Origin of the sequence: Actinoallomurus vinaceus, from assembly GCF_039542055.1 — a bacterium.
In the GTDB taxonomy this organism is placed as follows: domain Bacteria; phylum Actinomycetota; class Actinomycetes; order Streptosporangiales; family Streptosporangiaceae; genus Actinoallomurus; species Actinoallomurus vinaceus.
Map to the genome: position 1 here is coordinate 511138 of NZ_BAABHK010000005.1, position 55184 is coordinate 566321.

Genomic DNA, 55184 nt, shown 5'->3' on the forward strand with positions numbered 1-55184 from the left:
GCTGCGCCTGGAGGACATGCGCATCCCACCGCACTACGTGAAGACCTTCCAGGGGCCGGCGCACGGCATCGTCATGGAGCGGGAGTACCTGGGCAAGTTCGGCCGCCCGCTGCTCGGCGCGACGGTCAAGCCGAAGCTCGGCCTGTCGGCGCGAAACTACGGCCGGGTCGTGTACGAGGCCCTTCGCGGCGGCCTCGACTTCACCAAGGACGACGAGAACATCAACTCCCAGCCGTTCATGCGCTGGCGCGACCGGTTCCTGCACTGCATGGAGGCGGTCGCCAAGGCGCAGGCCGCGACCGGCGAGGTCAAGGGCCACTACCTGAACGTCACCGCCGCCACGATGGAGGACATGTACGAGCGCGCGGAGTTCGCCAGGGACCTCGGCAGCGTCATCGTCATGATCGACCTGACCGTCGGCTACACCGCGATCCAGTCGATGGCCCGGTGGGCGCGGCGCAACGGAATGCTGCTGCACCTGCACCGCGCCGGGCACTCGACCTACACCCGGCAGAAGACCCACGGCGTGAGCTTCCGCGTCATCGCCAAGTGGATGCGGCTGGCCGGCGTCGACCACCTCCACGCCGGTACGGTCGTCGGCAAGCTGGAGGGCGACCCGAACTCCGTCGCCGGCTTCTACGACACCCTGCGCCTCGATCATGTCACCGCCGACCCCGTACGAGGCCTGTACTTCGACCAGGAATGGGCGTCGACGCCGGGCGTGATGCCGGTCGCGTCCGGCGGGATCCACGCCGGGCAGATGCACCAGCTCCTGCACCACCTGGGCGAGGACGTCATCCTGCAGTTCGGCGGCGGCACGATCGGCCACCCGATGGGCATCGCGGCCGGCGCCACCGCGAACCGCGTCGCGCTGGAGGCGATGATCAAGGCACGCAACGAGGGCCGGCACTTCCTCGCCGAAGGACCCGACATCCTGCGGGCCGCGGCCAAGCGCAGTCGCGAGCTCGACATCGCCCTGTCGACCTGGGGCGACGTCACGTTCGACTACGAGTCCACCGATACGCCGGACGTCACCCCGACGCCCACCCTGACGTGAGGACGACCATGCGCATCACCCAGGGCACCTTCTCCTACCTGCCCGAGCTGACCGACGGGGAGATCAGCGCGCAGATCGCGTACGCGCTCGGCAACGGCTGGCCGTGCTCGGTGGAGTTCACCGACGACCCGCATCCTCGCAACGCGTACTGGGAGATGTGGGGGCTGCCGATGTTCGACCTGCGCGACCCGGCCGGCGTACTGCACGAGATCAACGAGTGCCGCCGCGCGTACCCGGACCACTACGTACGGCTGAACGCCTACGACGCCGGCTACGGACGCCAGACGACCGCGCTGTCGTTCATCGTCCACCGCCCCGCCGCCGAACCGGGCTTTCGCCTGGACCGTACGGAGACCGCCGACCGGCGGGTGCGTTACCGCATGCACCCGTACGCGCTGGACCGGCCGGCCGGCGAGAGGTACAGGGCACGATGACCGGACGTCTCGGCTTCGACATGCGCGCGACGGGTTCCGACGGTTCGGGCGACGCCCCAGGGCCGCCCGAGCCGCTGCCGCCCGACGCCCGCGTCGACCTGGCGCGCGCGGAGGCGGAGTCGCGGATCGGCCAGGTGCTCGACGCCCTCGACGGGGAGCTGGTCGGGCTGGTCCCGGTGAAGACCCGGATCCGGGAGATCGCGGCCCTGCTGCTCGTCGACCGGCTCCGCGCGAGGTACGGGCTCGGCACCGCCCCGCCGAACCTGCACATGTGCTTCACCGGCAGCCCGGGCACCGGCAAGACGACCGTCGCGACGCGGCTCGCGGAGCTGCTGCACCGGCTCGGCTACCTGCGCCAGGGCCACCTGGTCGCCGTGACGCGGGACGACCTCGTCGGCCAGTACGTCGGGCACACCGCCCCGAAGACCAAGGAGGTGCTCAAACGGGCGATGGGCGGCGTGCTGTTCATCGACGAGGCGTACTACCTCTACCGCGCCGAGAACGAGCGCGACTACGGCCAGGAGTCGATCGAGATCCTGCTGCAGATGATGGAGAACCACCGCGACGACCTCGTCGTCGTCCTCGCCGGCTACCGGGACCGGATGGACTCCTTCTTCGCGTCCAACCCGGGGATGAGCTCCCGGATCGCGCACCACATCGACTTCCCCGACTACACCGTGGAGGAACTGGAGGCGATCGGCGCCCTGATGCTGCGCCGCGACGGTTACGTCCTGGCACCGCGGACGGAGCCGGTGTTCCGCGACTATCTCGAGCGGCGCCGCCGCCGGCCCCGCTTCGCCAACGCGCGCAGCGTCCGCAACGCCCTCGAACGCGCCCGCCTCCGGCACGCCGCCCGGCTCCTCGCCGAAGGCGGCGAGGTCGGCCGGGAGGAACTGAGCACGCTACGCCCCGAGGACTTCCTCGCCAGCAGCGTCTTCACCGACACGGCTCTCTCGAGGAACGAGCGGATATGATCAATATGTGGGTGACGCCGGGGCGTTGTTGCCGCCTTTGGGTTTCATGGTCGGTGGGTGCGCGATAGCGGTGGCCGCGGTGGCGGGCATGCGACTGGAGCTGCGATTCCGCCGAAGGGCGATTCGCGCCACGGGGCGGGTGGTCGCTCTCAAGCCCGGCGGGACGCTGCTGCGGTGGGTCGACTATGAGTCCTGGGACGTCCGCTATTTCCCTGTCGTGGAGTTCACCACGCGACAAGGGCGAGCCGTACGAGCCACGTCCAGCGTAGGTCGAAGGCGCGGTACCCCGCTCCCTTCTCATCGGATCGGAAGCAAGATCCCAATCGCGTACGATCCGGACGACCCGACAACGGTGCGCTGGCGACCGTTCTACGGCTCGACACTGCTGGCCCTGTGGGGTTGCCTGGCCTCAGGCGCCGTGTGCGTAGCCGCTGGAATCGTCTTTTTCTTTTCAGTGGTCACGTCTTGAACCGTCACGTTGGTCGACCAAATGGTTGCCGGAGGTTTTGGAGCGGGCGCAATGATGAATCCCGATGAAGAGAGTTATTCATTTCCGTTCGAAGAGCGCTGTGCACGGACTTTGGGGGAGATCCGACACTCCTCAGGGCTCATTGTGTCGGAGGCTTTGTTCGGTGCGATACACGGGCCTATCGACGACTTTGAGTTTGTGTTCAAAAGCCTTGCCGAGGACGATGGGCTGCCGTTCAGTCCAGCAGTCCAGCGATACTTCTTCCGATGTGGCGAAATTGCGGCGCAGTGGCAGTCGCCGGACCCGGATTTCGAACTCGCCGGTGAATTCCACCTGACGCATCTGTATATCACCAGCCTCATGTCGCACACCTGGGAAGGAAGCGACAACTGGGAGCGTGACCTCTACCGAGAGCTGAGGGTATTCGACGACACGCCTCGGACGGGAACCGGATACTTGGCTGCGTTGCGCGCCGCACATGGCACCACAGACCCTGAGATCTGGTTCTTCGATATGCATCGGGGCGTCATGGAGATGGATCTCGACTACGGCACCTATCTGGATACTCTGCTGGTTACCAAGGGAACCATCGGCTGGCAGTACCTGTTCTGCGATACGGGAATGCCCGATCCCGGGTTCGCGCCAGTCGCAAAAGGACTCAAGGAAATGCTGGAGGTATTTCCGCAGCTCTTCCCCGATCACGACTACGCGGACCTCCGGGCTCGTCTCCGGGAGCGCACGTGACCCGCTACGCCGGCGTGGCCTGTTCGCTTACGGGCGGTTAAGCTCGATCAGCCGGTCTGCGCCCGCCTGGATCGCCGCCTCCTCGCCGGGAAAGTACTCAGCGAGGAATGCCGCCATGTCGTAGCTGGTGAATTCGTTGTCATCGAGTTGGAGTTCGGCCCGGGCCAGCGGTAGCGCCTCGCCGTACCACTCCTCCCACTCGTCGCGACCGATCCCTACGACCAGCAGCACCGCGGTGTCCGGGGACTCGGCCGCGAACAGAAGGCGCAGGTCGGCTGTCTCGAGCCGCAGCTCGCTCAGCATTTCAGGCGCCGCGTCAACATCAAGCTGCTGTTCCAGGTCGGCGGCGACGCGCAACAGTTCGTCGACGGCGGCCCGGGCAGGCGCCATGTCGTCGGCCGTCATACCGAGCATGTGCTTCTCACCGAGGGCCGCAAACGCTTCGTGGATCTCCTGCTTGGCCAGCGCCGCGGTGTAGCCGGCCTTAATGGCCTCCTTTCGGGCACGGAATGCGTCCACCCTGGCCTGGAGTCGCTGCGCCGAAAAAGTGGCCTGTTCCTCTTTCGCTACCAGTTCCTCATACCGTTGGCGCGTATCGGCGAGAGCCTCCTGATCAAGGTCGCCTCCACCGATCTGCAGCTCCAAGCGTTTGCGCGCAGTAGCCAGATCTGCGGCGCTCCGGCGCGCCCGCTGCAGGAGTTCGAGCTGGCGTTGGTACGCGTGATCGAGCGCGACCCGGGGATACCGAGCGCGCAGCAGGGACTCCATCGGGGCGACCAAGGGTGCCTTGAGCTCGGTGCCCCCCGTGAACAGCACCGTCACGGCCTCGCCGACCAACCGCCCCACCTGGTGATCTTCAGCCAGCAGAGTCGCGAGCCAATCCCGGACCTCGCACGACATACGAACCCGATAACTCATGTGCTCCCCTGACAAGTCCTTCACACGGTGGCATGGGCGGGCCGACACGACAAGGCCGGCGATGCGTGCGCAGGCGGCGGCTGGGAGTCTTGAGGGCGGGTGGGCGGTCGATTCGAACCGCGCACATATCGCTGCCGCCGGATCTTGAGGCCGCCGGTGGTGTTGAGCGACAGATAGATTGGCTCTGACCCACTCCCGATGAAGGCATCACAGCTGGTGACAGGGGCACCTCCTGAGGACCCTGGGGGCGGTGCCTGCTGACCATCGGGAATGATGTCCTTATGCGTGGATCTTTGATGGTTGCTGTTGCCCAGCCCGCGTGTGTTGATCTGGATGTCGCCATTAACGCCGGTCGCCAGGCCGGGGTGGTGCAGCGTGCGGGTGCGCGTCTGGTGGTCTTCCCGGAGCTGTCGCTGACTGGTTACGATCTCGCGGCTCCTGCTGTGGCTGTGGACGACTCGCGGTTGGATCCGATCAGGGCCGCGTGTGGTAGCGCCGGCGCGATCGCGCTGGTGGGCGCTCCGGTGCGGGAAGACGATGGGCGTGAATACATCGCGACGCTTGCCGTCACGGGCGAGAGTACGACGGTGGCATATCGGAAGATGCACCTTCACGGTGGGGAAGTCCGCCGCTTCACTCCCGGCGAAAAGCCAGAAGTTCTGGAGGTCGACGGATGGCGGCTGGGTCTGGCCATCTGCCGCGATGCAGCGGTGCCGCAGCACGTGGCCGACACTGCGGCATTGACCATCGACGCTTACGTGGCCAGCACCCTGTATGGGGCAGGGCAGGAACAGGCGACCCGCCGAGACGGGCACATGCGAGATCGGGCCGCCGCGCACGGCGTCTGGGTCGTCCTGTCCACCGCTGCCGGACCGAGCGGGGAGTACCGCGAGACATCCGGTGGCTCCGGGGTCTGGGCACCGGATGGGGACGTGTTCATCCAGGCAGGCGCCGAGCCCGACGCCGTGATGACTGCGACTCTCCACTAACCCATCACGGCCACGTCGGCCGGTGTGTGCTCCTCGGATCACCCGTAGTGGAGGACTTTTCCTGTCGCTCAACAGGTGGAATCGCTCCCGCACGGCCGATGGAAGGCGGTCAGCCGAAACATCGGGGACCGTCCGTGATGATCAGTCGTGGAGCTGTTGGCGGACCAGAGTGTCGAGACGCTGCCATGCCGGTGATGAGGCGTTGACGGTCCCCTGGATCAGGGCGGGGATGTCGGAGTCGGTGTCCTGTCCTGGCAGCCTGTCGACGTCGTAGCGGTCTCGGGTGGCGTCGGCCATGCGACCTGCCAACTCCTCGATGAAGGGGTCGTGGGGATCGAGGTCGTGGGCGTGGTCGTAGTCGAGGAAGATCTGTCGTAGGGCAGGGTCGGCGAGCACGTCGGCCTGGTCGTGGAGCAACTCGGTCGCCGTCTCTGGGTGGGTGGCGAAGACGAGGACCCACAGGTCGGCCTGGAGTTCCACCCAGCGAGGGCTGAACCCGAGCTCGCGCAGCCGGTCGAGGTGGGCGCTGATCTCAGGGGGCAGCAGGTCGGCGTCGCCGGCGGCGAGACGTCGCAGGTGTTTCTGGGTTCGGCGAAGGTTGCGGATGCGGGTTGTGAGGTCGGCGTCGACGTCGCGGAGGGCCTGATGGAGGTCCGCGTCGGGGGCCGCGCGGAGTTCCCGGATACGGGCGAGGGGCACTCCCGCGTCGGCGAGGGTGCGGATCTTGATGAGGTCGATGACGTGTCGGGCGGTGTAGCGCCGGTAGCCGGAGGAGTCGCGTTCGGGCTCGGGCAGCAGTCCCTTGGCGTGGTAGACCCGGATCGTTTTGATCGTTACACCTGCGTAGCGGGCGAGCCGGCCGATCGTTATCACTCACTCATGCTCTCGCACTTGACCCTGCCCTAAGGGCAGGGTCCCAGCATGAGGCCATGGCGGACACGACCCCGGATCGGGACACCCTGCGCGCGCTGGCCGATGAGGGCAACGAACTGGCCTTGGATCGGCTGGCGGACCTCGCCGATGCCCGCGGTGACCTGGACGAGCTGAACGAGTTGTTGGACGAGGGCTGCGAACGTGCGGGCCACCTGCTTACCCGCCGTGCGGTCGCGGCGGGGGACCTGCGTGAGCTGCAGCGGCTGTCGGACGCCGGGGCCGAGGATGCAGACGAGGAACTGAAGCGGATCCTGTCCACACCGACCGGGCCCGAGGACTGAGCTGCTCGGTGGTGATGGCCACGGTGCGCCTGCAGTAATCAGTCCCGACAAAACCGCAGCCGTCGCGACCATGGGCGCTTCCGGCGCGCCGGCCTTCGCCGACGACACCACCCCCTCACCATCGCCCACCCCGAGCGGCCCTTCTGGCGGCGGTGGCCCCGGTGCTCAGACGATCACCGAGGACTTCTTTGGCCTGACCACCGACGGCAAGCGGATCGACGACCTGTTCGTGATCCACTCACGCGGCGTCGACACGGCCCCCGTGATCGCGGCCGCGAAGGCGTTCCTCGCCGGTCTCACCGACGCCCAGAGATCTCTGACGCAGTTCACCGTCCACTCCACCGAGTGGCGGCTGTGGAGCAACCTCGATCCCGGCGGGTTCAAGCGGCAGGGCGTCTCCCTGGCCGACCTGACGGAGGCGCAGAATACTTTGGGCACCGCCCTGCTGAAGGCGGCGCTGAGCGCCGGTGGCCTGCAGACCACCGAGAAGATCCGCCGCATCAACAAGGCCGCCGGCGACATGCTCGGCAAGGGCGCGGTATTCAACGACGAGCTCTTCTACTGGACGGTCATGGGCACACCGTCGGCCACCGAGCCCTGGGGATTCCCGTTCGACGGCCACCACCTGGTCGTCAACTACTTCGTGCTCGGCGAGCAGGTCGTGATGAGCCCCTGTTTCTGGGGGTCAGAGCCGACGTCCATGCAGATCGACGGCGAGACCGTCTCGGTCTGCCACGAGGAGGTCGCGGCGAGCCTGGCGTTCATTCAGTCGCTCACCGAGCCCCAGCGGAAGGTCGCGGTCATATCGGCCACGAAGGCGGACGAGGACATGAAGGCGGGCGCCTTCGCCGACAACGCGGTGCAGCAGTACGCCGGCATTCGCGCCACCGCCTTGACAGCGGCCCAGAAGGGGAAGCTCCTCGCGATCGTCGAAGCGTTCGTGGGACGCGCGAAGGCCGACGTGGCGAAGGTACGCATGGCGGAGATCCGCAGCCACCTCAACGACACCTATGCGGCCTGGATCGGCGGCACCGGTGACGACGATCCCTTCTACATGCGTGTGCACAGCCCGGTCGTCTGGATCGAGGTCGACTGCCAGGCGGCGGGCCCGCTCGGCGACGCGTACGGCAAGACACGGGCCGACGGCCCGACCCAAATGCACATCCACTCCGTCATCCGTACGCCCAACGGCAACGACTACGGCAGGGAACTCCTGCGGCAGCATTACCTGACCTCGCCGCACCACCGGTGACCCACGGATTGCCGATCAGCGCGAGGACACGGGTCGACCAGCGCGTTCCCGCCCCGTGTGCCGAGGCCGCCGTCAAGGTTGGCGATGTAGGTATCGGGGTCGGTTCCTGCCCGAAGTGGTGGGGCGGCCTGGAAGGTGTCACAAATGCCGGGGGTGATCGGTCTCTTCTGTAGCGGCGCGTCCAACGGGGGACCGAGGGTAGCCGTCGGTCTGCAGCCACCGGCAGCGGTCCGCGCATGCCCCCATCAACACGCCGTTACGCATCTAACTTAGGGAGAGGACGGTTTGCATGTCGTACCCGAAGCAGGTGTACACGGGAGATGACGGCGAGATCAACGCAAATTTCCGGCCGTCGAACACCCCACCGAATTTCGGAACAGTCGGCAGGGACGCCATTCACTACTTGGCGACCACGGTCATCACACGGGGCGAGTTCGGGCTCTATCGATTCGAGATGAAGGCGAAGGCCGGCGGCCCCAAGACCCACTACCACAAGACCATCTCGGAGTCCTTCTACATCCTCGAGGGCACCGTTCGTCTCTTCGACGGCGCACAGTGGATCGACGCGCAGAAGGGCGACTTCCTGCATGTGCCGCAAGGCGGACTGCATGCCTTCCGTAACGACTCCGACGCTCCGGCCGAAATGCTGCTGCTCTTCACACCGGGCGCGCCGCGTGAAGAGTACTTCGAGCAGGTGTCACAGCTGGCCCATGCCACGGATGAAGAGCGCGCCAGGTTCTTCGACAAGCACGACTCGTACTTTGTCGAATAACCGGCAGATTCCCCATCGCGTACCGCAGCCGCCGACGGTACGGTTTTCCGACCCCCGCTCACTGGATCGACGGGCGCGCGGTGCCCGTGGACGGCCCGGTCCTCAAGGCACGGCTGAGGATGTCGGCGCGGCCACGAGGTACGGGCCGGTGACTCCGGCGGGTATCGCGACGGGCACCGCCCGGGGATCCGCGTCTGCGATCAGGCGTTCAACGACGGCACGAATCAGACGGAGGGGTCGGTCCTGCTCGCGACCGGCGCCACATTCCCACCCTGCACAGTGAGGATGACGAACCATGACGGCTCACGGTGATCTGCCCGCCCCGCAACGAGGGCTCCTTGTCACGCACTTCCTGACCGTGCGCGACGTGGAGAGATCACGGCGCTTCTACGCCGACGTGTTCGGCGGCGAGGTCGTGATGGAGGAGAACCCAGCGATCGTGAAGGTGGCCAACAGCTGGATCATTATGAATCCCGGGGGTGGCCCCACCTCCGACAAGCCCGGTGTCACCCTCGAGGTGCCCCAAAGCACCGAGCGGGTGTCGAGCTTTCTCAATGTCCGCGTCGCGGACATGGCCGCCTTCCACGCCGACGCGGTCGCCAAGGGTGCTCATTTCCTCACCGAGCCCCTCGACCGCGGTTCGGAACTGCGCTGCTACCTGCGCGATCCGGACGGCTACCTCATCGAGGTGGGTCAGTCCACCGGCCTGCTTCGCGGTCTCCATGCCGATTGACCCACCGGTCCGCGCCCCTTCCCCTGCCGACAAGGGGCCGACATAGATCAAGGCCCAGGTCTTCGGGCTCACCCCCGCCGATCTGGGCCTTGGCTGTGTCCTGACACTGGTGGGCGCGGACGGTTTCGAACCGCCGGCATCCGCCTTGTAGGGGCGGAGGTGAGGGAGGGACCCTTGTATGCAGGTCATCCCGGCTCTGGAGAGCTCGCAGGTCACCGACGCATCTCAGCTGAGACGAATCCTTGAACCCAAGCTTGTCGCGCGTGGCGGTGTGGGACGTGGTTGTCCAGTCCGCGCGTACTTTGCGAGTTCCGGACTGTTTCCTACAGCGCGACCGTGAAATGGTGCGCCGTGATGGCCAGGTTGTGGCGCATGTACAGGCGGTGGGCGGGAGCACGGTCGGGGCTGACGCCCGAGTCCAGGTGCAGGGCCTCACATCCCAGGCGGCGGGCCTCTACCTCGACCCAGCTGAGCAGGCGGTCGGCATGGCCGCGCCCGCGGGCTTCGGGGAGGGTGGACAGGTCGTCGACGTACAGATACTGGCCCCAGGCGGAGGTCCATGCCACGCGAAAACCGATGACGGAGGCGGCGAAGTCGTGGTCGTCGTCGTCGAACGCGCCGACCAGCCGATAGCCGACCGGCCGCAGCCGAGTGTCGATCAGGTCGACCACGGCGTCGACGGTTTCCCAGCGCGGCCGCAGCGCCAGCATGGCTGGTGCGGCCAATTTCGTCTGCCCTTCCGGGATTTCACGTACTTCGGTCACCTGCTGAACGCTAATGACGGCTCCGGCGGCAGCACAGGTCCACTTGGGCAGGAATGCGGAAGACCAGCGGACACTGGTGGTAGACCCCTTCGGAGTCACGTCCCGAGCAGCTCCGGTACGAAGACGTCCTCGTACGTCAGCGGCCGTGCGGACAGGCCCTGCTCGAAGTGCCAGCGTAGGAAGGCGTCGATGGACGCGCGGTTCGCCTGGACGCCGTACGGCCACCCGTCGCCCTGGAACAGGCGGCGGTTGGCGTCGAAGAGCTCACTGAACCAGGGAACGTTGACGTCCATGTGGTTGAAGATCCGCAGCGACTCGCTGCGTTCCATCATCCATCCACAAATAGGTGGAAACCCAGGCAGTCCGGGTCCTGCAACGGGCAGCCAGGATGCGGTGTGCGGTCCGGCTCCGACATCGACGGCTCGGGATCCCAGTACCCCGGCCCCGGCGGAGGCGCCTCGAACGCGGTGCACACGCAGTCGTCCATGCAGGAGCCGGTAAACACCGAATCTCTATGACGATCGCGCGAATGGCCGCACCAACACTCGATTGCCACCCGACTCGCCATCCAGACCACCGTCCCCAGCAACTTTCGTCCCGGTCAGGGTAGCGGCGAGGTCATGGAAGGGGGAGGCCCAACAACATTCCGGCGCTGTGTCAACGAGCGCACCAGACGCCGGAGGGCCCGTACTGCGGGCGGACCGACGCCTAAAGGCCCTAGGACAGGAACGCTCATCGATAGTTGATGGAAACGGCATTCCGCTCGGCCGGGTATTGGCCGGAGCCAACCGGCATGACTCACCGCTACTGGCCCCCACCTTGAATAAACTCGGTGATCTGGGCCCGTTGCCCGCAGACATCACCGTGCATCTGGACGCCGGCTACGACTCGGCGAAAATCCGCAACGAACTCGCCGCACACGAAATGACCGGCGACATCGCCCACAAAGGCGACAAAGCCCCGATCCAAGCCGACAGGCGCTGGCATGTAGAACGCCTGGCACAACGCCTTCAACCGGCTCCAACGCTGCTACGAACGCCACGAAAGCGTCATCAACGCGTTCCTCGACCTCGCCGACGCCATCATCACCCTGCGTAGCTTGATCCGCCGAGCCTGGACCACCCACCGCTGGGACAACCGCCCCACACGGCGCCCCTGAAGATCACCAATCCTCGTGATCTCCTGCAGAGCCGAATCTGGGTAGTCACGCGTCACGCCCACTCACCGTCCACCGATGAACATGGCCGCGGGGACGAATAGATCATGCCCGGTAGTGAAGCGAATGCGCAATCCGGCGGCCGTCCACTCGGTCGCTCGGACACCGAAACCTCCGCCGACGGTAGCGTTGATGTCGACCCGGTGCCCGTAGGACAGACTCGGATCGCTGCCGACCACCAGGTGGTACGACTCGCCATAGAGCAGTGTCCGTTCGCGATAAAGACCCAGGTGATGCGCACGCCCGTCCTGATAGCGGACCGTCAGCGGCTGGTTTTCACTATGAACGAGCGTGGATTGCGGCCATGCCGCCACGATGAAAAACGATACGGTCAACATGATTCCCGCGACGGCTCCGAGGGCCATCAAACCGAAGCGTTTCCCCCAGTGCACTCTGTCTGCGGCCATGGAGCGACTCTAGCCACTTACGAGCCCGCGTGGACTACTGTCATGGGGTTCGTCACGGGTCGGGAAGCCAAGATGGCAACGGGCACGCCCCCTCCATGATCACGAAGCGTCAGCAGCTTCATGATCGACAGGGCCGCCCCCGTGCCCGCGTCACAACATCCCACCGCGACCTATTCGCGCGGGCTCTAAGTCTGAACAAGATCAAACGCCGATCTTCGGACCTGCTCTTCACTTGCCAGTTCGGCGCACTGGCCGCTGGCAGGGTGCGGGCGGAACGGACACTGGTGGTAGACCCCCTTCGGAGTCACGTCCCGAGCAGCTCCGGTACGAAGACGTCCTCGCACGTCAGCGGCCGTGCGGACAGGCCCTGCTCGAAGTGCCAGCGTAGGAAGGCGTCGATGGACGCGCGGTTCGCCTGGAGGCCGTACGGCCATCCGTCGCCTGCGAACAGGTGGCGGTTGGCGTCGAAGAGCTCGCTGAACCAGGGAACGTTGACGTCCATGTGGTTGAAGATCCGCCTGGTCCGGTAATGCTCCATCGCCACGTCGCGCGCGTCGCAGAACCCCCGGTAGACGGTTTCGGCGAGACCGGGGTGCCGTGCGAGAAGGTCCCTGCGGATCACGACCGTGTGCATGATCGGGAAGATGCCGGTGCGCCGGTAGTGGTCGCGTTCGACGACGCCATAGTCGGGGAACAGCCGCGCGACCCGCGGCGAGCCGTCCAGAACGCACCGCGGGACGTCGGCCGAGATCATCGCGTCGATCTCGCCCGCCTCGAGCATCGGCCCCAGGGCCTTGCCGTCGGGAGCGCGAGTCACCTCGACGTCCGCCGGATGCGGCTGGGGGACGAAGTCGAACGGGGCCATCGGCCAGTCGAAGCCGCCGATGACCCAGCGGCTCCGGCTCGGGTTCACGCCGTACTCGTCGGCGAGGATGCCCTTGGCCACGACACCGGCGTCGTGACCGTACATCGCGAACTCGCCGACGGTCTTGCCCGCGAGGTCCCGCGGCTCCGTGATGCCACTGGCGATGTTGACGAAGATCGCCGAGTGTCGGAACTGGCGGTTGGGGAACACCGGGATCGCGACGAACGGTGGATCGTCGAGGTCGAGCGTGCGCAGATAGAAGGACAGGCCCAGCTCGGCGACGTCGAACGCGCGGTGGCGCACCATGCGCTCGAAGATGTCCGAGACCAGGCGGGCGCCTTCGAAACTCGCGTCCACCCCCTCGATCTTCACGGTCCCGTCGAACAACGCCCGCGTGACGTCGTACGGGTGGCAGCCGACCCTCAGCTCGAGATCGCTCATCCTGCGGACTCCTCTCAGACACGCCCTCGTGGAGAAGATAGTAAACGCATTTACGATCTGCCGCAGAGTCGTACGCGCGACGGCTACACTCCGTCCGCATGAGTGCCGACGCGCGCTCCCTCACGGAGCTCTTCGCGACCGCGTCCCTCGGCGCGCCGGAGAAGGCCGTCGGCTTCGTCATGTGGCGGGTCCTGCATCGTTACCTGCGCGAGGTCGACCGCGCCCTCGCGCCGCTCGACCTGACGCACTTGCAGTTCATGACCCTCGCGATGGCCGGGTGGCTCGGCCGGACGGACGAACCGGTGACCCAGGCGAGGCTCGCCCGGTCCAGCGACATCCATCCGATGCAGATCTCGCACATGCTGAAAACGCTCGAGACCAAGGGCATGGTCGTCCGGCCGCGCGGCGCGGACGTACGCACGAAGCATGTCGAGGTGACCGAGGCCGGCGTGACGGCGCTTCGGGATGCCCTACCCCTGGTCATCGACGTCCAGCAGCGTTTGTTCGGCGATGCGGGCGGCCCCGACGGCGATCTGCTGAACACCCTGCTGAGCCTGGAGGAACGACCCCAGGACGAGCCCCGGCCGATTGAGAACACAGAACGCCCCGGCGACAGCACGCCGGAGCGTTCAGTTTTCTCGTAGTCAGCGCTTGATCTGCTCCTGGCCGGTGACGACGGCGACTTCAACACAGTTGCCCGACCCGCCGCCGGAGCGGCTGCTCTTGCGCCAGTCGTTGGGGGAGAAGGACTTGGACACGGTGCACCACCTCATTCATTCTTCTCGGTCGACTGCGGGATGCAGAATGCCCGGCGACGGTAAGCCTGGGAGCGTTGCGTGTTCCCTCTCGTCAGCGCTCCATTTGCTCCGGGGCGGTGGTGATGGCGACTTCAACGCAGTCTCCGCCGCCCTGACCCTGGGAGTGGCTGCTCTTGCGCCAAGTGGAGACCTCGTTCGGCTGGGACACGGTGTGCCACCTCATTCAGTTTGCTCGGCCAATCGTCTGAGGTAGGCGATTGACTCGTTCGGTCCGAGCGCGGTCGCGCTCAGATGCTGGAAGACCCGCCGGCGCTCTTCGACCTCCTTCTGACCTTCGATGTAGAGCGACTCTGGCCGGACTTCGCGGTAGACGAGGCTGGGGTCGTCCTCATAGTCCAGGATCACGAACGAGCCGGATAGACCCGGGTGCGGGTCGGTGGTCATCGGCAGGATCTGGACACTGACGTGTTCCAAACGTTCTGTGTCGATCAGCCGCTGGAGCTGTTCCGCCTTGGCATCTGCGGAGCCGAATGAACGGGTCACGGCATATTCGTCGATGACGGCCCAGAGGAACGGTGGCTGGTCGTGGTCCAGAATCCTTTGTCGCTCCATACGGAGTTGGACCAGGCGCTCGATCTCATGCTCATCCGTCATGAGCCAGCCGCGGTGTAGAGCGCAGGCGTAGGCGGGCGTTTGGAGCAGGCCGGGAATGACCAGCGGTTGGAAGCTGAAGATCTTCGTTGCTTCTGCTTCGAACTCGACGTAGTTGTCCTCCAGAGCCCCGTATGCCGTCCACCAGCCACGCTGGCGAGCTTCGCGGGTCTTGGCAGCGTGAGAACTCCATGATCACTGGCGGAAGGTCATCCTTGTATCGGCGTCACGTTAAGTGACGACCATCGATCCGGACATCACCGGACGATCGCCCCAGACGGGCGACCTTGAAATCGCCCTGGTTGCGCCGGGAGGTCCGGCAGCTGCGTGAAGTGCGGCAGATTCTGAAGAAGGCGGCGATTTTCTTCGCGTGAATGCCACGATCGTGCCTGTCCCCGGCGGGTTCGCTCGTTTCTTTGCTACCCCGGCAGGTGCTGGTGGCTTGTCCCGATCTGCGACCCGCCTGGGACCCGGAAAGCGCCTCTTCGCCGCGGCCCCGGCGAAGAGGCGGCGGGGTCGCGCAACTTCGGTCTTGTCATCCAGGCCGGATGACTTGCTCGTTGCCTGAGCTGGCGACCCGGCGCCGCTGCCTCAGCAGGCCGTTTCTGAACGGTGTCCTGCTCGCTTCTGTCAGCCTGCCGCCGGCTCCTTCACGTCTTCCCACAGGTCCCGGAGCAGGACTTCGAGACGGAGTTCGCCTTCAGGCGTCTGGGCGCCGCGCTCCACACCGCCCTGGATGAGCTTGCCGGCCGCGGGTCGCGCGATCAGGCTCGCCCATGCGTCGTGTTCGCGTACGAAACCCTTAGCGAGATCCTTCGGCGGTACGGCCAGCTTGGCGGCCTCGATGACACCGTCGGGAAGTGCCGCGATGTTGCGGGCGAGCCGGTCGACGAAGGCGTCGATTTCGGCGGCGGGCAGGGCCCGGTTGATCCAGCCGTAGCGTTCAGCGGTCGGTGCGTCGAACAGGTCCGCACCGAGCAGGACCTCGAGCGCGCGGTTCCGGCCCAGGCGGTGGGTGAGGTACTGCGTGCCGGAGCCACCGGGAGTTATACCCATCAGTGCTTCACACTGGGCGAGTCCTGCCGTCTCGATCGCCGCGAAAGCCATGTCGGCTGCCGTGACGAACTCGGCTCCGCCACCACGGGCGATGCCCGCGAGCTTTACGATGGTGACCTGAGGCTGGTTCCGTACGGCCTCGGAGATTGACTGGAAGACGTTGAGACGTTCCGGTGCGGCCTTCATCAGCTCGCCGAACGCCGTCGACTCCGGATTCAGTGTCATGTCGACATGGGCGATGAAGAAGTCCGGGATGGCACTGCTGAATACGATGACCTTGACCGAGGGGACGTCGCGAACCGCCTTAAGAAAGTGCAGCAACTCGGTCATGAGATCGACGCTGAGTACATTGACCGGGGGGTTGTCGATGGCTACGTTCGCCACCCCCTGGTCAACCGAGACTCGCAGAGTCGAGTACTCTTCCGCCGGAAGAGAATATTCGGCCACGCCCACTCCTTGATCGCATTGCACTCCCGCTTGCGCATGTCGAGGCAAGTGATTGAGTGCTACTAGGTTCCTGATGTATACCTAGACTATGGCGAGCCGAAATGCAGCGTCAATTACGCACTTTCACCATCCTAGGGATGCTCAGGGATACCACCATGAACGATGAGGTCGTCTTTCGGACCGACTGCCCGAGCCGCGCGATCATCGACCAGATCGCGAACAAGTGGTCGATCTTGATTCTGGCGGTGCTGCTCGACGAACCTCGCCGGTTCAACGACATCAAACGACGCCTCGAAGGCATCACCCAACGGGTGCTGACCCAGAACCTGCGCCGCCTTGAACGCAGCGGAATGATCACACGTCGTGTTCTGTCCGGACGAACGCTCGGAGTGGAATACGCCCTGACACCGTTGGGCCGCTCTCTGCAGGAACCACTCGGCCAGGTCTACGACTGGACAGTGCGGAACATGGACGTCATCCAGGCGCGACAGCGCGCATACGACGAGCAACTCGAACGCGGCGAGTCCGTCGCCTGATACATCTTCCCCGTCGACCATCGCGCTCGCTCAGCGCGGGGGTCCTCGGGACGTGCGACTGCCGGCTCGTGCACGAGCCGGCAGTCGCACGTCAGCGGGCTCATCGCGCGCCGGCGTCCGCGGTGTCGAGGGTGGGGTAGTCGGGCCTTCCCCCCGAAGAAATGCCAGGTATTGGCCGATCAGCGGTCAGGCTCTTGGCCGAGGAGGAGGTCGGCGTTGCACGTGGTGAGGGATCGCCAGTTCTGGTGTCCGTCAGCCAGCACCGAGTCGAGTGACGTCAGCAGGCGCAGGGCGAGTTCGCGTTGCGTCCAGGCGTAGTCGCTGCCGTAGAGCAACCGCTCCGGCCTGGCGATGCTGGTGAGCGCGGCGATCTGCTGCTTCGACGGCATGCCGGCGAGGTCGTAGTAGAACCGGCCGAGGACGTCGGCGACCGTGACGCGGCCCTGCGCGATGCAGGCCGCCGACTACGGCTTCGCCGACGTACTGACCATGACGTTCCCCACCGCCAAGGCCCTGGAAAAGCGCCGCGACGAGGCGTACGAGGCCATGGTGCAGCTCATCAACCGCGCCAAGGCCACAGGCCCGCCTGCGCGAGGACTTCGACCCCTCGGACCTGGTACTGCTGCACATGGCCAACGCCGGCTTCGTCAACGCCACCGGTGACGCCGCTCCCGACGCCTGGCGGCGCGTCGTCGCCCTGTTGATCCAGTCCTTCCAGGCCCCTGCCCGCGGACCCCTGCCCGCCTCGCCCGAGCACGACGCCCTCTACAAGGCCATGCTCCGCGCCAGCCCAGCGGGCATCACCGCATCGGAGCCATTGGAAGAAATCAGTAGATCGTGGTTCCGGGGGAGGTGAGCAGCGGTGACGGCGGGGTGGGCCGGCCGTCCACCGTCGTGCCGCCGTTCTGGGCCACCGGGGCGAGCGTGGCGTTGTTCTCGGCGGGGAAGTTCAGTCGCGGAGCAGAGATCTCGTCGAGTCGGTTTCGGTGGTCCGGGCTCAGGGTGAGCTCAAGGGCGGCGAGATTGGCCTCGAACTGGTCGAGGCGACGGGCTCCGAGCAGAGTGGACGTGATGCCGGGGCGGCTCAGCACCCACGACAGTGCCACCGTGGCCGCGCTCACGCCGAGGTCGGCCGCGATCTCGTTGACGACGTCGATCACGCGGTAGTCCTCCTCGCTCGGCGTGCCGACCAGGGCGGTCCGGGTCGTGTCGACGGTGCCCGCCGCAGCCGTGCTGGAGTACTTGCCGGAAAGGAAGCCGTTCTTGAGCGGGCCCCAGGGCAGAACTCCCATGCCCATCGCCTGCGCCATCGGGAGGAGTTCGCCTTCGGCGGTGCGTTCCAGCAGCGAGTACTCGAGTTGGAGCGCGATGACGGGGGCCCATCCGCGGAACCGGGCAATGGTCGCCGCTTCCGCGGTCGCCCAGGCGGGCACATCGGAGAAGCCGATGTACCGGATCTTCCCGGCGGTGACGAGGTCGTCGAGGGCCCTCAGGGTCTCCTCCATCGGCGTCACGGGGTCGAAGTTGTGCAGCCAGTAGATGTCGACGTAGTCGGTGCGCAGCCGGCGCAGCGAGTTCTCCAGTTGCTGGACGACCGCCTTGCGGCCCGGACCACCGCCGTTGGGGTCGCCGAGGTGGAGGTTCCAGAAGAACTTGGTGCCGAGCACGATCCGATCACGTACCCCCGGGTTCGCGGTGAGATGGTCGCCGATGATGACCTCCGAGTGGCCGTTGCTGTAGATGTTGGCCGTGTCGACGGAGTTGCCGCCCCGGTCCAGGTAGGCGGCCAGGATCCGACGCGACTCGGCGGGGTCGCTGCCGAAGCCGTGATCTTCTCCGAACGTCATCGTGCCCAGGGTGAACGGGCTGATCCGCAGACCGCTGCGGCCGAGAGTGACGTAGGACGTCAGTGACATGAATTTCTCCGGACGGAATCGCTGTCGTTGCCGTTCTCATCTCACCCGCACCTGGGGCCGACGTCCTAGCCCGATTCACGCAGGTCCTTGCATGATCCGCGCAACAGTGCGCTGATACCGGCCGTGGTTGACTTGGGGCATGTGCGACCTGGCGGAGCTGAGGACGCGGATCACTCGGCTGGCGGCGGGCCACCGTCGGCCGCGGTGGATCGACGGCGTGAACGTCTTCGCCACGGCCAGGACGACGCAGCCGCTGGGCGGCGTCGCCCGACCCGTCCTCGCGATCGTCGCTCAGGGCGCGAAACGGTCGATGCTCGGCGACCAGGTCTTCGACTACCGGGCCGGCCAGTTCCTCGTCGTGACCGTCGACCTGCCGCTCACCTCGCAGATCACGCAGGCCGGCGCCGACGAACCGTTCCTCGCTCTCGGCCTTCCGCTCGAGCCGGCGACCATCGCCCAACTGCTGCTCGACGGCAGGCCGCCGGCCGCGCCGGTGCCGGACGGGCCGGCGCTTTCGGTGAGCACCCTGACACCGGAACTGCTCGACGCCGTCGTGCGCCTACTGCGCCTGGCCGATTCTCCCGGCGACCAACGGGTTCTCGCCCCCGCGGTGAAGATGGAGATCCACTGGCGGCTGCTGACCGGCCCGCAGGGCGGACTCGTCCGGCAGATCGGGACCGCGGACAGCCGGCTCGCCCTTGTCGCTCGCGCGATCGCGTGGATCGACAGCCGCTACGACGAGGTGATCCGGATCGACGACCTGGCCGCGGATGTCGGACTGAGCGTCTCCTCCCTCAATCGCCACTTCCGTGCGGCGACGTCGATGAGCCCGGTGCAGTACCAGAAGCAGTTGCGCCTGCAACGGGCCCGGCTCCGGTTGCTGGCCGATCCCACCGACATCGCCGGCGCGGGCCACGCCGTCGGGTACACCAGCGCGTCCCAGTTCAGCCGGGAGTACCGTCGCCTGTTCGGCATGCCGCCCAGCGAGGACGCACTGCGCCTGCAGAGCGATCCCCTCGTCATCGAGTAACTCCGATCCCGGCCTGCGGAATCATGCGCCGGCCTGCGGCGATTCCGGGCGACGAGGACGGAGCAGGGTGGACCGCCGCGTCCGATCACCGCGCGGCGGTCACCAGGTGGTAGAGCAGGAGGAGTTGGGTAATGGCCAGGGGCTCGCTGTGCACGTCGTCGCCGATGCCGCCGAGGGTCTCCGGAGGGTCGCCGGCGTCCACGCCGAGCCGCGACCAGATGGCCTTGCGCACCATCCGGCTCTCCTCGGCGGGGACGTTCCCGTGGATGCGCAGCGTGTCGACGGGCCGGCCGTCCTCGTCCCTGGTCAGCCGTAGCTGGATCGCGTGCCCGTCGTCGGCGAGGACCGCGCTCAGGTCCGGGTGCGGGATGGTGGGCCGCAGTACGAGGTCGGCGGACAGCGGCGTCCCGGGCGGGTCACCATCGATCGGCGAGAAGCGGACGATGACGTCGGCGAAGGAACGCTGCGGCCGGATGAACTCCGCCGACTCCGGCTCCCGCCGCTCCAGCTCGGCGAGCACCTGCTCGGCCGTGTAGCCGCGCTTCCGCGTGTCCCGCTCGACCTTCCAGCGATGCCGTACGGGCTCCGGCGGGTCGAGGTAGATGGCGATGTCGAAGCACGCCCGCGTCAGCCGGGTGTGCAGCGGCAGCAGGCCCTCGACGAGGACGAACTCCCGGGGCTCGACCAGCTCGGGACGGCACAGCAGGCCGGTGCCGTGGTCGTACACCGGCTTGAGGATCGGGTTGCCGGTCGCGATCAGCTGGAGGTGCTGCTCCATGATCTCGATGTGGTTGCACTCCGGGTGGAGCGCGGTGAACGGCAGGCCCTTGCGCTCCCGACGGTCGTAGCGGTGGTAGTCGTCGACGCCGATCGTGGTGACCCGCTCGGGTCCGAGGATCTCGGCCAGCCCTCGGGTCAGCGTGGTCTTGCCGGCGGCGCTGTCACCGGCGACGGCGACCATGACCGGCCGCCGGGCCGGCCGGAGCTCGTCGCGAAGGCGCCTGATCCGGGTCAGCTTGTGCGGCACGTCTCCTCCTCGGCTGCCTCTCGGGCGCGGACCTTCGCGAGGGCGGCGCCCACGACGGCGGGAACGTTGAAGCCCAGTTCGCGGTACACGACGTCGCCGGGGGCGCTGAGGCCGAAGCGGCGCAGGCCCACGACCGTGTCGCCGGGGCGGGCCAGTGCCCGCCACCCGTGCGGGACGCCGGCCTCCACCCACACCGCAGGGCAGTCCGGCAGGAGCTTGGCGTGGGATTCGAGGGCCTCCTCGAACCGTTCGCGAAACGGGACCGACAGCACGCGTACGCCGACACCGCGCTCGGCGAGTTCCTCGGCGGCGGCCAGCGCCAGCGCGACCTCCGAGCCGGAGGCGACGAGGGCGACCTCGGGCGGCCAGGTGCTGTCGCGCAGGACGCGCGCCCCGTACCGCGCGATCGCGTCGTCGCGCACCGGCTCCAGCACGGGCAGGTCCTGACGGCTGAGCACGAGCGCCACCGGCCCGTCGGCGCTGCGGAGGGCGAGCCGCCAGCAGGCCGCGGTCTCGTTCGCGTCGGCGGGGCGCAGCACGGTCAGGCCGGGAATGAGCCGCAGCGACTCCAGTTGCTCGACGGGCTGGTGGGTGGGCCCGTCCTCGCCGACCGCGACCGAGTCATGGCTGAAGATGAAGATCACGGGCAGCCGCATCAGCGCGGCCATCCGCAGCGCCGGGCGCATGTAGTCGGAGAACACCAGGAACGCGCTCCCGTACGGGCGCAGCCCGCCGTGCAGCGCGAGGCCGTTCAGCACGGCGCCCATGGCGTGCTCACGGATGCCGAAGTGCAGGGTGCGGCCGCCGTAGGCGCCCGGTCGTACGTCCGCCGCGCCGGGAATGGTGCTGTTGGTGGAGGACGCCACGTCGGCCGACCCGCCGACGAGCCCCCGGTAGGCCGGGCCGATCGCCGCGAGCACCGCGCCGGACGCCGTGCGCGTCGCCATCGCCGTGCCCGGTTCGAAGACGGGGAACTCCAGATCGTGGGGTGCCGCCGCGGGAGCCGACACGTCCCATCCGGTCGCGACCTCGGGATGCGCGTGGGCCCAGACCGCGCGCCGCCGCACCCACGCCAGTCGTTCCTCACGTCCTCTGACCGCCAGCCGGCGGCAGCGCGCGGCGACCGCCTCGGGGACGAAGAACCGCTCGGCGGGCCAGCCGGCGGCCTCCCGTGCCGCCGCCAGCTCCGCCTCGCCGAGGGGGCGCCCGTGCACCTTGTTCGAACCGGCCAGCGTCGGCGCGCCGTCGCCGATCGTCGTACGGATCGCCACCAGGCTGGGCCGGGTGTCGTCCGCGGCCGCCCGGGCGAGCGCCCGCGCCACCGCCGCGACGTCGTTGCCGTCCCGTACGCGCGACGTCGCCCAGCCGTAGGCGGCGAACCGGCCGAGGACGTCGTCGCGGCAGGTCTTGCGGGCCGGGCCGTCGATCGTGACGTCGTTGTCGTCGTAGACGACGATCAGGCGGCCCAGGCCGAGATGGCCGGCGAGCGAGGCCGCCTCGTGGCTGATGCCCTCCATCAGGTCGCCGTCGCCGGCCAGCACCCACGTACGGTGGTCGACGACGGTGTGCTCGTCGACGTTGAGGCGGGCGGCGAGCATGCGCTCGGCGAGGGCCATGCCGACGGCGTTCGTGAGTCCCTGGCCGAGCGGGCCGGTCGTCACCTCGACGCCCGGCGTGCAGCCGTACTCGGGATGTCCCGGCGTCCGCGACCCCCGCTTGCGGAACCGCCGCAGCTCCTCCAGCGGCAGGTCGTACCCAAAGAGATGCAGCAGCGCGTAGAGCAGCATCGACCCGTGCCCGGCGGACAGCACGAACCGGTCGCGGTCCGGCCAGTCGGGGTCGGCGGGGTCGTGCCGGAGGAACCTCGACCACAGCACCCAGGCGGGTGCGGCGGCGCCCATCGGCAGGCCCGGGTGCCCGCTGCCGGCCGCCTGCACGGCGTCGGCGGCGAGCATCCGGATCGTCGTGACGGCCTGGGCGTCGATCTCGTCGAATCCGGTGGCGATCCGGTCCGCGTCGGACCGGCCGGTGCGTTCGCTCGCGGATATGTTCATGGCGTTTCCCGGATTGCCGCGGGAAGAACGCATGGAACGATGCACGGTCGCGATTCGGGTGCCCTCATGGGTCCGACCTCCGTCGTCTCGCTCGGGATGGCTCGACGGTAGGTCGCGATATCACGCCCGGCCTCCCCCGGCCGAGGGGGTTACAGAGTGATTTACGACTCGATATGCCATTTGTCATCTTCTATCTATGCTTCGCCTTATGAAGAATGGGCCGCTGCGGATCGTGGTGATCGACGACCACGAGATGGTGCTCGAAGGTCTCAAAGCGCTTCTGGCGCGCTTCCACGGCCGCGTGCGCATCGTCGGGCAGGCCGTCAGCGCCGACCGCGCCGAGTCGCTGGTCGCCGCGCTGGACCCCGACGTCGTCGTCTCCGACGTACGGCTGCGCGGATCCGTCAGCGGACTCGACCTGTGCCGGCGGCTCGTCGAGGCCGATCCGGCGCGGCGGGTCGTCCTGCTCAGCGCCTATGACGACGAGCAGTACCTGTTCCAGGCGATGCGCGCCGGCGCGGCCGGGTACCTCCTCAAGTCCATCGACGGGGAGGGACTGGTCCGCCACCTCGAACTCGCGGCCGAGGGCCAGACGACGGTCGACCCGACCATGGCCGGTCGCGCGGTCGCGACGGCCGCGCGCCTGCAGGCCGGGGAGTTCTGGCCCGGCGCGCACCTGAGCCTCACCCAGCGGGAGAGCGAGGTGCTCGGGCTGCTCGTGGCCGGGCTGTCCAACCGCGCGATCGCGGCCCGGCTGGTGCTGGGCGAGGAGACGGTGAAGAGCCACGTACGCGCGATCCTCCGCAAGCTCGACGTCGGCGACCGGACCAGCGCGGTCGCGGTCGCCCTGCGCGAAGGGATCTTCCGGTGACCGGGCACGGCCTCGGCCTGGCCGACCTCGAACGCGAGAACGCGCTGCTGGTCGGCATCGTCGAGGCGATCTCGGCGGGCCCGGAGCTGGATCAGCTGGCGGCCAAGGTCGTCCGCCTCATCGTGGCCGCCACCGCCACGGACGTGTGCTTCCTGCACGTCCTCGACGACACGGACCGGTCGCTCACGCTCGTCGGCGCCACCCCGCCGTTCGACCGGGAGGTGGGCAGGATCCGGCTGCCGCTCGGCGAGGGGGTGACCGGATGGGCGGCGAGCCGGCGGCGGCCGGTCGTCATCGTGGAGGACAAGGAGCGCGACCCGCGCTACCGGTACTTCCCGCAGCTGCGCGGCCACGACTTCACCTCGATGGCGGCGGTTCCGATGGCGAGCAGCCCCGGGGGAGTGGTCGGCGTGCTCAACGTGCACACCCGCGCGCGCCGTGACTTCACCGACCGGGACGTACGGCTGCTGACGTCGATCGGCAGCCTCATCGCCGGCGCCGTCCACCAGGCGCGGCTGCACCGCCGCCTGGCCGCGCGCGAGCGCGCGCACGAGCGGTTCACCGAGCAGGTCGTCGCCGCCCAGGAGGCGGAGCGCCGCCGGCTGGCCGCCGACATCCACGACGGCATCACCCAGCGGCTCTGCAGCCTGCGGTTCCACCTCGACGCCGCGGCGGACGCGCTGGTCGACGCGTCGGAGTTCGCCGCCGCGCAGCTCGTACGGGCCCGCGAGCTGGCCGACCTCACCTTCGACGAGGCGCGGGCGGCCATCAACGACCTGCGCCCTCCGGTGCTGGACGACCTCGGACTCGCCGACGGGCTGGCGAGCCTGGCGCGCTCGATCACCGCGGTCGAGGTCATCGTCGACGCCGAAGAGTGCCGGCTGCCCGACCACGTCGAGATCGCGCTGTACCGCATCGCCCAGGAGGCCCTGCAGAACGTCGTGAAGCACGCGCGGGCGGCCGGCGTCCAGGTGAGCCTGCGCCGTACGGACGGCGTCGTGACGCTGCGGATCACCGACGACGGGCGCGGCATCCCCGGGGACGTGCCGCCGCCCGGCGACGGACCATGCGGCGGCTACGGGCTGAGCAGCATGACCGAGCGCGCCGAGCTCATCGGCGGCAGCCTCGAGGTCAGCTCTCCTCCCGGCCGGGGCACGACGGTCGAAGCCCGCATCCCGGTCCCCTGACCGGCGGCCACAGGCGGGCCGTGCCCCGGCCGCTCGCGCCTCGCCGGCGAGAGCACTGCGCCGCGGCCGGCCGAGAACGCACGGTGACGTCCCCGGGGTACGGCCCGCGGCGCCGGCGACCGCGCGTACGTTCCGCACGGCCGGGGCACGGATGTCGGCGGCGCCCGCCGCCGTGGGCCCACGGGCGGATGACGACGCCTTCCCGCCGGGACGATAGGCCGTACGACGTGGGTCCGGCTCCCCCGACCGGGGGATCGCCGGGGTGAACCCGGCTCCGCGGGAGCGGGCTCAGGCAGGCTTCGGCCGGGATCGCAGGCGCTGCATCTGGGCGTGGCTCAGGTCGTGTGCCCGGCGCATGTGCCGGGTGATCACCTCGAGCTCTTCCTCGGTGTGCTCGTCGAGGAGCTCCTCCCAGGCCTCGCCGAGGTCGTCCCACACCGCGGCGACTCGGGCGAGGCGATCGGGCACCGGGGTGACCAGCACCCGGCGGCGGTCCTGCTGGTCGGGGGTGCGGACGACGTAGCCGCCCCGCTCGAGCCGGTCCACCAGGCGCGTGGCCGACCCCGTGGTCAGCCCCGTCATCTCGGCGATCTGCTTGACCGTCAGCGGCCCGGGCGCGGCCGTCAGCAGGCTCAGGCACTGCACGTCGGTCGGGTGCAGCCCCAGGTGGTCGGCGAGGGCCTGGTTGAACAGCACGTATGCCGCCAGATAGCGGCGGGATGCCATCGACAGCTCGTCGTGCAGCCGCGCCCGAGGCGTGTCCGTCACCTTGCTCACATCCAATCGCTGCGCGACGCAGCAATCTCTGGTAATCTGCTGCGCGGCGCAGTTAATGCGCCACACAGCTATACTACTGCTTGGAGACGACCATGCTCACCTTCGCCGTCACCGGTGCCACCGGAGCCCAGGGCGGGGCCACCACCCGCGCCTTGCTCGACGCCGACCAGCGCGTGCGGGCGCTCACCCGCCGTCCCGACTCGCCCGCCGCCGACACCCTGCGCGCCCTCGGCGCCGAGGTGCGCCACGCCGACTTCGACGACCGCGTCTCGCTCGACGCCGCTCTGAGGGGCACCGACTCCCTGTTCGCGGTCACCACACCCTTCGGCACCGACATCGCCACCGAGGCACGCCAGGGCAAGGCCCTCGTCGACGCCGCGGCGGACGCCCGCCTCGGACACGTCGTCTTCACGTCCGCCGCCCACGCCGACCGCGGCACCGGCGTCCCGCACTACGAGAGCAAGTACGTGGTCGAGCAGCACCTGCGCGCCTCCGGCGTGCCGTGGACGGTGATCGCACCGGCGGCGTTCATGGACAACTACGCGAGCGGCTGGACCCTCGACGGACTGCGCGACGGCGTGTTCGCCTGGCCGATGCCCGCCGACCGGCCGCTCACGCTCATCCCCGCCGCCGACATCGGCGCCTTCGCCGCGCTGGTCCTTCAGCGCCGCGACGAGTTCACCGGCCATCGCGTCGACATCGCCTCCGACGAGCGCACCCCCGCCGAGATGACCGAGATCCTCGCCTCCGCCATCGGCCGCCCGATCACCTTCCAGGAGGTGCCACTGGCGTACGTCCGGCGCCGCTCCGAAGACCTGGCGGCCATGTTCGACTACTTCACCACCACCGGCCTCGACGTCAACGTCACCGCGCTACGCCGCGACCACCCCGAGGTCGGCTGCCACACCTTCGCCGACTGGGCCGCCGCCCAGGACTGGCCCGCGCTCCTGTCCTCCGCCCCCGCACACCACTGAACGGAACACCACCATGAAGCCGATCGGCTACTGGCTCAACCGCACCGACCGAGCCCTCACCGGCCACATGAACGGCATGCTGGAGGAGTTCGGGATCACCCGGCTCGCCTGGCAGGTCCTCAACGTCATCCAGGACGCCCCGGAGGTCACCGAGGCCGAGGTCCTGTCGATCCTCGCCGCCAACGGCGACACCCCGGCGCTGACCGCCGCGATCGGCACGGTGCTCACCGGCGGCTGGGCGACCCGGCCCGCACCGGACCGGCTCGCCCTCACCCCCGAAGGCGTCGACCGCCTGGTCAGGGTCGCCGAGCGCGTCGACGCGTTCCGCGACCTGAGCATGACCGGCATCTCCCTGGAGGAGTACCGTACGGCCGTCGAGGTCCTGGAACGCATGACCCACAACCTCGAAACCGCGATGAGTCGATGATTCGCGCAGCTCAGAGACTGTCGCGTCGAGCGGTGTAACGGCGCAGCTCAGGCACTGCCCGTGCGACCATCGCCACGGTCGCCGTGGTGAGCAGCCCGCCGGCGCAGATCACGGTTCGGGGGCCGACGATCGAGGCGGCGGCGCCGTGCAGCAGGTTTCCGATCTGCGGACCCCCGATGAGTACAACGGTGAGCGACCCCTGGATCCGGCCGCGCATGGCGTCGTCGGTGAGCGCCTGCGTGATGGCGTTGCGGAAGGTGCTCAGCACGAAGTTCACCGCACCGCCGAGGACGAGCGCCGCCACCGCGATCCACAGCCTTCCGGCCAGTCCGAGGACCACGACGGTGACGCCCCACGCGGCGGCGGCCGACGCCATGAGGGCGCCATGGCGACTGGCACGGGTGAACGTGCCTGACAACAGTCCGACCGCGACAACGCCGGCCGGGTAGGCGGCGTAGAGCAATCCCAATCCCAGGCCGCCTCCGGCTGGGCCACCGTAGGTGTGCTGGGCCAGTTCCGGGAACAGCGCGAACGGCATGCCGAAGACCGTCGCGGCGAGGTCCACCGCCAGCACCGCCACGAGCAACCGGCTCGCGGCCAGGTAGCGGAAACCCGCCGTTATCTGGTCGATCGTGGAGCGCCCCAGGCGGTACGCCGCCGCCGGGTCGCTCGAGGATCCAGGGCGGGGCGGCAGCGGCGGCAACTTGACGACGGCCCACAGGACGGCCGACAACGCGACGGCGTCGAACAGGTACAGCGTGCCGAGCCCGACAACCGGGATCAGGGCACCCGCCAGGAGCGGTCCCAGGATCGACCCGGCGTAACGGACCAGCGAGCTGAGACTGTTCGCCGCCGGGAGAAGCTCGACCGGGACCAGGCGCGGTACCGCGGCGCCCATCGTGGTCATGATCGCTCCGAAGGCCAGCCCCTGGCAGGCCACCAACGTCATGAGGACACAGACCGCGCGTCCACCCAGCACCGCTTGAATCCACAACGCCGCGTACGTCGACGCGAGGCCGCAGTGGGCGGCCAGCAGCACGCTCCGTCGATCCCGCACATCGGCGACGGCACCGGTCCACAATGCCGCCACGACCAGCGCGGCGAGAGACACTCCGGCGGACGCGCCCACGGCCGCCGACGACCCGGTCATCGTGAACAGCTGCGTCGGTATGGCGACCAGGCTGAACGAACCGCCGACCGCGCAGATCACCGAGGCCGTCCACAGTCGCCGATACGCCGCGATGGCGAGCGGGCGGCGGTCGACCGCGTGGACCCCCGGCACCCGGACCCCTGCGGTGCTCACCGGCCCGTGCCGCCGGCACGGCCGGCGTCCGCGGCGGCCGATGTCTCCAGCCCGACCACGTCCGCGACCACGCCTGCGATGTTGTCGGGGGCGCCGGCGGCGTACGCCCGCCCGACCAGTTCCTCGAGCACCTGCTGCGGGCCACCCGACCCGGTCAGCACCTCGCGCAGCGACTCGGCCGGTACGACGGTCGACAGCCCGTCGGAGCACAACAGATACCGGTCACGGGCCACCGCTCCGTGCATCGACAGGTCCGGCCGGAACTCACCCGTACCGGTCAGCGCCCGTACCAGCAGCGAGCGTCGCGGATGCGAGGCCGCCTCCTCGACGGTCAGCCGGCCCTCGTCGACCAGCGACTGCACGTAGGTGTGGTCATGGGTGATCTGGAACAGCTCTCCGTCCCGTACGAGGTACGCGCGGGTGTCACCGATGTGCACCAGCGCCAGCCGGGAGCCGGACCACAACAGCGCCGTCAGCGTGGTGCCCGCCTCACCTGCCGGTGTCGACGCGGCGATCTCCCCGATCGCGCGGTCGGCGGCATCGATCGCGTCGGCGAGCGCGCCTAGCAGGTCATCGGCTGGCACGGCCAGGGTTTCCAGCGGCCTCAGCGCCTCGACGGCCGCCGCGCTCGCCAGGTCACCGCCCGAACCGCCCATCCCGTCGGCCACCGCCAGCAACCGGGGGCCCGCGTACGCGGTGTCCTCGTTGCTCGTGCGCACCAGCCCCTGCTCCGACCGGGCGGCGTAACGGATCCCGAGCATGGTCGTGGACTCCTCCACAGGGCTGCCCCTTCCCGTCAGGTAGTCGACGAGGAAGGTGGCGAGTCGCCCACGGGCGGCGGTCTCGGCCAGCACCTGCTCCCAGTAGCCGGTGATCTCTTCGGCCGCCGCCGGCGCCGGCAGGTCGCACACGCGCCGGATGCGCGCCAGTGGCATGCCCAGCCGCCGTAGCCAGGCGATCAACCGGGCCCGTTCCAACTGCTCCGGATCGTAGAACCGGTATCCCGACTCGCCGTCCACGACGGCCGGCCGCAGCAACCCGAGCTCGTCGTACAGCCGCAACGCCTTCGGTGACAGCCGTGCGGCCCGGGCGAACGCCCCGATCGTCAGCAACCGCTCCACCGCTCCTCCTCGTCCCGGCCGCCATGGCCGGTGCCGACGATGCTGCGGCTTCACCCAAGGGCAAGGTCAACACGGCGTCGCGTCAGGGCCGCACGGTCTCGGCCCGTCCGCGAGCGGCTCAGCCGCAGCCCTCGAACTGGGGGACGGTCGTCGTGACGTTCAGGCCCGTCGAGCCGAACCACCGTTTGAGCAGGGTGGCGGCGGTGCCGTCCTGGTACATCTCGGTGATCGCCTTGTTGACGTCCTCGCACCCGCCGATGTCCCCGGGACGCAGCCCGACGCCGTACTTCTCGTCCGAGAAGGGGGCGTTGACGAAGCGGACCTGGTTGCCCCGCTGCGCCGCGAAGCCGGCGAGGATGAGGTCGTCGGTGGAGATGGCGTCGACCGTCCCCGAGGTCAGGTCGTCCAGGCACTGGCCGTACGTGGACGCCGGCACCAGCTGGGCCTGGATCTTGCGCTCCTGCGTGACACGCTGCCAGGAGACCGAGCCGGCGACCTGGCACAGCCGTTTGCCGCGCAGGTCCCGGACGTTCCGCACGGTCGTGTCGGTGCCGCGCACGAGGATGTCCTGGTGGGCGACGTAGTACGGGCCGCCGAAGACGACCTGGGTCTTGCGCTGCTGCGTGATGGAGTAGCTGGCCACGACCATGTCGACGTCGCCGGCGCGCAGCGCGCCCTCCCGCTGGCCGCTGGCCAGCGGCTTGAACGTCACGTGCTTCGCGCCGAGCCGCTTGGCGATGTCGCGGGCGACGTCGACGTCGAAGCCCTTGTAGGCGCCGTACCCGTCGCGGAAGCCGAGGCCCGGCTGGTCCTTGGACACGCCGATGACGAGGTGGTCCTTTCCGCTGACCGACGGCGTCGCGCCGCCGGCCACCCCGCAGCCGGCCGCCGCCAGCAGCGTCAGCGCCAGGGCGTGCCCTAGGCCGATTCGACGTAGTCGCATGTGCTGCGCTCCCTTACCGGTACTCGGACAGCCGCGGCCGGACCCCGGCGAGGATGAGGATGATGAGGAGGACGGCCGCGCCGGGGAGGACGATGTTCCAGCCGCGCAGGCCGTGGTCACCGGCGCTGATCGCCTTGTCGAAGGCGCGACCGTGCAGGTTCTTGAGGGAGACGAGCGCCGTGTCGTAGTCGCCGAAGTCGCCGGTGCCGGCGTTCAGCTTGGCCGAGAGGGCCCCGCGGCGGTCGCCGCCGGTCGCCAGCTGCCGGATGTTCCGGTCGTTCGCCTGGACCTTCTGGTATCCCGACAGCACCTTCCGCAGCGCCTCCTGCTGACCGGGCAGCGTGACGTGGTGGGCCTCGGTGCCGAAGAAGCCGAGGAAGTCGCTTCCCCCGATCTTCTCGTCGACAAGGGTGTAGTACTTGTCGAGGTTGCCCGCGGGGACGTACATGATCGCCAGCGACTTGTCCAGGTAGACCTGTTCGTACGTGTCGGCGCGGCCGGGGTCGAGCAGGTAGCGGGCCTCGTCCGCGTGGGCGCTGTTGCTGATCGCCCGGGCCCGCGACAGCGCGAGCACCGAGTCGAAGCCGTCCTCCTTGGCCGTCCGCAGGCGTCCCGCCTCGCTCGACAGGAGTGCCACGCTCACCACGACGAGCACCAGGGTGCCGACCGTGGCCAGGGCGAGGAACGGGTTGACCAGCCGGCGGAACCGCCGGATGAAGTACCACTGCACGCCGGCGAGGACGACGATGAGCAGCAGGCCCGTGAGCACGACCCAGATGCGCCCGTTCAGCACCGCCGACCGCTTCGCCTCGTACGTGCGGCGCACCTTCGTGCCGTTGTCCAGCGTCAGGTTGTACGCCTTGGGCAGCACGTCCAGCTTCATCAGGTCGGTCGCCTGGCGGTACAGGGCGGTGACGGCGGCCGGAGGGGGCCCGGCGGCGTGGTTCGACTGCTCGTCGGTCTGCAGCGCCTGTCCGGCCAGCCGTTCGTAGCGGCCGAGCGCGTCCAGCATCTCCTGCGCGGTGCGCTGCTCCGTCGCGTCCGTGCCCGCCAGCCGCGAGCCCTGCAGCAGCGCGCGGTTCGCCTCGGAGCGGCGCTGCTCGTACGTCCGGAGCGCCGCCGCCCGCCGGTCGGCCAGGCCGCGGTCACCGCCGATGAGCAGGGCGTCGGCGAGCTGGGCGTCCATGTCGCTGAGCGCGAAGTACAGGTCGCCGGTGGCGACCACCTGCGGACCGGCGTCGTGCCCGATAACCCGCAGCCCGTCGCGGGCGTCCTGCACGGTCAGCGTGGTGACGAGGACGACGACGAGCACCGCCAGGGCGGCGACGGCGGCCAGGGCGCGGATGCGTCCCGGCATCGTGCGGATCCGCAGCCGCCCGGGGACCCGTGCCCGCCGGGCCGGGGAGGACGGGGGATTCGTCGTGATCGTCACCGCAGCCTCCGCAGCGTGATGGTGGTCCAGACGCCCACGTGCACCCGGTCGCCGTCGCGCAGCGGAACCTCCACGTTGACGGGGATGGGCGTGTCGCCCTCGTTGACCGTCGTGCCGTTGGTGGACCCCGGGTCGACCAGCGTCCAGGTGCCGTCGGGCTTGGCGAGCAGCACCGCGTGGGTGTGCGAGACCCCAGGGTCGGCGGGCGTCTCGCTCAGGTCGATCTCCGGCGTGATGCCCCGCGAGACACTCTTCCGCCCGATCCGGACCTCCTCCCCGCTGAGGGGGATGCGCCGCGACGGGCAGTACGGCGGGAAGGCGAAGTCCTCGCCCTCGGTCACGACCCGGTCGTAGTACTCCTGGTCGGCGATGACGACGGCCGCCCAGTCGGTCGCGGGCGGCTCGGGCGCGGGCGCCTTGTCGGGCGCCCAGTCCCGCGTGACGGGATCCTCCTCGTCCGGATCCCCGGCCGCCGGAGCGGGTGGCGGCGGGGGAGGCGGGGGAGGCGGGGGAGGCGTCGGCCGGCCGCCGCCGACCGCGTAGTCGTACCCGCAGTCCTCACAGAAGCGCCCGGTACGGGACGTGCCGCAGTCGGGGCACCGTTCCCCGGCCGCGGGCGCGGGCGCCGCCGCGGCGGGCGCCGCCGCGGCCGTGGCCGGCGCCTCGCCGATGTCGGCGCCGCACACGTCGCAGTAGTCGGTGGCGGTCGAGCTGTGCCCGGCCGGACAGGTCGCCATGCTCAGCCCTCGCCCCGGCGCGTCCGTACGGTCTTGGTCGAGCGGGTGTCCAGCGACATCTCGTCCGCCTTGTCGACGTCCTTCTTCAGCCGGACCCGCCCGGTCGCCGGGTCGTCGACGTCGACGACCTTCCCGAGGAGGCCGGCGATCGCCTCGTTGCCCGACTCGTGGGCCAGCGCGACGGCCCGGCCGAGCCGCGCGGTCGCCGTGTCCAGGTCGCCGTCCTTGCGGGCCTGCAGGCCGACCTGGATGTTCTCGGCGAGCTCGGCCTGGCCGGTGTAGTGCGCGACCTTCGGGTTGATCCGGGTGGACTGGGCCTCGTCCTCGGTCCACTCGGCCAGCACGTTGCCGCTGGAGACCACCTGGTCACCGAGCATCAGCCTGACCCACGCGACCCGTTTCGCCCGCTCCCCGACCACGCCGGGGGGCACCTCGACGGAGATGTGGTAGTCGCGGCTCTCGGTGCCCCACGCGCCGAGCGGGTAGTCACCGGACCGCTCGTCCACGTCGGTGCGCCGCCCGGTGAGGTCTTCCATGCTCGGCAGCACCTGCTTGACGAACCGCAGCTTGGCGTTCTGCGGCGTCCACACCCGCAGCGCGACGTCCGCGACGGCCTTGCCCATCGCAGCCTCGGTCATCGCGCGGAAGTCGGCCTCGAGGGCCTCCGGGCTGGCCACCATGTCCAGGCTGCCCAGCAGCGCGGACGCGACCTTCCGCAGCTCGGCGACCTCCCAGTCGGTGCCCACCCCGCGGCAGTCGCAGACGAACCGGCCGACGGCCGCGGCCACCGCCTGATCGAGCTGCTCCGGCGTCTCATGCTGGTTCTTGCCGTCGGTCAGCAGGATCGCGTGCCGGATGCCCTCCGGGTGCTTGGCGAACAGCCGCCCGGCCAGGCTCAGCCAGGCCCCCATCGCGGTGCCGCCCGTCGCCGTCAACCGGCTCAGCGCGGCCTTGGCCTCGGCGCGGGTCTGCGCGTTGGCGGGGATCAGCTCCTCGGCCCGCGGGTACACCATCGTGGCGCGGCTCGACCCGGAAACGACCGCGAACTTCACCCCGTCGCGCAGCGTGTCCACCGCGGCCTGTGCCGCCTTGACGGCCGAGATCATCTTGTTCCGCGGGTAGTCCATCGACCCGGAGGTGTCGATGATGATGACCTCGGCGGCGGACGCCCCGGTGCCGGCGCCGACCGGGGCCCCGGTCGACTCGACCGTGACGATCGCGTGGACCTCCTGGCCGCCCTGCGGCAGGTACTTGTTCTGGTCGACCCGGATGCTGAAGTCCGGCTGTTCACTCATTGTGCGTGCTCCTGTGTGAAGGGGATCACCACGACGGTGATGTTGTCGCGCCCTCCGGCGTCCAACGCGAGGCGTACGAGATGCCGGGCCCCGGTCAGCGGATCCGCGGCGGGCAGGATGGAGGCCAGCCGCGTCGCCTCCGGGTAGTAGTTCCACAGGCCGTCGCTGCACAGCAGCAGCGTGCCGGGCCCCTCCGGGACGAAAGCCGTGATGTGCTGCTCGATCTCGCCCGCGTCCGCGCCGAGCCAGGCGACGATGGCATGGGCGTTCGGGTGGGCCTGCGCCTCGGCCTCGGTCAGCGCCCCGTGCGCGACCATCTCGGCGGCCCACGAGTCGTCGGCGGTGAGCTGCCGGGAGGCGTCCCCGGCGAGCCAGTACGCGCGGCTGTCCCCGACCCAGCCGATCGTGACGCCGCTCGGTCCGGCGTACGCGGAGACGTACGTGCAGGCGGGCGCGTCGTGCGGGGACTCGGCGAGCGCCGTGACCGCCTCGACCGCCCGGGTCAGCGCCGTGCGCGTCGCGGTCTCGGGGTCGTCGCCGGCCGCGAGCCGCTCGGTGAGCGTCTTCAGGCCCGTGTCGGCGGCGGCCTGGGAGGCCGCCTGCGGCAGGGGAGAGGTCGACACGCCGTCGCAGACCACCGCCGCGATGCCCTCGCCCGCCACGGTCAGGGCCATCGCGTCCTCGTTGCGGCTGTGCCGCAGGCCCCGGTCGGTCACGCCCGCGGCGACGCCCGCCTCCGTCTCGATGTGGTCGCGGTCACCGGGCCGCAGCGCCCCGCAGCCCTCGCAGTAGCCGTCCTCGCTGAACGAGGTGGAGCCGCACTCCGCGCACGCCCCATTCGGGGCCGGGACGGGCTCACCGGTCAGGGACCGGCCGCACGCCTCGCAGAACGCCTCGCCGGCGAAGACCTCACTGCCGCACCCCGGGCAGCTCTCCGGTGCGCCCACGGTCAGACCACCGTCAGCGGGCGTACGGCGTTGGCCCGGTCGATCAGCTCGTGCCGCTCGGCACGGTCGGTGGTCAGGCGGGCGAGCGTCCGGTAGGTCTCCTCGAGCTTGCGGCGCAGCCCCGACTCGGTGAGCGGCGTGCCCAGCACCGTGCCGGCGCCGCCCCCGGAGGCCCGCGCCCGGCCGAGGGCCGCCTCCAGCACTTCCAGGGCGAGCAGCCCGTGGCGTCCGGGATCGAGGTTCAGCGCGGCCAGCCGGGCGCCCGCGCCGGTCAGGTCCGCCTCCGCGATCTCGCCGGGGTCCCGGTCGCGTACGGCCGTGGCCACCGCGGAGATCTGCGCGGCGATGTGGTGGCTGGAGATCCTGGGAACCGAGTCGAGCGCCTGGAGCGCGCCGGCGCGGTCCCCGAGAGCGAGCCGCGCCCGGGCCAGGCCGTAGCACGCGGTGACGTACCCGTGGTCGGTGCGCCACACGGTCTCGTGCAGGACCGCCGCGCCCGCCGGGTCGCCGAGCAGCTCGCGGCAGTACGCCAGGCCGAGCTTGGGCGCCGCCTCGCCCGGCATCAGGGAGTACAGCTCGTCGAAGAGGCCCGCCGCCTCCGTGACGTTCCCGGCGGCCAGAACGGCGACCGCGCGGTACCAGCCCACCCGCCAGTCCTCCTGTGGCAGCGCGTCCAGTACCGCGTGCGCTTCCGCCGTGTCGCCGAGTTCGATACGCACCCGGGCGAGTGTCAGGTCGACCTCCGGCGTACGCGTGGGCGCGCTCGCCAGGGCGTCGGCGAGCCGCTGCGGCTCCAGCGCGGTCAGACCGGCGAGGAAGCCGGCGGCGGGGTCGGCCGAGTTGACGAGCGGCGCCGGCAGGGTCGCAGCGGCGTCCGCCGGGCGGAGCGGCTCGAACACGTCCCCTGCCGTGAACCGCTCCATTCCGAACTGCGTCGACGCGGCCGGGCGCGCCTGGCCGTCCCCGGCGGACAGGACCTCGCGGAGCACCCCGGTGAGCTGGTCCGCCATGTCGGAGGCGTCCTGGAACCGGAAGCCCGGGTCGCGGTCAGTGGCACGGCGGAGCAGCCGGTCGTACGACTCGTGCCGGGCGAGCACCGGCACCTCCTCGCGCGGCGGCAGGCTCGCCTCCCACTTGCCGGTGTAGCCCTTGAACGGGAAGCTCAGCACGGCGAGCGTCCGGCCCACGGTGTACAGGTCCGAGCTGATCGAGGGACCCTCGTCAGCGATCTCGGGCGCCTGGTAGCCGACCGTGCCGTAGATCGCGCCGTCGACGTCGTCGACGCGGCGGACGCCGCCGAGGTCGATGAGCTTGAGCTGCTCCTCGGACTGGATCGCGTTGTCCGGCTTGAAATCGCAGTACAGGACGCCGAGACCGTGCAGGTAGTCGAAGGCGCGCAGCACCTCGATGCCGTACGCGATCACCTGGGGGAGCGGCAGCGACGCGTCGGGGCCCTCGGCCTCGCGGCGATCCTTCAGGATGTCCTTCAGCGGCCGGCCGCCGACGTACTCCATGACGATGTAGCCGGAGCCGTCGTGCTGCACGAAGTTGTAGATCTTGACGATGTTCGGGTGCTCGACCTCGGCGAGGAACGCCCGCTCGGCCGTCGCCGCGGCCAGCGCGTCGGCGTCACCGGTGTCGAGCAGGCCCTTGAGCACCACCCACCGGTCGCTCACGTTCCGGTCGCGGGCCAGGTAGATCCAGCCGAGGCCGCCGTGCGCGAGGCAGCCGAGCACCTCGTACTGGCCGCCGACCAGGTCGCCCGCCTTCAGCTTCGGCGTGAACGAGAACCCGGTGCCGCACTTCGGACAGAAGCCGTCCGTACGGCCCGGCCGGTCGCCCCGGGACCGCCCCACCGGCTCGCCGCAGTTGCTGCAGTAGCGCTTGTTCTCCGCGACCATCGGATTCGCCATGATCGCCGACGCGGGGTCGCGGTACGGCACGCGCGGCACCTCGACCAGGCCCGCCCCGAGCATGCCGCGCCGTCGCGACGACGACCGCGACGATCCGGTACGGACGCTGCGGCTCGACGTGCTCCCGGTGATGCCCGTCCCGCGGCTGGCCCCGGTGACCGGCGCGGACCGCGCCGAGGCCCGAGTCGAGGCGGGGCTGGAAGCGGGGCTCGCCGAAGCGCCTCCGGCCGCCGGCTCCAGCCCGCACACGTCGCAGTACCCGTCCACGACCGTGCCGCCGCACCCCGGACTCGCGCAGCGGTCATCGGGCGCTGGGGACGGAGCCGGGACGGCGGCGGGCGCCGCCGTCGCCGCGGGGGCCGCGGCGGCCGTGCCGCAGACGTCGCAGTAGCCGCCTTCGATGGTGCCGGTACAGCCGGGCTGAGCGCAGCGGTCGTTCGCCGGTGCGGCGGCGCTGGGTGCCATACCGCATACGACGCAGTATCCGTCTTCCACGGTTCCGGCGCAGCCGGGCTGAGTGCAGTTCATTTTCGATCTCCGATCGCACGCTGGTACTCCGCCAGCGCGGCGGTGGCGCGCCGCAGGTCACAGGGGGAGGTCCAGAGCAGGTCGTGGGCCCGCTGGTAGAGGTCCGTCAGCCCGGGGTCCTCCGAGCCCCCGAGCCGCCCGGCCTTCGCCCGGTACGCGTCGAGCCGGCCGCGCAGCTCGTCTCGCCGCTCCAGGAGACCGGCGATGGTCCGCACGGTCGTCCGCGCCTGCTCGAGGGCGTTCGCCGCCGCCTCCTCGAGTTGGGTCACGCGCTCGGCGAGGTCGATCCACCGGCCCGGTACGGCGCCGAGCGCGGCCAGCCGGTCGGCCAGCGCCGCCGACGACTCCGGCAGGTCCGGCAGCATCGGCGACGCGATCTTCGCGAGGACCTGGTCGCGCACCCGCAGCGCCTCGTCCTCGGCGGCGCGGATCAGTCCGATGGTCTCCTCGATGCGTCGCAGCCGGACGTCGAACTCGGCCCGGACACGGACCGCCTCCTCCAGCCGTGACCGCAGCGCGCCCAGCGCGGCGTCGACGCCGTCGAAGGCGGCCGGGCGCATCGACAGCGGGTCCGTCCGGACGGTCTCGCGCAGCCCGTCGAGATCGCCCTTGAGCCGGTCGTACTCCGGATCCGATCCGAGGGAGTCGAGCAGCCCCTCCACCGTGCGGGCCGCCTCGGCGACCCGGTCCAGCCGGGTGAGCAGCGCCGACCAGGCGGTGTCCACCTCGGCGATCATCCGGGCCGCCTCCTCGTACAGCGCGGTCATCCGGGTCACCACGTCGTCGAGGGAGAGGCGTTCGGTGGACGGGCCGAGCAGCGTCCGCTTCTCGAGGGGGATCTGCGTGGCCAACTCGATGGACGGCCCGCGCAGCAGGCGCTCCAACTCGGCCAGCTCCGCGTCGTCAGGCTTCTTGCGCCGGGCCCGGATCTCCTCCGCCTGGCCGAGCACCCGCCCGTACGCCTCGAACAACCGCCACAGCGACGCCGTCCGGTCGCCCAGCTCGCTCCAGCGGTCGGCGGTGAGCCCGGTCAGCGGCGCGCCCTTGAGGAGCTTGTACCCCTGCTGCGCCTCCAGCTCGAACAGCCCGGACGTGATGCGGTCCCGCTCATCGCGCAGGCGGCCGAGGACACGGTCCACCTCGTCCCGGTTCAACGGCCCCCGCCCCAGTTCTAGCCCGCACGCGTGTTACCCCGGAAAGCGCGCTACGGGCGAATTTGTTATGTGTCGTCCGTTGTCGGCTGACTAGTTTTCACGAAAGGGCGGACCCCCACAAGCGATGAAACCGCACCGATACCTCGACCGGCCTGAGGCGGGCGGCGCGACCCCGCCGGGTGCGCCCGCCCGCACCACGGGAACGACGTCTGCCCACGGGCGACCGGAGCCTGCCAGAAGGTGGGCGCAACGCAGTTCCTCCGGTGGTCAGGACGGCCGCCGACTGGCGGAATGCCTAGGGCGTGTCCACCGGACACGCCCTACCCGTGGGCGGACAGATAGGAGCGCCAACCGCCGTACCCGGTGATGTCGACCGCATCCGGCAGGCCCTCGGGAGCGCAGAGGAACCCGGTGACCTCGCTGCCGTCGGCGAGCTCGACCCGCCCGAGGCCGAGCGGCCGGGGCACGTCCGCGAGCAGGGTGCCGAGACCCTCGGCGGGGAGCTCCCACACCTCCACCTCGATCTCCGCGCCGGCGTCGGCGACGCGGACGAGGCCGGGCTTGGGCGGGCTGGTCGCCAGCGCGTACAGCCGGTAGGCGGCCGCAGTGACGGTGGTCGCGACCAGCCGCGCGCCCCGAGACGTCAGCTCCGGGTTGAGGGGCTGGCCGCTGAGGTGCGCACCGACCACGGCCAGCCGGGCGGCGGGCCGCGCTGCGAGCAGGGCGGCGATCGCGGCGAGGTGGTCGTCGCTGCCGCCGCGTCCGAGCAACATGACGCCGAACGGGAGGCCGGCGACGGTTCCGAAGGGGACGGCGACGCCTGCCATGCCGAACAGGTTCGTGGCGTTGGTGAACCGGCCGAGGCGGCTGTTCGCGCCGACGGGATCGGCCGCGACCTGCGCGATCGTGGGATGCCCGGGGGCCGTGGGCAGCAGCAGCGCGTCCGCGTCGCCGAGTTCGGCGAAGGCGTGTTCGCGCAGCGACGCCAGCCGTTCCCGGTCGGCGAAGAGCCGGTGGGCCGGAACGTCGCGGGCGGCGCCGATGATGGCGCCGACCGTGGGGTCGAGATCGGGCGCGTCCTTCTCCAGCAGCGCGGTGACGACGTCGCCGACGGCGGTGTACCGCTCGGCGACGAACGCTCCCTGGTAGAGCAGCGCGGCCGCGTCGAGGAAGGGCGCGAGGTCGATGGGCAGCAACCGAGCGCCTGTGGCCGCGAGGCGGTCGGCGGCGGCCTCGAACGCCTCGGCCCAGCCCGGATCGAGCTCGCCGAGATCCCGGGTCGCCGGCACGGCGACCCGCCACGGGCCGGGCCGCCGGGGCGGCGTGGCGACCGGGCCGTCGGCCAGGAAGGACAGCGCGAACCGGGCCTCGTCGAGGGTGCGGGCGAACACGGTGACGCAGTCCAGGCTCCGGCAGGCCGGGACCACCCCTTCGGCGGGCACCAGGCCATAGGTCGGTTTCACGCCGACGACGCCGTTGAAGGCGGCCGGGACCCGCCCGGAACCGGCGGTGTCGGTGCCGAGCGCGAGGTCGGCGATGCCGAGGGCGACCGCGACCGCCGAGCCGGAGCTGGACCCGCCCGACACCCGTTCCGGGTCGATGGCGTTGCGGACCACGCCGTACGGGCTGCGGGTGCCGACCAGGCCGGTGGCGAACTGGTCGAGGTTGGTGGTGCCGAGGACGATCGCGCCGGCCGCTCGGAGCCGGGCCACCGCGGGCGCGTCCCGGTCCGGCAGGTAGGCGTACGAGGGGCAGCCCGCCGTGGTCGGCAGACCCGCAACGTCGATGTTGTTCTTCACCGCGACCACGGTCCCGGCCAGCGGAAGTCGCGGGTCGACCGCCCGGGCCTCGGCCTCCGTCTCCTCACGGGGCCGCAGGGTGATCCAGATCTCGGGCCGGTCCACCTCCGCGATCCGGTCGTACGCCCGCCTGACCCGCTCCAACGCGGTCTCACTCACCGTCCGCTCCTCTCAGCATGACGAGCGCCGAACCGGCCTCGACCTGATCGCCCGGCGCGACCAGTACCCGGTCCACCACTCCCGCGGCCGGGGCCAGGACGGCGGACTCCATCTTCATCGCCTCCAGGACGACCAGCCGCTGTCCCTCGGCGACCCGGTCCCCGGGCGCGACGGCCAGCTGCCAGACGCTCGCCGTGAACTCCGCCTCGACGACGCTCCCTCCGGGCGGCGGCTCGATGTCCTCGACCGGATCGGCCACGTCGGCCTCGTCGCCGCGGGTGAACTCGCCCGCGGCCTCCCACGCCGCGCGCTCGGCGGCGAACGCCGCGGCCTGCCGGGCGCGGAACCGCTCGATCGAGCCGGCGTTCGCCGCCAGGAACCGGCGGTACTCGGCGAGGGAGAACTCGCCCTCCTCGATCTTCAGGTCCAGCCGTCCCGCGGCCATGTCGGCGCGCAGCTCCCGGAGCTCATCGGCCGATACCGGGTACCACCGGATGCGGTCGAAGAACCGCAGCAGCCACGGGGCGCCCTCCTCGTAGGGCCCGCGCTGGTGCCAGGGCGACCAGACCTGGGTGGTGCGCCCCACCAGCTGGTAACCGCCCGGTCCCTCCATCCCGTAGACGCACAGGTACGCCCCGCCGATGCCGACGGAGTTCTCCGCGGTCCAGGTCCGGGCGGGGTTGTACTTGGTCGTGACCAGGCGATGCCGGGGGTCGAGCGGCGTGGCGACCGGCGCGCCCAGGTAGACGTCGCCCAGGCCGAGGACGAGGTACTCCGCGTCGAACACGATCCGGTGGACGTCATCGACGTCGTCGAGCCCGTTGACGCGGCGGATGAACTCGATGTTCCACGGGCACCAGGGGGCGTCGTCGCGCACCCCGGCCGTGTACCGGGCGATCGCCTCGGCGGTGGCGGGGTCGTCCCAGGACAGCGGAAGGTGGACGGTCCGGCTCGGCACGACCAGCTCGTCGGTCGCGGGCAGGCTCTCCTCGGCCTCGTGGAGGCTCGTCAGCAGCACGTCCTGGGGGAGCACGGCCGGATCGAGGTGGACCTGGAGCGAACGGATTCCGGGGGTGAGGTCGACGATCCCGGGCAGGTCGCGGGCCGCGACGGCCTCGGCGAGCGCGTGCACGCGCATCCGCAGCGCCAGGTCCAGCTCCATCGGCCCGTACTCGATGAGCAGGTTGTCGTCACCGCTGCGCCGGTAGGTGACCTCCGGCCGCCCGGCGGTCCCCGGCGACCGGGCCAGCACGCCGCCGTCGCCGGCTGTTCCCACCGGAGACGGGGCGGGGACGAACCGTACGGTGTCGCCGGGCCTGAGCTGACCGAGCTTCCAGCGTTCGCCGGTGACGACCGTCGCGGGGCAGACGAACCCGCCCAGCGACGGGCCGTCGGGCCCCAGAATGACCGGCATGTCGCCGGTGAAGTCCACCGCGCCGACGGCGTACGGGGTGTCGTGGATGTTGGACGGGTGCAGTCCGGCCTCGCCGCCGTCCGGGCGGGCCCACCGCGGTTTCGGCCCGACCAGCCGTACGCCGGTGCGCGCCGAGTTGTGGTGGACCTTCCAGCGTGCCGCGTAGAACTCCCGGATGTCGTCGGCGGTGAAGAACTCCGCGTCCGCGTGCGGCCCCTCGACGACCCCGAGCGCCCACTCGCCGGCGAAGACGGGGCGTTCGGCGGCCGGGACCGGCGCGCCGGGTCGCTCCAGGCCCCCGTGCAGGACGTCTCCGGTCCGCAGCGCGCGTCCGCCGTGGCCGCCGAACCCGCCGAGGGTGAAGGTGGCGGCGCTGCCGAGGAACGGCGGGACGTCGACGCCGCCGGCGACCAGCAGGTAGGTCCGCATCCCGGCCGAGGGAGCGCCGATGTCCAGGACCGCCCCGGCGGGGACGGTGACCGGCTCCCACTGCGGGACCGTGACGCCGTCCACGGTGACCGCGGCCGGTGCGCCGGTGACGCACACCGTGGTGGCGTGGGAGAACCGGAGGGCCGGTCCTTTCAGCGTGCACTCCAGGCCGGGCGTGCCCGGCGCGTTGCCGACGGCGACGTTGCCCAGCCGGAACGACCGGTCGTCCATCGGTCCGGACGGCGGGACGCCCACCTGCCAGTAGCCGGTCCGGCCGGGCCAGTCCTGCACGGTGGTCAGCAGGCCCCCGCGGACCACCTCGATCCGCCGGGAGCCGTCGGAGATCTCCGCCAGCGTCGCGGTGTCGTGGACGGCGGCCGTGACCCTGTCGTCCCGGAGGGCCGCGCGCAGCAGGCCGAGATTGGTCTCGACGCCGTCGAGCCGGGTGGCGTCCAGCGCCGCGCGCAGCTTCGCCAGGGCCCGCGCGCGGTCGGCGCCGTGGGCGACCACCTTGGCGAGCATCGGGTCGTAGGAGGTGGTGACCTCGGTGCCGTTCTCGACCCAGGTGTCGACCCGGACGTCGCCGGTGAACTCCACCCGGGTCAGCAGGCCGGCGCTCGGCCGGTGGTCCTTGCCGGGATCCTCGGCGTAGACGCGGACCTCGACGGCGTGACCGCGCGGGCGCGGGGCCCCGGCCCGTACGAGCGACCGGTCGCCCTGGGCGAGCCGCAGCATCCACTCGACCAGATCGATCCCGTAGATCGCCTCCGTCACCGGGTGTTCGACCTGCAGCCGCGTGTTGACCTCCAGGAAGTAGGGCCGCTCTCGGACCGGGTCGTAGATGAACTCCACGGTGCCCGCCGACCGGTAGCCGACGGAGGCGCACAGCGTGGCGGCGCTGTCGGCCAGCAGGTCGCGCACGCGCGGCGGCAGCCCGGGCGCGGGCGCCTCCTCCAGGACCTTCTGGTGGCGACGTTGCAGGGAGCAGTCCCGGTCGCCGAACGTCAGCACCCGGCCGAGGCCGTCCCCGAACACCTGGACCTCGACGTGGCGGGCGCCGTCCACCAGGCGTTCGAGGAAGACGCCGTCGGTGCCGAACCCGGCCGCGGCGACCCGGCGGACGCTCTCCCAGGCCTCGGCGAGCTCGGCCTCGCCACGGCAGGCCCGCATGCCGATGCCGCCGCCACCGCCGGTCGCCTTCAGCATCACCGGGTAGCCGATCTCGCGGGCGGCGGTGACGGCGGCGTCCAGGTCGGCCAGCAGCCCGGTGCCGGGCAGGAGCGGCACGGACGCCGCCTCGGCCGCCGCCCGCGCGGTGTGCTTGGAGCCGAACAGCTCGATCTGGTGGGGAGTCGGCCCGACGAACGCGAGTCCGGCGTCCTCCACCATGCGGGCGAAGGCGGCGTCCTCGGACAGGAACCCGTAGCCGGGATGGACGGCGTCGGCGCCGCTGTCGATGGCCGCTTGCAGCACTTTGGCGGCGTCGAGATAGCTGTCCCGGGCGGGGGCAGGGCCGAGCCGCACCGCGTGGTCGGCGAGGGCGACGTGGGCGGAGCCGCGGTCGGCGTCGGAGTAGACGGCGACGGTGGCCAGGCCCAGCCGCCGCGCCGTGCGGATGATCCGGACGGCGATCTCGCCCCGGTTGGCGACGAGCAGGGTGTCGATCACTGGACCGCCATCCTCACCGGCGTCGGGTCGAACCCGTTGCAGGGGTTGTTGATCTGCGGGCAGTTGGAGACCAGCACGAGGACGTCGGTCTCGGCGCGCAACGTCACCGTGAGGCCGGGCGCGGAGATCCCGTCGACGATCCCCAGCGTTCCGTCGGCCTCGACCGGGACGTTCATGAACCAGTTGATGTTGCTCACCAGGTCCCGCTTGCCGAGGCCGTGCCGTGCGCCCTCGGCGAGGAAGTTGTCCACGCAGGCATGCTGGGACCAGGTGTGGTGGCCGTACCGCAGGGTGTTGGACTCCTTGGAACAGGCGCCGCCGACCGTGTCGTGCCGGCCGCAGGTGTCCTCGGTCACCGTCATCAGCGGGGTGTGCTCGTTGGACAGCAGGACGCTTCCGGTGGTGAGGAAGACGCCGCCCTGGGCGTGGACCGTATCCTGAGCGCTGTAGCGGATCGCGGAGTCGTGGGCGTCGTAGATCAGGCAGTCGACGGCCTGGTTGCCGCCCAGGTCGGTGATGGTGAGCGTCCGTCCCGCCGGGACCGTCCCCGACCAGGGGGCGCGGGCGGGGACGACGTCGTCGCGGATGGTCACTGGATCCCCTGGGCGGTGAGGTGGTCGGCGGTGTTGGCGAAGGCGCGGCGGCCCTCGGGCGTGGCGTTCCACAACGCGTCGTCCGGTGACGTCGGCCGGCCGGGCCGGGCGGTGACCTCCAGCGGCGTGCAGACGTACTCGGGGCGCGGGTCGATGGGGTGGGCGGCGTTGGCGACGAGGACGGTGACCGGCATCTCGGCGCGGAGCGTCACGGTGGCGCCGGCCCCGCCCGACCCCGTGAACTCCAGCCGCCCGGTCTCCGGGTCGACCCGGACGCCCTGGAAGAAGGACAGGGACGGGGGGAGGTCGCGGGGTTCCAGGCCGTGCTTGGCGGCCGCCAGCTTGAACAGCTCACGCCCGGCGGGCGAACCGCCCTGGGGCGAGCCGTCGCCGTACCGCTCGGTGTTGCGCCGCAGCGTGGAGACGCCGCACATCGTGTCCACCGGCGCGGTCGAGGAGACGATGGAGGCCAGGACACGCCCCTGGTCGGACAGCAGCAGGTGCCCCTCGCCCGGATAGGCGTTCCACAAAACCTTGACGGTGTCGGCGACGTTCAGCCGCTCCCAGGGACGGTCGGTGACATAGAGGAGCAGGTGCGCGCAGGCGTCTCCGGCGACGTCGACGAGCCGCAGCTCGGTGCCGCGCGCCAGCGCCTTGTGGGTGTAGTTCCCGCCCGCGACCGTCTCGGCCCACGTCAGGCCGGAAGGAGGCGGGACCTGGGGCATCGTGTCGGTCTTCGCGCCCTCCTGGGCCCGGGCGTGGGCACGCGCGCCGTACGTCGTCGCTGTCGCCATCGTGTCTCCCGACGTCGAATATCTGTCGTGCGATAGAAATTAGGTGCGCGGTGTTTCCCGGGTACGGCCGCCGCGTTTCCGTCCTGTTACCGCCGAGCGCGTGCCACGGGTCGCCGATCGACCGGCGGGCGCCGGTCGGTGGCCTCCGTGCGAGGATTCAGCCGTGAGTGCGCCCCGAAGAGTCGGCCGGCCCCGGGCCGTCGCCACACCCCCGTCCGGACTCACTCCCCGCGAGGAGGTGCTCGCGGCGGCGGCGGAGCTGTTCACCGGGCAGGGGTACGCCGCGACGACGACGCGCGAGGTCGCCGAGCGCGCCGGGATCCGGCAGGCGTCGATCTACCACTACTTCAAGGGCAAGGAGGAGATTCTCGCCTCCCTGCTGGAGAGCACGGTCCGTCCGTCGCTGGAGGCCGCCCGCGCCCTCATGGACGCGCCCGCCCCCGCCGAGGCCCGGCTGTGGGCGCTCTGCGTGCGCGACGTTCGCCTGCTGTGCTCGGGGCCGCACAACCTGGGCGTGCTCTACCTGCTCCCGGAGGCGGAGCGGTTCGCGCGCTTCCAGGAGCTGCGCGACGCGCTCAAGGATGCCTACGCCGGCCTGCTGGCGCGCACCGCCGTCGCGAGCACCCTCACCGAGGACGAGCTGGCTCTGCGCGCCAGGCTGATCTTCTCCCTGGTGGAGGGCGTCATCCTGATCCGCAGGGACGCCTCCGCCCTCCCGGTCGAACAGGTGGCGGAGGCGACCGCGGACGCCGCGCTACGCGTCGGCGGCGTCCCCGACGACGACCTTCCCCACCTGCGGGAGCTCGGCCGCCCGCTGCTCTGACCGTCCGGACCACCACCGGTACGCCGCGCCGAGGGCCACCGCGCCGATCAGGAACAGCACGGTGAACCACTGGAAATACCAGCGGCCGCTGGCCGGCGCGTACACGGCCTTCCGAGGCCAGGCCAGATTGACGGCCATCCCGACGCCGTAGACGACGGCCAGGACGTTCACCGGCAACCCCCACCGGCCGAGCGAGAACAGCGGCCTTCCGCGCTCGTCCTCTCCGGCGGGAGCACCGCCGCGCCAGGCGCCGCGCAGCCGCTGCGCCAGCAGCGGACCCGTGACCATCGCGTACGCGACGTAGAGCAGCACGATGCAGGTCGTGCCGATGGCCAGGAAGGCGTCCGGCGACGCGAAGTTGATCGCCACGATCACCGCCGAGAGCACCCCGGTGACCAGCGCGGGACCGGTCGGCATGCCGGTCCGGGGCGAGATCCGCGCGAGCAGCCGCGAACCGGGCACCACGCCGTCGCGCGCCATCGAGAACAGCATCCGCGTCGCGGCCGTCTGGATGGCCAGGGTCGCGACCGAGATGGCCACCACCACGTCGGCGAGAAGCAACTTGCCGACCCAGTCGCCCAGCCGGCTCGTCAGCACGTACGACAGTCCATCGGTGGCCAGCTTGCCGTCCGTCAGGCTTGGCGCGGCGAGCAGTCCCGCGAGGATGATCAGGCCGCCCAGGACTCCGGCGGCGCCGAGCGCGGTGAGGATGGTGCGGGGCGCGACGGCCCGCGGGCTGCGCGTCTCCTCGCTCATCTCCCCGGCGCTGTCGAAGCCGATCAGCACGTACGCCGCGGCGAAGGCGGCGACCAGCAGCGCGCCGAACGCGCTGCCCGGCACCCCGGTGTGGAAGGTGACGGTCGGCGCGTGCTCGGCGTGCGTGAGCAACAGCACGACGATCAGGGTCGCCCCGACGATCTCGGCGGTCACGCCGATGACGTTGATCCGGGACATGATCTTGATGTCGAGCAGGTTCACGATCGTCGTGCCCGTGAGGAGGATGACGCCGAGGACGGCGGCGTTCCCGGCGCCGTCGGCCGAGACCGGGGACGGGTCATGGCCGACGAGCTGGAACCCTGACCAGATGGCCGGCAGCACCACCTGCAGCGCCAGCGCCGCCGCGGCGACGACGACGATCTGTCCCAGGATCATGATCCAGCCCGCGAACCAGCCGAAGGTGGCGTGACCCAGCCGGCTGGACCACTGATAGATCGCCCCGGAGATCGGGTACCGCGCAGCCAGCTCCGCGAAGCAGAGGGCCACGAGGAACTGCCCGGCCAGGACGACGGGCCAGGTCCAGAAGAACGCGGGCCCGCCGAAGGCGTATCCGAGACCGAAGAACTGGAAGACGGTGGTCAGCACCGAGATGAAGGAGAAGCCCGCGGCGAACGAGGCGTACCTCCCCATGCTCCGGTGCAGCTGCTGCCGATAACCGAACGCCTGGAGCGTGCCTTCGTCGCCCGGAGGAGGATCGGAGACGGTGGAGGGATCCATGAGTGCCATGCGGGCTCCCGGGGAGTAATTCCTGTCGGTTGACAGATAGATACGGATCGCCCGTTTCCCGCGTGTGTCATGGCTGTGCCCGTGCCGTAAAAAGGTCCTACCGCAGATCGAGCCCGCACCCCGTCGGGCGAGGTCGCCGGCGTGCCGCTCAGGCGGGCTTGTGACGCTGGTAGTGGCGCGCGACGCGGGCCCGGTTGCCGCAGCGGGCCGCCGAGCACCAGCGGCGGCGCGGGTGGGCGGGCAGGAACAGCATCACGCAGTCCTCGGCCTCGCACTCGCGGACCTTCCCGACCGCCGGGTCGGCGAGGAGTTCCGCGGCGGCCTCCGCCAGCCAGGCCGCCAGGCGAACCCCGGCTGAGCCGGTACGGCGGCGGGCGGCGATGACCGACGAACCGTCCCAGGCGAGTTCGCGGATGGCGGGCGCGGCGCGCTGCGCGTCGTTGAGGGTGTCGAGCGCGGCCGCGGGAGGACGCTCGCTTCGCCGGGCGTGGTCGATCGCGACGCCGGCGGCGTCCCGTACGGCGTGGACGGCCGCCACGTCGGCGGCGGTCAGGCCCGCTGCCTCGTGCGCGGGCGGGTCGGGGAGCCGGTCGGCCTCCAGTTCCAGCCAGGCGCGCAGGTCGGCGGGGGAATCGAGCAGGTCCGCGTCGTAGGGCCGCGTGTTGACCAGGTCGAGCGCCAGCGGCTCACCGGTCAAGGGGACGAGATCGCTCATGCCCTAATGCTAAGCATCCGTGTCAATGCGTTAGCCGTCTTCTGGGGCCACGCGAGTGCAGCCCTTAAGACAAAGTTCATCCGGATATCAGAAAGTCTCTTGCGGATGACTTTCAGGCCGTAATCGACGGGCGGCGCCGAACATTCCGTTATGCCGACGTACGGTTTCTGTATCGGCGCTGTAGCGAGCTCTCGGCCAAAACAAGTGCAATCCGCCGAAGGCAACGATCTGTGACGATGCGATAGCCATGTGATCATGCCCTTGGCCTGCAATAACGTGAGGTTATTATCGGCTAACTGAATGTTTCCTGAGCGTTAGCCTTAAGGAAGCTACATTCGGCGCCATTGTGAATCCAGCGGAAAAGTAATCGCTTAGTTAATTGGCTGGCCCCTATTGATGGCGGTCCGCAACGTGCCCCTGACACAGAAGTGGACTCCCATGCGCCTACGTGACCTCGCGGCCGACGTGCCCGCCGCCGAACCGCACCCCGCGAGCGGTGACTACGACGTGCTCCGCGTCATCCACGACTCCCGGCAGGCGCGGGCGGGCGATCTGTTCGTCGCCGTACACGGCCTGCGGTCGGACGGCCACGACCACGTCCCCCGCCTCGCGGCGGAAGGCATCGCGGTCGCCGTCGAGCGGCCCGTACCGATCCCCCCGGGGGCACCCGCACTGATCCTCCTGGACACGCGCACCGGTCTGGCCGAGCTGTCCGCCGCCTTGCACTCGAGACCCGCACGTCGTCTGCTGGTGGTCGGCGTCACCGGCACCGCCGGCAAGACGACGACCACGCACATGACCGCCCACGTCCTCACCGCCGCCGGCATCCCCGCCGGATACCTCAGCACCGTCGCCCATGGAGCCGGAACCCATGCCGACGAGAACAGGTCCGGCCAGACCACCATGGCCGCCCCCGACAACCAGGAGTGGCTGGCACGGATGGTCGAGCGGCGCATGCGCGCGGCGGTCATCGAGACCAGTTCGCACGCCTTGGAGCAGGGCAGGGTCGCCGCCTGCGATTTCGATGTCGCCGCGTACACCAACATCGGCCAGGACCACCTGGACTACCACCGGACCCCAAAGAACTACTTCAACGCCAAGGCACGGCTCATGGATCTGACCGCGCGGTCGGCCGGCAAAGGCGTCCCGAAGACCACGATCCTCAACCGCGACGATCCTTCGTTCGAACTCCTCAGCGCGCACTGCGCGACCGAAGGACGCCTCACGTACGCGATCGACCATCCCGCCGACGTACGCGCCACCGATGTGTCCCTGAGCCGGAACCACACCCGGTTCGTCCTGCGCGGCGCCGGCGGATCGGCTCCGGTCCACCTGCGCCTGCCGGCCCTCTTCAACGTCCGCAACGCGCTGTGCGCGGCCGCGTCCGGCCTGGCGTTCGGGGCGCCGCTCGACGCCGTGGCCGATGCCCTGTCCGCCTTCGGCGGCGTACGCGGGCGTCTCCAGCCCATCGACCGCGGACAGCCGTTCACCGTCTATCTCGACTTCGCGCACTCCTCGCTGCGCCTGCACAGCGTGCTGAGCGAACTCCGCACCACCACCTCCGGCCGGCTGATCGCCGTCTTCGGCGCCACCGGCCACGCCGACCATGACCCGGTGGGGATGGGACGTGCGGCCGCGAAGTACGCGGACTTCTTCATCCTCACGACCGACGACCCCGCCCACAAGGACCCGGCGGACCTTGCCCGGCGGATCGAGTCGGGCGTCGGGCCACGGCGACGCGGCACCGACTACGAAGTCATCCTGGACCGGCGGGCCGCGATCCGCCGGGCGATGGAAAGCGCCCGGCCCGGTGATGTGGTCGTCCTGGCCGGCAAGGGTCCCGAACGCACCATGCTGCTCGCCGACGGCCCCGCGCCCTGGGATGAACAGGCCGAGGCCGAGGCCGCCCTCGAGGAACTGGGCCGGGCCACCGCCTCGGCGGCGAACGAGAGCACCTCGCGGGTGAGCTTCGGCACCAGATCCGACCTTGCCGGAACCAGCCAGGAAGTCGCCGGGACCCGACGCCGAGCGGAGGGCCTGTGAGGTACGGACGGCCATGAAAGCACGCTGACCACCGGGATCTGCTGTTCTCCATCGTGTACGCGATGCTGGGCAGCGTGGCGGACACCGAGGACGTGCTCAGGGGCGCGAGAACCGGTCAGTGCGCGCGGTCGCGTTCGAGTACCAATGCCAAGGCGGACAGTCCGCCACTGCGCGGCGCCCCAGCGGCAGCAGTCGGTCGGGCAAGGTCCCGATGATCGGATAGCCCCACTCGTCCAGGTCGATCGTCTCCGGGAGAAGCTCGGCGCACAGGCCGTGCCCTGTGCAGGCGATCGGGTCGGCCCTCAGCCGACAGCGAGGCGGCGACACGCTTTTCACACAATGCCGAAGACGAGGCCGGTCACGCCCGTGCCTTCCAGCGGGCCCTGAACAGTGCGCCAATACGTTAGATGATGCCTTGTCGGAGTGCCGGGCGCCCCGAGTGCCGACTTCCGTCCATTGAGGTCTTCTCGGCAACGTCATGGTTGCGGTGTGTGACGGGGTGCGGGTGCCCGCTCGCGGCCTAGTTCTGCGGTGCCAGGGTGCGTAGGACGTCGAACTCGTTGCCCTCGGGGTCTGCCATGACCACCCAGTTTCGGTCTGAGCCCTGGCCCACATCCGTCTTGGTGGCGCCGAGGCCGAGCAATCTGGTCACCTCGTCCTCGGTGCTGCCGTCGATCGGGCTGACGTCGAGGTGAAGCCGGTTCTTCACGGTCTTGCCCTCGGGCACCTGGATGAACACCAGGGTGGGCGGCATCTGGCGGGCCCGAACATCCTCGACGGTCGGCACCCAGGAGCCGATCTCGACCTTGCCCTCGCTCCGGTCGATCACCTTGAAGTCCAGGACCTCGCACCAGAAGGCCGCGAGCCTCTCCGGATCGTGGCAGTCAACGACCAACTCGGTGAACCTACTTGTCATGACTCTCCCCGATAGTGCGGACGAGGCTCAGAGTATGCCGCCCGTCCGACAGATCCGAGATCTTCCTGACTAGGGACATCAGACGGGCTTGACCGGTCATCAGATACGCAAGAAGCCGCTGGTAGGAACAGGTCTGCGAAGAACAGGTTCCGGGTACCGAGAGGCTTCACGCGTTGACCAGTATCACCTGCACCGGCGTGCTCGATGGCGTGGCCGAACGCGCCAACGCCCTGCTCAAGGTGACCTTCAAGGCTCTGCGCAGGGTCAGCCTCGACCCCAAGGCGATCACCCGGATCACCCGCGCCGCCCTCGTCCTGCTCCAGATGGAACACGGCCGCACCAGCTGAACGAAGATCACGAACTGTCACGAGACGTTACAGAGAAGGGCTCATCGGCTCCGTTAGGACCTCTGGCGCAGCGCCACCACTCCGGTGCCGGTGCGGACGTAGAGCATCCCGTCGGCGGGCAGCACCGCCGGCGGGATCTCGTCATAGAGGGCTTCGTGGTCGAGTTCCCTGTCGTCGATGTATTCACCGAGATCGAGGGCCCAGCGTTGTTCTCCGGTCGCGGCATCGAAGGCGAGGACCGTCCCCTTGCCGGTCGCCATGTAGAGGACGCCGGCCGCCAACACAGGCGTTCCCACTCCCGCGCCTGGCAGCTTGCGGGTCCACAGGGTCCCGCGCGTCTCGATGTCGACGGCGTGAACGCCGTCCTCGCCACCGGACACCACGAAACAGACGACCCCGTCGGCGACGGCCACGGATCCGTCCGGCCGTCCCTTCACCAGATGGCTCCACCGCTTCTCACCGGTGAGCGGGTCGAGGCCGACGATCTCGCCGGGGTGTTCCGGCCGTTCGTCCTCCTCGTCCCGAAGGACCGGCTTCCACACGAGGCCCTCGGCCACGACGGCGTGCGGCGGGCCGGTCTCGGCGAACACCTCTTCCTCCGGCTCGTACGCGAACCGCGTCCTGCCGGTGCGAAGATCCAGGGCCACGAGTCCGCCATGCGTGCGGTTGGCCTCTCGCCCACCGGACAGGTAGATGAGACCGTCCGGCCCGGCCGCCGGGGAGGTCTGAACCCGCCCGCTCGCCTTCCTGTTCGACCACAGCGGAGTCAGGTCGGGCAGAGTGACCGCCCGCACACCTCCGTTGAGGCTGATCAGCACGAGCCGGTCGCCGACGACGGACGGGTACCAGTCCCGCGGCGCCGTCCGCAGGAGCCTCCCCGACCGCAGATCAAGGAAGCTGATCTGTTCGTCGATGAGGTCATCGACCTCTTCTTCGTCGTCGTCCTCGAACTCGTCCGCTTCGGACTCCTCATCGTCGTCATATCCGGCGTCGGCGAAGGTGTCGAAGTAGTCGAACTCGCCGCATACCCCGACGACGACCTCGTCCCGCCAGACGGTGACGACCGTCTTGTAGGACTCGTCGTGGGCGTTTAGGTCGTAGTCGTGGTCGGGGAAACGCCAGCGTTGCTCGCCCGTCGCCGCGTCGAACGCATGGACTCTCCCGAGCGAGTCACCAACGAGCAGGGTGTCCCTGGTAAGGACCGGCAGCGCGTGAACCGGGTAGCCGAGGTCCGCGACCCAGGCGATCTCCGCACCGTCCGGCAGCCCACTGACTGAGTAGGCGCCACTTCGTCCGTCGGTCATCCGTGCCGTCCCTTGAAGTCGTCGGTCCCGCAGAAGTCGATCAACGCTTGGGGAGGGGCCTCGTGGCCGTCACCTGCTACCAGTCGTCGGGATTGGCTCGCACCTGGCTCACGTCGCCTTCCCGGAGGGCTTTGGCCGGGGTGACGAACCGCAGGATGCCTCCATCGCCCCACTCCCACATGTCGGTGGCGCCGAGAGTGAGCAGGTGAGCGTAGGGCTCGCCCTGCGATAGCTCCTCCAACAGGTCAACGCCGTAGCTGCGGATCGGCGGCCAGCCGAACGCCTGATTGTGCATGCCGCCCCACTCGATGCCCTGCTCTTCCGCGCAGTACTGCGGCCAGGCGGTCTCGCCCAATTTGTTGACCACCAGCCAGCCGGGATCCACGTGGTAAAGCGATGACTCCTCGATCTCGTCTCCATAGTCGAGAGTGCTGAGCACCGGGTCGCAGTCGTACGACGAGGCCGAGGGCAAGGTGACGACGGGGGTGGCATGCAACCGAACCCTTCGAACCCGGGCCGAGCCAACGCCGCCACCTGAGCCCCAACGCGTTCCCCCAGATGTTCAACGCACAGCTCACGGACGCCGGACAGCGCCTCTTCATACCTCATCCGGCTATGAAAGCACGACGACGACCCTGAAGATCATCACTGTGCCCCGGACAGCGCAAAGCGAATGCCGCTCTGGCGGATGTCACACTTCGAGGGGCGGTGGCGCTCTCAGGTGGTGATCTCATTGCTCACGGCAGGAGGAGCCCACCATGTCCCACGGCCCGCCCGACCCGGTGCCGGACTCCCCGGCGGAGACGGCCACGCGTGTCTTCGTCGACCACCGGGAACTGCTGTTCTCCATCGTCTACACGATGCTCGGCAGCGTCGCCGACACCGAGGACGTGCTCCAGGAGACCTGGCTCGCCTGGGACGCGCGCAGCCGCTCCTCCGACGCTGAGCCGGTCGGGAACTCGCGCGCCTACCTCGTCCGGGTCGCGGTCAACCGGGCCCTGGCCCGGCAGGCGAGCATCAGCCGCCGCCGGGAGGAGTACGTCGGGCCGTGGCTTCCCGAGCCGCTCGCCACCCCGCCGGGCCCGGACGGTGGTGACGTCGCCGACGGCGTCGTGCGTTCCGAGTCGGTGTCGATGGCGCTGCTCGTGGTGCTGGAGACGCTCTCTCCCCTGGAACGCGCGGTGTTCGTGCTGCACGAGGTCTTCGGCTACTCCCACCCGGAGGTCGCCGGCATCCTGGGCCGCAGCGCCTCGGCGGTCCGGCAGGTGGCGCACCGGGCCCGCGAGCACGTGCACGCGCGCCGTCCCCGCTACGAGACCGACCCGCGCGTACGGCGTCAGGTGACCGAACACTTCATCGCCGCGGTGGTCGGCGGCGACATCGAGGGTCTCATCCGGGTCCTGGCACCCGACGTGACCCTGTGGGCCGACGGCGGAGGCAAGGCACGCGCGGCCGGCCCGCGGCCGGTCCAGGGCCGGGACAGGATCGCCCGCCTGCTCATCGGCGACGCCGCCCGGCGGCCCATCCCCGACCTCGCCATCCGATACCGGCACGTCAACGGCGATCCGTCGGCCCTGCTGCTGTCCGGCGACACGCCCTACGCGGTCGTCGTCCTCGACCTGACCGCCGACGGCACCCAGGTCTGCGGAATCTACACCGTGACCAACCCCGACAAGCTCTCCCACCTCGGCTGACCAGGGAGTTCCCAGTGTTCATCGCCTATGTCGTCGTCGCCGTGCTCGCCATCGCGGCGAACGGTTTCTCGGGCGTCGCCGCCGTCGTCCATTTCAAGCCGATCCTTCCCCCCATGGCCAGGGCCGGGGTGCCGGAGTCCTGGCTCGCGTTCCCGATCGGAACGTTGAAGATCGCGGGTGCCGTGGGGCTGCTGCTCGGCCTCGCCGGCGTGCCGCTGATCGGAACGGCCGCCGTCATCGGTCTGGTCCTGTTCTTCGTCTGCGCCCTCTACACCCACATTCGCGCGAGCGACTATTCGTTCCAGTTCGGCCTGGCCAACGGCTTCCTGGCCCTGGCGGTCGCCGCCCTGGCCCTCGACCTGGCGAGCGCTCGATAGTTTGTAACTCATATGATATGGTTCTCATTCTTTATGGGTACCCCTCGAGAAAGGGATGCGGATGCGCCTACGCGCAGCGGTTGTCGGTGTGGGGATCGCCGTCGGTGCGGTTTGCGGGATGAGCGTGCCGGCCCGTGCGGCCGTGCCGCGGACGGGTGCGGTCGCACAGGCCAAGTGGACCTACGTCGAGTTCTGGGATCGCCAGGGGGACTGCATCGACGCGGGCCAGCAATACGAGCGTGAGGGCTGGCGGTACAAATGCGTAAACGAGTA

At 70.0% G+C, this 55184-nt stretch carries 58 protein-coding genes and 2 pseudogenes (2 of these 60 only partly in view); 26 read left to right on the forward strand and 34 right to left on the reverse strand.

Annotated elements, in window-relative coordinates; genetic code table 11:
* The 5 genes from ABEA24_RS21035 to ABEA24_RS21050 form a co-directional block, all read left to right on the forward strand.
* A protein-coding gene (locus tag ABEA24_RS21035; RefSeq protein ID WP_345432654.1) for a form I ribulose bisphosphate carboxylase large subunit crosses the window boundary here: on the forward strand, nucleotides 1-1057 show its 3' portion. The gene continues 374 nt to the left of window position 1, outside the view; 1057 of the gene's 1431 nt are visible here — the last part of the coding sequence; its start codon lies off the left edge, out of view; it ends in the stop codon at nucleotides 1055-1057.
* Between the two features lie 8 nt (nucleotides 1058-1065).
* On the forward strand, nucleotides 1066-1491 hold the full coding sequence (locus tag ABEA24_RS21040; RefSeq protein ID WP_345432655.1) for a ribulose bisphosphate carboxylase small subunit: 426 nt from the start codon (nucleotides 1066-1068) through the stop codon (nucleotides 1489-1491).
* The gene (gene cbbX / locus ABEA24_RS21045; protein WP_345432656.1) at nucleotides 1488-2465 is read left to right on the forward strand and encodes a CbbX protein; all 978 of its coding nucleotides are present in this window, start codon (nucleotides 1488-1490) and stop codon (nucleotides 2463-2465) included. The genes ABEA24_RS21040 and cbbX overlap by 4 nt, the downstream gene beginning before the upstream one ends.
* 88 nt (nucleotides 2466-2553) lie before the next feature.
* The gene (locus ABEA24_RS53590) at nucleotides 2554-2934 is read left to right on the forward strand and encodes a DUF3592 domain-containing protein (RefSeq protein WP_425551216.1); all 381 of its coding nucleotides are present in this window, start codon (nucleotides 2554-2556) and stop codon (nucleotides 2932-2934) included.
* Between the two features lie 51 nt (nucleotides 2935-2985).
* Complete coding sequence (locus ABEA24_RS21050; protein WP_345432657.1) at nucleotides 2986-3678, forward strand: hypothetical protein; 693 nt, start codon at nucleotides 2986-2988, stop codon at nucleotides 3676-3678.
* A 27-nt stretch (nucleotides 3679-3705) separates the two neighbouring features.
* On the opposite strand, the gene ABEA24_RS21055 is transcribed toward ABEA24_RS21050, so the two are convergent.
* Nucleotides 3706-4596: a PspA/IM30 family protein gene (locus ABEA24_RS21055; protein WP_345432658.1), complete on the reverse strand. Its 891-nt coding sequence runs from the start codon at nucleotides 4594-4596 to the stop codon at nucleotides 3706-3708.
* 296 nt (nucleotides 4597-4892) lie between these two features.
* Between ABEA24_RS21055 and ABEA24_RS21060 the strand changes: the two genes are divergently transcribed.
* A complete protein-coding gene (locus tag ABEA24_RS21060) occupies nucleotides 4893-5585 on the forward strand; it encodes a carbon-nitrogen hydrolase family protein (RefSeq protein WP_345432659.1) in 693 nt (230 codons plus the stop codon).
* Nucleotides 5586-5726: 141 nt separating this feature from the next.
* Here ABEA24_RS21060 and ABEA24_RS21065 read toward each other — a convergent pair whose 3' ends face one another.
* Nucleotides 5727-6458 carry a MerR family transcriptional regulator gene (locus ABEA24_RS21065; protein WP_345432660.1) on the reverse strand — a complete coding sequence of 244 codons (732 nt, stop codon included), beginning with the start codon at nucleotides 6456-6458 and terminating at the stop codon, nucleotides 5727-5729.
* Nucleotides 6459-6514: 56 nt separating this feature from the next.
* Between ABEA24_RS21065 and ABEA24_RS21070 the strand changes: the two genes are divergently transcribed.
* The 4 genes from ABEA24_RS21070 (at nucleotide 6515) to ABEA24_RS21085 (ending at nucleotide 9556) form a co-directional block, all read left to right on the forward strand.
* Nucleotides 6515-6799 carry a hypothetical protein gene (locus ABEA24_RS21070; protein WP_345432661.1) on the forward strand — a complete coding sequence of 95 codons (285 nt, stop codon included), beginning with the start codon at nucleotides 6515-6517 and terminating at the stop codon, nucleotides 6797-6799.
* Nucleotides 6800-6869: 70 nt separating this feature from the next.
* The gene (locus tag ABEA24_RS21075; protein WP_345432662.1) at nucleotides 6870-8051 is read left to right on the forward strand and encodes a DUF3500 domain-containing protein; all 1182 of its coding nucleotides are present in this window, start codon (nucleotides 6870-6872) and stop codon (nucleotides 8049-8051) included.
* 289 nt (nucleotides 8052-8340) lie between these two features.
* A complete protein-coding gene (locus tag ABEA24_RS21080) occupies nucleotides 8341-8823 on the forward strand; it encodes a cupin domain-containing protein (RefSeq protein WP_345432663.1) in 483 nt (160 codons plus the stop codon).
* Between the two features lie 295 nt (nucleotides 8824-9118).
* A complete protein-coding gene (locus tag ABEA24_RS21085; RefSeq protein ID WP_345432664.1) occupies nucleotides 9119-9556 on the forward strand; it encodes a VOC family protein in 438 nt (145 codons plus the stop codon).
* 323 nt (nucleotides 9557-9879) lie between these two features.
* Here ABEA24_RS21085 and ABEA24_RS21090 read toward each other — a convergent pair whose 3' ends face one another.
* Nucleotides 9880-10320 carry a GNAT family N-acetyltransferase gene (locus tag ABEA24_RS21090; protein ID WP_345432665.1) on the reverse strand — a complete coding sequence of 147 codons (441 nt, stop codon included), beginning with the start codon at nucleotides 10318-10320 and terminating at the stop codon, nucleotides 9880-9882.
* A gap of 95 nt (nucleotides 10321-10415) precedes the next feature.
* Nucleotides 10416-10649, reverse strand: a complete 234-nt coding sequence (locus ABEA24_RS21095; protein WP_345432666.1) for a hypothetical protein — start codon at nucleotides 10647-10649, stop codon at nucleotides 10416-10418.
* A gap of 331 nt (nucleotides 10650-10980) precedes the next feature.
* On the opposite strand from ABEA24_RS21095, the pseudogene ABEA24_RS21100 reads away from it, so the two are divergent.
* Nucleotides 10981-11479: pseudogene (locus ABEA24_RS21100) on the forward strand (transposase); the annotation flags it as partial.
* Nucleotides 11480-11541: 62 nt separating this feature from the next.
* Here the strand turns inward: ABEA24_RS21100 and ABEA24_RS21105 are convergent.
* Together ABEA24_RS21105 and ABEA24_RS21110 are read right to left on the reverse strand one after the other, a co-directional pair.
* Complete coding sequence (locus ABEA24_RS21105; protein ID WP_345432667.1) at nucleotides 11542-11943, reverse strand: hypothetical protein; 402 nt, start codon at nucleotides 11941-11943, stop codon at nucleotides 11542-11544.
* A 304-nt stretch (nucleotides 11944-12247) separates the two neighbouring features.
* On the reverse strand, nucleotides 12248-13249 hold the full coding sequence (locus tag ABEA24_RS21110) for a substrate-binding domain-containing protein (RefSeq protein WP_345432668.1): 1002 nt from the start codon (nucleotides 13247-13249) through the stop codon (nucleotides 12248-12250).
* Nucleotides 13250-13347: 98 nt separating this feature from the next.
* Here ABEA24_RS21110 and ABEA24_RS21115 point away from each other — a divergent pair, with 98 nt between their 5' ends.
* Nucleotides 13348-13893: a MarR family winged helix-turn-helix transcriptional regulator gene (locus ABEA24_RS21115; RefSeq protein ID WP_345432669.1), complete on the forward strand. Its 546-nt coding sequence runs from the start codon at nucleotides 13348-13350 to the stop codon at nucleotides 13891-13893.
* On the opposite strand, the gene ABEA24_RS21120 is transcribed toward ABEA24_RS21115, so the two are convergent.
* From ABEA24_RS21120 to ABEA24_RS21130, 4 genes are all read right to left on the reverse strand, one after another.
* Nucleotides 13894-14007: a DUF397 domain-containing protein gene (locus tag ABEA24_RS21120; RefSeq protein WP_345432670.1), complete on the reverse strand. Its 114-nt coding sequence runs from the start codon at nucleotides 14005-14007 to the stop codon at nucleotides 13894-13896. It abuts the gene before it with no gap.
* 91 nt (nucleotides 14008-14098) lie between these two features.
* The gene (locus ABEA24_RS53595) at nucleotides 14099-14230 is read right to left on the reverse strand and encodes a DUF397 domain-containing protein (protein WP_425551209.1); all 132 of its coding nucleotides are present in this window, start codon (nucleotides 14228-14230) and stop codon (nucleotides 14099-14101) included.
* A complete protein-coding gene (locus ABEA24_RS21125) occupies nucleotides 14227-14784 on the reverse strand; it encodes a DUF5753 domain-containing protein (protein WP_345432782.1) in 558 nt (185 codons plus the stop codon). Before ABEA24_RS21125 ends, ABEA24_RS53595 begins: the two co-directional genes overlap by 4 nt.
* 504 nt (nucleotides 14785-15288) lie before the next feature.
* Nucleotides 15289-16161 (reverse strand): enoyl-CoA hydratase/isomerase family protein, encoded by an 873-nt coding sequence (locus ABEA24_RS21130; RefSeq protein ID WP_345432671.1) that lies wholly within the window; start codon nucleotides 16159-16161, stop codon nucleotides 15289-15291.
* Between the two features lie 155 nt (nucleotides 16162-16316).
* Between ABEA24_RS21130 and ABEA24_RS21135 the strand changes: the two genes are divergently transcribed.
* Nucleotides 16317-16697 carry a winged helix-turn-helix transcriptional regulator gene (locus tag ABEA24_RS21135; protein ID WP_345432672.1) on the forward strand — a complete coding sequence of 127 codons (381 nt, stop codon included), beginning with the start codon at nucleotides 16317-16319 and terminating at the stop codon, nucleotides 16695-16697.
* A 179-nt stretch (nucleotides 16698-16876) separates the two neighbouring features.
* On the opposite strand, the gene ABEA24_RS21140 is transcribed toward ABEA24_RS21135, so the two are convergent.
* Nucleotides 16877-17086 carry a hypothetical protein gene (locus tag ABEA24_RS21140; protein ID WP_345432673.1) on the reverse strand — a complete coding sequence of 70 codons (210 nt, stop codon included), beginning with the start codon at nucleotides 17084-17086 and terminating at the stop codon, nucleotides 16877-16879.
* A 239-nt stretch (nucleotides 17087-17325) separates the two neighbouring features.
* Between ABEA24_RS21140 and ABEA24_RS21145 the strand changes: the two genes are divergently transcribed.
* Nucleotides 17326-17553 carry a hypothetical protein gene (locus ABEA24_RS21145; protein ID WP_345432674.1) on the forward strand — a complete coding sequence of 76 codons (228 nt, stop codon included), beginning with the start codon at nucleotides 17326-17328 and terminating at the stop codon, nucleotides 17551-17553.
* Here ABEA24_RS21145 and ABEA24_RS21150 read toward each other — a convergent pair.
* Complete coding sequence (locus tag ABEA24_RS21150; RefSeq protein ID WP_345432675.1) at nucleotides 17525-18613, reverse strand: aldo/keto reductase; 1089 nt, start codon at nucleotides 18611-18613, stop codon at nucleotides 17525-17527. The genes ABEA24_RS21145 and ABEA24_RS21150 overlap by 29 nt on opposite strands.
* A gap of 139 nt (nucleotides 18614-18752) precedes the next feature.
* Between ABEA24_RS21150 and ABEA24_RS21155 the strand changes: the two genes are divergently transcribed.
* Nucleotides 18753-19643, forward strand: coding sequence for an AraC family transcriptional regulator (locus tag ABEA24_RS21155; protein WP_345432676.1), 891 nt, complete (start codon nucleotides 18753-18755; stop codon nucleotides 19641-19643).
* 85 nt (nucleotides 19644-19728) lie between these two features.
* Here the strand turns inward: ABEA24_RS21155 and ABEA24_RS21160 are convergent, their stop codons facing one another.
* Nucleotides 19729-20670: a phosphoribulokinase gene (locus tag ABEA24_RS21160; protein ID WP_345432677.1), complete on the reverse strand. Its 942-nt coding sequence runs from the start codon at nucleotides 20668-20670 to the stop codon at nucleotides 19729-19731.
* On the reverse strand, nucleotides 20655-22724 hold the full coding sequence (gene tkt, locus ABEA24_RS21165) for a transketolase (RefSeq protein WP_345432678.1): 2070 nt from the start codon (nucleotides 22722-22724) through the stop codon (nucleotides 20655-20657). The genes ABEA24_RS21160 and tkt overlap by 16 nt, the downstream gene beginning before the upstream one ends.
* 208 nt (nucleotides 22725-22932) lie before the next feature.
* On the opposite strand from tkt, the gene ABEA24_RS21170 reads away from it, so the two are divergent.
* Both ABEA24_RS21170 and ABEA24_RS21175 read left to right on the forward strand, forming a co-directional pair.
* Nucleotides 22933-23595 (forward strand): response regulator, encoded by a 663-nt coding sequence (locus ABEA24_RS21170; protein ID WP_345432679.1) that lies wholly within the window; start codon nucleotides 22933-22935, stop codon nucleotides 23593-23595.
* The gene (locus tag ABEA24_RS21175) at nucleotides 23592-24782 is read left to right on the forward strand and encodes a GAF domain-containing sensor histidine kinase (RefSeq protein WP_345432680.1); all 1191 of its coding nucleotides are present in this window, start codon (nucleotides 23592-23594) and stop codon (nucleotides 24780-24782) included. Before ABEA24_RS21170 ends, ABEA24_RS21175 begins: the two co-directional genes overlap by 4 nt.
* A 288-nt stretch (nucleotides 24783-25070) precedes the next feature.
* Here the strand turns inward: ABEA24_RS21175 and ABEA24_RS21180 are convergent, their stop codons facing one another.
* Complete coding sequence (locus tag ABEA24_RS21180; protein ID WP_345432681.1) at nucleotides 25071-25550, reverse strand: MarR family winged helix-turn-helix transcriptional regulator; 480 nt, start codon at nucleotides 25548-25550, stop codon at nucleotides 25071-25073.
* 89 nt (nucleotides 25551-25639) lie between these two features.
* Between ABEA24_RS21180 and ABEA24_RS21185 the strand changes: the two genes are divergently transcribed.
* Nucleotides 25640-26533, forward strand: coding sequence for an NmrA/HSCARG family protein (locus ABEA24_RS21185; RefSeq protein WP_345432682.1), 894 nt, complete (start codon nucleotides 25640-25642; stop codon nucleotides 26531-26533).
* A 13-nt stretch (nucleotides 26534-26546) separates the two neighbouring features.
* On the forward strand, nucleotides 26547-26960 hold the full coding sequence (locus ABEA24_RS21190) for a MarR family winged helix-turn-helix transcriptional regulator (RefSeq protein WP_345432683.1): 414 nt from the start codon (nucleotides 26547-26549) through the stop codon (nucleotides 26958-26960).
* A 10-nt stretch (nucleotides 26961-26970) separates the two neighbouring features.
* On the opposite strand, the gene ABEA24_RS21195 is transcribed toward ABEA24_RS21190, so the two are convergent.
* From ABEA24_RS21195 to ABEA24_RS21230, 8 genes are all read right to left on the reverse strand, one after another.
* Complete coding sequence (locus tag ABEA24_RS21195; RefSeq protein ID WP_345432684.1) at nucleotides 26971-28263, reverse strand: MFS transporter; 1293 nt, start codon at nucleotides 28261-28263, stop codon at nucleotides 26971-26973.
* Nucleotides 28260-29384 carry a MerR family transcriptional regulator gene (locus ABEA24_RS21200; RefSeq protein ID WP_345432685.1) on the reverse strand — a complete coding sequence of 375 codons (1125 nt, stop codon included), beginning with the start codon at nucleotides 29382-29384 and terminating at the stop codon, nucleotides 28260-28262. Before ABEA24_RS21200 ends, ABEA24_RS21195 begins: the two co-directional genes overlap by 4 nt.
* Nucleotides 29385-29502: 118 nt before the next feature.
* Nucleotides 29503-30327, reverse strand: a complete 825-nt coding sequence (locus tag ABEA24_RS21205) for a glutamate ABC transporter substrate-binding protein (RefSeq protein WP_345432686.1) — start codon at nucleotides 30325-30327, stop codon at nucleotides 29503-29505.
* A gap of 13 nt (nucleotides 30328-30340) precedes the next feature.
* Nucleotides 30341-31759, reverse strand: a complete 1419-nt coding sequence (locus ABEA24_RS21210) for a hypothetical protein (protein ID WP_345432687.1) — start codon at nucleotides 31757-31759, stop codon at nucleotides 30341-30343.
* Nucleotides 31756-32496 carry an FHA domain-containing protein gene (locus tag ABEA24_RS21215; protein ID WP_345432688.1) on the reverse strand — a complete coding sequence of 247 codons (741 nt, stop codon included), beginning with the start codon at nucleotides 32494-32496 and terminating at the stop codon, nucleotides 31756-31758. The genes ABEA24_RS21210 and ABEA24_RS21215 overlap by 4 nt, the downstream gene beginning before the upstream one ends.
* Before the next feature lie 2 nt (nucleotides 32497-32498).
* A complete protein-coding gene (locus ABEA24_RS21220) occupies nucleotides 32499-33791 on the reverse strand; it encodes a vWA domain-containing protein (protein ID WP_345432689.1) in 1293 nt (430 codons plus the stop codon).
* Nucleotides 33788-34738, reverse strand: a complete 951-nt coding sequence (locus tag ABEA24_RS21225) for a protein phosphatase 2C domain-containing protein (protein WP_345432690.1) — start codon at nucleotides 34736-34738, stop codon at nucleotides 33788-33790. Before ABEA24_RS21225 ends, ABEA24_RS21220 begins: the two co-directional genes overlap by 4 nt.
* Before the next feature lie 2 nt (nucleotides 34739-34740).
* A complete protein-coding gene (locus ABEA24_RS21230) occupies nucleotides 34741-36714 on the reverse strand; it encodes a serine/threonine-protein kinase (RefSeq protein ID WP_425551210.1) in 1974 nt (657 codons plus the stop codon).
* Here ABEA24_RS21230 and ABEA24_RS53600 point away from each other — a divergent pair.
* Nucleotides 36650-37042, forward strand: a complete 393-nt coding sequence (locus ABEA24_RS53600; RefSeq protein ID WP_425551217.1) for a hypothetical protein — start codon at nucleotides 36650-36652, stop codon at nucleotides 37040-37042. The genes ABEA24_RS21230 and ABEA24_RS53600 overlap by 65 nt on opposite strands.
* A 133-nt stretch (nucleotides 37043-37175) precedes the next feature.
* Here the strand turns inward: ABEA24_RS53600 and ABEA24_RS21235 are convergent, their stop codons facing one another.
* From ABEA24_RS21235 to ABEA24_RS21255, 5 genes are all read right to left on the reverse strand, one after another.
* Complete coding sequence (locus ABEA24_RS21235; RefSeq protein WP_345432692.1) at nucleotides 37176-38333, reverse strand: hypothetical protein; 1158 nt, start codon at nucleotides 38331-38333, stop codon at nucleotides 37176-37178.
* Between the two features lie 320 nt (nucleotides 38334-38653).
* Nucleotides 38654-40291: an allophanate hydrolase gene (gene atzF / locus ABEA24_RS21240; protein ID WP_345432693.1), complete on the reverse strand. Its 1638-nt coding sequence runs from the start codon at nucleotides 40289-40291 to the stop codon at nucleotides 38654-38656.
* The gene (locus ABEA24_RS21245; protein WP_345432694.1) at nucleotides 40284-43802 is read right to left on the reverse strand and encodes a 5-oxoprolinase/urea amidolyase family protein; all 3519 of its coding nucleotides are present in this window, start codon (nucleotides 43800-43802) and stop codon (nucleotides 40284-40286) included. Before ABEA24_RS21245 ends, atzF begins: the two co-directional genes overlap by 8 nt.
* Nucleotides 43799-44395 carry an urea amidolyase associated protein UAAP2 gene (locus ABEA24_RS21250; protein ID WP_345432695.1) on the reverse strand — a complete coding sequence of 199 codons (597 nt, stop codon included), beginning with the start codon at nucleotides 44393-44395 and terminating at the stop codon, nucleotides 43799-43801. Before ABEA24_RS21250 ends, ABEA24_RS21245 begins: the two co-directional genes overlap by 4 nt.
* Entirely contained in the window at nucleotides 44392-45189 is a 798-nt protein-coding gene (locus tag ABEA24_RS21255; RefSeq protein ID WP_345432696.1) for an urea amidolyase associated protein UAAP1, read from the reverse strand. The genes ABEA24_RS21250 and ABEA24_RS21255 overlap by 4 nt, the downstream gene beginning before the upstream one ends.
* Before the next feature lie 163 nt (nucleotides 45190-45352).
* Here ABEA24_RS21255 and ABEA24_RS21260 point away from each other — a divergent pair, with 163 nt between their 5' ends.
* Nucleotides 45353-46012 carry a TetR/AcrR family transcriptional regulator gene (locus ABEA24_RS21260; RefSeq protein ID WP_345432697.1) on the forward strand — a complete coding sequence of 220 codons (660 nt, stop codon included), beginning with the start codon at nucleotides 45353-45355 and terminating at the stop codon, nucleotides 46010-46012.
* Here ABEA24_RS21260 and ABEA24_RS21265 read toward each other — a convergent pair.
* Nucleotides 45944-47515, reverse strand: a complete 1572-nt coding sequence (locus ABEA24_RS21265; RefSeq protein ID WP_345432698.1) for an amino acid permease — start codon at nucleotides 47513-47515, stop codon at nucleotides 45944-45946. The genes ABEA24_RS21260 and ABEA24_RS21265 overlap by 69 nt on opposite strands.
* 148 nt (nucleotides 47516-47663) lie before the next feature.
* Nucleotides 47664-48230, reverse strand: a complete 567-nt coding sequence (locus tag ABEA24_RS21270; protein ID WP_345432699.1) for a CGNR zinc finger domain-containing protein — start codon at nucleotides 48228-48230, stop codon at nucleotides 47664-47666.
* Between the two features lie 438 nt (nucleotides 48231-48668).
* Here ABEA24_RS21270 and ABEA24_RS21275 point away from each other — a divergent pair, with 438 nt between their 5' ends.
* Nucleotides 48669-50273 carry a Mur ligase family protein gene (locus ABEA24_RS21275; protein ID WP_345432700.1) on the forward strand — a complete coding sequence of 535 codons (1605 nt, stop codon included), beginning with the start codon at nucleotides 48669-48671 and terminating at the stop codon, nucleotides 50271-50273.
* A gap of 96 nt (nucleotides 50274-50369) precedes the next feature.
* Here the strand turns inward: ABEA24_RS21275 and ABEA24_RS53605 are convergent, their stop codons facing one another.
* The gene (locus tag ABEA24_RS53605; RefSeq protein WP_425551211.1) at nucleotides 50370-50888 is read right to left on the reverse strand and encodes a ferredoxin; all 519 of its coding nucleotides are present in this window, start codon (nucleotides 50886-50888) and stop codon (nucleotides 50370-50372) included.
* Nucleotides 50794-51189, reverse strand: coding sequence for a VOC family protein (locus tag ABEA24_RS21280; protein ID WP_345432701.1), 396 nt, complete (start codon nucleotides 51187-51189; stop codon nucleotides 50794-50796). Before ABEA24_RS21280 ends, ABEA24_RS53605 begins: the two co-directional genes overlap by 95 nt.
* Nucleotides 51190-51401: 212 nt before the next feature.
* Here ABEA24_RS21280 and ABEA24_RS21285 point away from each other — a divergent pair.
* A pseudogene (locus tag ABEA24_RS21285) lies at nucleotides 51402-51536 on the forward strand (IS5/IS1182 family transposase); the annotation flags it as partial.
* A 53-nt stretch (nucleotides 51537-51589) separates the two neighbouring features.
* On the opposite strand, the gene ABEA24_RS21290 reads toward ABEA24_RS21285, so the two are convergent.
* Together ABEA24_RS21290 and ABEA24_RS21295 are read right to left on the reverse strand one after the other, a co-directional pair.
* The gene (locus tag ABEA24_RS21290; RefSeq protein ID WP_345432702.1) at nucleotides 51590-52840 is read right to left on the reverse strand and encodes an outer membrane protein assembly factor BamB family protein; all 1251 of its coding nucleotides are present in this window, start codon (nucleotides 52838-52840) and stop codon (nucleotides 51590-51592) included.
* A 76-nt stretch (nucleotides 52841-52916) separates the two neighbouring features.
* On the reverse strand, nucleotides 52917-53336 hold the full coding sequence (locus ABEA24_RS21295; RefSeq protein WP_345432703.1) for a hypothetical protein: 420 nt from the start codon (nucleotides 53334-53336) through the stop codon (nucleotides 52917-52919).
* Nucleotides 53337-53598: 262 nt separating this feature from the next.
* On the opposite strand from ABEA24_RS21295, the gene sigJ reads away from it, so the two are divergent.
* From sigJ to ABEA24_RS21310, 3 genes are all read left to right on the forward strand, one after another.
* Entirely contained in the window at nucleotides 53599-54534 is a 936-nt protein-coding gene (gene sigJ / locus ABEA24_RS21300) for an RNA polymerase sigma factor SigJ (protein WP_345432704.1), read from the forward strand.
* A 14-nt stretch (nucleotides 54535-54548) separates the two neighbouring features.
* A complete protein-coding gene (locus ABEA24_RS21305; RefSeq protein ID WP_345432705.1) occupies nucleotides 54549-54911 on the forward strand; it encodes a DoxX family protein in 363 nt (120 codons plus the stop codon).
* Between the two features lie 88 nt (nucleotides 54912-54999).
* Nucleotides 55000-55184, forward strand: partial view of a hypothetical protein gene (locus tag ABEA24_RS21310; protein WP_345432706.1) — the 5' portion only. 49 nt of this gene lie beyond the right edge of the window; the window shows 185 of its 234 coding nt (coding positions 1-185); the start codon lies at nucleotides 55000-55002; its stop codon lies beyond the right edge, outside the window.

Coding starts and splice junctions, on each gene's coding strand:
- ABEA24_RS21040 (WP_345432655.1), top strand. CDS start 1,066: ATGCGCATCACCCAGGGCACCTTCTCCTACCTGCCCGAGCTGACCGAC.
- cbbX (WP_345432656.1), top strand. CDS start 1,488: ATGACCGGACGTCTCGGCTTCGACATGCGCGCGACGGGTTCCGACGGT.
- ABEA24_RS53590 (WP_425551216.1), top strand. CDS start 2,554: ATGCGACTGGAGCTGCGATTCCGCCGAAGGGCGATTCGCGCCACGGGG.
- ABEA24_RS21050 (WP_345432657.1), top strand. CDS start 2,986: ATGATGAATCCCGATGAAGAGAGTTATTCATTTCCGTTCGAAGAGCGC.
- ABEA24_RS21055 (WP_345432658.1), bottom strand. CDS start 4,596: ATGAGTTATCGGGTTCGTATGTCGTGCGAGGTCCGGGATTGGCTCGCG.
- ABEA24_RS21060 (WP_345432659.1), top strand. CDS start 4,893: ATGGTTGCTGTTGCCCAGCCCGCGTGTGTTGATCTGGATGTCGCCATT.
- ABEA24_RS21070 (WP_345432661.1), top strand. CDS start 6,515: ATGGCGGACACGACCCCGGATCGGGACACCCTGCGCGCGCTGGCCGAT.
- ABEA24_RS21075 (WP_345432662.1), top strand. CDS start 6,870: ATGGGCGCTTCCGGCGCGCCGGCCTTCGCCGACGACACCACCCCCTCA.
- ABEA24_RS21080 (WP_345432663.1), top strand. CDS start 8,341: ATGTCGTACCCGAAGCAGGTGTACACGGGAGATGACGGCGAGATCAAC.
- ABEA24_RS21085 (WP_345432664.1), top strand. CDS start 9,119: ATGACGGCTCACGGTGATCTGCCCGCCCCGCAACGAGGGCTCCTTGTC.
- ABEA24_RS21095 (WP_345432666.1), bottom strand. CDS start 10,649: ATGGAACGCAGCGAGTCGCTGCGGATCTTCAACCACATGGACGTCAAC.
- ABEA24_RS21105 (WP_345432667.1), bottom strand. CDS start 11,943: ATGGCCGCAGACAGAGTGCACTGGGGGAAACGCTTCGGTTTGATGGCC.
- ABEA24_RS21110 (WP_345432668.1), bottom strand. CDS start 13,249: ATGAGCGATCTCGAGCTGAGGGTCGGCTGCCACCCGTACGACGTCACG.
- ABEA24_RS21115 (WP_345432669.1), top strand. CDS start 13,348: ATGAGTGCCGACGCGCGCTCCCTCACGGAGCTCTTCGCGACCGCGTCC.
- ABEA24_RS53595 (WP_425551209.1), bottom strand. CDS start 14,230: ATGAGGTGGCACACCGTGTCCCAGCCGAACGAGGTCTCCACTTGGCGC.
- ABEA24_RS21135 (WP_345432672.1), top strand. CDS start 16,317: ATGAACGATGAGGTCGTCTTTCGGACCGACTGCCCGAGCCGCGCGATC.
- ABEA24_RS21140 (WP_345432673.1), bottom strand. CDS start 17,086: ATGCCGTCGAAGCAGCAGATCGCCGCGCTCACCAGCATCGCCAGGCCG.
- ABEA24_RS21145 (WP_345432674.1), top strand. CDS start 17,326: ATGGCCAACGCCGGCTTCGTCAACGCCACCGGTGACGCCGCTCCCGAC.
- ABEA24_RS21150 (WP_345432675.1), bottom strand. CDS start 18,613: ATGTCACTGACGTCCTACGTCACTCTCGGCCGCAGCGGTCTGCGGATC.
- ABEA24_RS21155 (WP_345432676.1), top strand. CDS start 18,753: ATGTGCGACCTGGCGGAGCTGAGGACGCGGATCACTCGGCTGGCGGCG.
- tkt (WP_345432678.1), bottom strand. CDS start 22,724: ATGAACATATCCGCGAGCGAACGCACCGGCCGGTCCGACGCGGACCGG.
- ABEA24_RS21170 (WP_345432679.1), top strand. CDS start 22,933: ATGAAGAATGGGCCGCTGCGGATCGTGGTGATCGACGACCACGAGATG.
- ABEA24_RS21190 (WP_345432683.1), top strand. CDS start 26,547: ATGAAGCCGATCGGCTACTGGCTCAACCGCACCGACCGAGCCCTCACC.
- ABEA24_RS21205 (WP_345432686.1), bottom strand. CDS start 30,327: ATGCGACTACGTCGAATCGGCCTAGGGCACGCCCTGGCGCTGACGCTG.
- ABEA24_RS21215 (WP_345432688.1), bottom strand. CDS start 32,496: ATGGCGACCTGTCCGGCCGGGCACAGCTCGACCGCCACCGACTACTGC.
- ABEA24_RS21220 (WP_345432689.1), bottom strand. CDS start 33,791: ATGAGTGAACAGCCGGACTTCAGCATCCGGGTCGACCAGAACAAGTAC.
- ABEA24_RS53600 (WP_425551217.1), top strand. CDS start 36,650: ATGATCGCCGACGCGGGGTCGCGGTACGGCACGCGCGGCACCTCGACC.
- ABEA24_RS21230 (WP_425551210.1), bottom strand. CDS start 36,714: ATGCTCGGGGCGGGCCTGGTCGAGGTGCCGCGCGTGCCGTACCGCGAC.
- ABEA24_RS21255 (WP_345432696.1), bottom strand. CDS start 45,189: ATGGCGACAGCGACGACGTACGGCGCGCGTGCCCACGCCCGGGCCCAG.
- ABEA24_RS21265 (WP_345432698.1), bottom strand. CDS start 47,515: ATGGCACTCATGGATCCCTCCACCGTCTCCGATCCTCCTCCGGGCGAC.
- ABEA24_RS21270 (WP_345432699.1), bottom strand. CDS start 48,230: ATGAGCGATCTCGTCCCCTTGACCGGTGAGCCGCTGGCGCTCGACCTG.
- ABEA24_RS21275 (WP_345432700.1), top strand. CDS start 48,669: ATGCGCCTACGTGACCTCGCGGCCGACGTGCCCGCCGCCGAACCGCAC.
- ABEA24_RS53605 (WP_425551211.1), bottom strand. CDS start 50,888: ATGTGGGCCAGGGCTCAGACCGAAACTGGGTGGTCATGGCAGACCCCG.
- ABEA24_RS21280 (WP_345432701.1), bottom strand. CDS start 51,189: ATGACAAGTAGGTTCACCGAGTTGGTCGTTGACTGCCACGATCCGGAG.
- ABEA24_RS21290 (WP_345432702.1), bottom strand. CDS start 52,840: ATGACCGACGGACGAAGTGGCGCCTACTCAGTCAGTGGGCTGCCGGAC.
- sigJ (WP_345432704.1), top strand. CDS start 53,599: ATGTCCCACGGCCCGCCCGACCCGGTGCCGGACTCCCCGGCGGAGACG.